Raw genomic sequence first — 56,613 nt, 5'->3', positions numbered from 1 at the left:
TCAAGCAGCGCGAAGTACGTCTCGCGCTGCTGCTCGGTGAGCTGGCCGTCGAGCGAGAGCGCCGAACGCAGCGCGCTAAGCGTGTCCGCCGACGGCACGTTCCAGGTCGCGTGAGCCTGGCGCTGGATCTCCCCGATGGTGGCGTATGCCTCGCCGGGGAAGCACCGGATGTACCAGTCGAGCATCTTGCCCACCGAGGGCGTCAGGTTGAGGTGCCACCACTTTGTGGAGACGTGGCCGCCCTTGCCGTCCTGGTCGTCGGCGAACATCTCGACGGTCTCGGCGAAGTCGTGCAGCACGGCTGCCCGCACGGTGCGCCCAAGGTGTTCGGTGGGGACGATCTGACCAAGGCTAGCGCCCACCGACCAGGCGAGCTCACCCGCGATCTGGGTGACGGACTCCTTGTTGCGGTGGCGCAGCACCCACCGCTTGCGCACGTCTGGCCGGTCGTACAGCGCGTGCTGGAAGTCGGTGGCAAACCGGTCGCGCACCTCTGCGGCTCCGGGCGAGAGGGCGTCGCGGTCACCGGCGGACATCGCCTCCCCGATGCCCTGGTAGGAGCGCTTGCGGGCCTCGACCCAGTCGTCGACCACCGCGCGGGGCCACTGGTCGCGGCCGCCGACGACGGCCTGCGGCCTGGGGACTTCGATGTTGCCGCGAGAGATATAGGCCCGCAGCGTCGAGGCGGTGATGCCGCCCAGCTCCGCCATCTCCGGGGCACCGATCAGCTGCGCCCCCGTCAGCTCCGGGCTGGAGACGTCGATCACGCACCGCTCCAGCGGCAGTGCACCATCCTGTTCCTGGTGATGCTCCGCCCACAGCGCCAGGTGGTCGAGCCACTTGTCCGGTCGCGCGGCCTCCGGGTCGAAGGTGGCCACTTTGCCGACGTACGCCCGTGCCGGGTCGGCGCGGCCGTCCAGCATGTCGGCGGCGGTGACGGTGACGGCCATGCGGGCCTTGCGCCGCTCGTAGTCCTGCGCGACGGGGTCCCATACCTGGCCAGGCCGGAACCACATCTCACCGTTCCACCAGTAGCCGCCGGCGCGGAAGAGCAACGGCTCGCCATCCCATTCCGTGTGCAGTCCGGAGGTGTCGCCGTCGCGCATGAGCAGAACGCTGCGGCCGTGCTCCGGGTGGGAGCGAACCGCCCAGCCGAGGGTGTGGTCGAGCGGGTCGGTGGTGAAGGCGCTCCAGCCGCCGTCCGCGCGGTTCTTGTCGAAGCGGCCCCACATGCCCTCGCCCCTATTGCGGCCGACGGCCTCGATGGCCTCGGGGCCTTCGTCGAGGGGAAGGTGGGAGTCGTCGACGAAAGGGAGGCCTGGCACCGGGGCGTGAAACCGGTCATCGCCCGCCGCGGCACCGAGCACGGCTCCGGCCTGGGCACCCAGCGCTGGGTCGTGGAACGTGCCTTTGCCCACCTGCACTGGTTCCGCCGCCTGCGGATCCGCTGGGAGATACGCGACGACATCCACGAAGCATTCCTCACACTCGGATGCGCACTCATCTGCTGGCGGCGCCTGAAGTCATTCCGATAGGAGTTCTAAGGCACGACCCTTCGCCGCCGCCCGGGTCGCACCACTAGCTACTGTCCGGACGATCATGTGGCTGCTCTGTGCCCGGGTCGTTGATGTGCGCATGGGGCGAGGTGATCTGAGTGATGCTGAGTGGGACGACTGCGGCCGTTCCTGCCGGTCAGCAACAGGCGTTGTGGTCGGTGGCGGGATCACCGGCAGGTGATCGACGGGATTCTTCACCGGGTGCGGACCGGTGTGCAGTGGCGTTACCTGCCGGAGCGGTTCGTGGCCGTGGAAGACGGTGTATGAACGTCATCGACTGTGGTCTACCGACGGGACGTGGGAGCGTCTTCTGCAGCAGGTGCAGGCCGCCGCCGACGCGGCGAGTGAGATCGACTGGGACATTTCGGTGGATCCTACCGTCGTGCGTGTGCATCAGCATGCGGCGGGTGCCCGTACCGATCCGCCGCCGGCCCCCGCGCCAAAGGGGGCCGAAGTCCCAAAAAACATCAGAGCGAAACACCGTGGCAGAGCCTGGTCGCCCGCCTGGTGGAGGTGGTGCTGGAGGTGAGAGCCTGGGCCGCTCGCGCGGCGGCTTCACCACCAAGCGCCACCTGAGCGCGGACGGCCGCTGCCGCTCGCTGTCCCTGATCGTCACACCGGGCCAGCGGGCGGACTGCACTCAGTTCAAGCCGGTCCTGGAGAAGATCAGCGTCCCCGGATGGGGCCGGGCAGTCCCCGCGCGAACCCGACACCCTCGCGGCCGACAAGGCATACAGCAACCGGCCCTGCCGCGTTACCTGCGGCGTCGGGGCATCCGGCACGCCATCCCGGAGAAGGCCGACAGCCAGGCCGCCCGCCTCCGCAAAGGCTCACGCGGGGGGACGGCCACCCGCCTTCGATGAAGTGCAGCAGTACAAGAAGCGCAAAACCGTTGAACGGGCCATCAACAGACTCGAGCAGCACCGGGCGGTGGCCACGCGCTACGACAAGCGCCTCTACGTCTGCTTGGGCACCGCAACCGCCGCAGCCTCACCATCTGGCTCCGCACGTGATCGGCCGGACAAGTCCTAGCCGTCAGTGCGGCTCGTCGACCCGGGCGCGGTCATTCTTCCCTGCTCGGTTTGCGGTCCTGGCGTGACGCACCAGCACCCGCACCGCCCTGAACATCAGGTGGCGCGAGTTGTGTTTCCCGCCCGGTGAGTCTGTCATCCACCGTCGTTCCAACGACCTGGTACGTGCTCCGAATCGAAACCGGGGTACCGGCCAGGTCATGACACTTGAGCATCCCGCTGAGCGCGGTGGAAACGAGCGCGACCGCTTCGCGCACCTTGCGGAGAAGTCTTCGAACTTTACGAGCAGTCCCACGTTCTTCGGGCTGTGCCTGCTCCTGGTCGGCATAGTCATCGGTGCGCATGCGGCCAAGGTTCCGATGGCCTGGATGATGCTTGCCGGTGAGTCGATGACCGCGGTGACCCTGCTGCTCCTGGCTCTCCTCAAGAACAGCGAACGGCGTGCCGAGCACGCCATTCAGCGGAAGCTCGACGCGATCGCCGCTGCTCTGATTGAGCTGCAGGAAGGCGAGCCAGGTCCAGCCCAGCGGGATTTGCAGGAGGCGATACGCGTAGAGGACCAGACGTGACCGAGCCCTGGCAAGCCACGCTTCTCCTTCCGCGCGAGCCGAGTCAGCCGTCTCTGCGACATCGACCCAAACCTGAGGGTGATGCCGACAGAGCCCCGACCGTCCGAGGACAGTTGGGGCTCTCCGCTCCTCGCTGACCGGGGGAGGTACCTGGGATCAGGTGATCTCCGCTCAACGCTCAACTGACCAACTCATCAAAGAGGCACGCGCTAGCGGTGGTTTGTTAGACGGGGATGTAGAGGTCAAGTGGGTGGCCTGCGCCGACGGCGTTGACATGACCGCCGCTCCGCGACTGGGCACCGTCATGCCGGCCGGGAGCGGCGGCTGCTGGTATGGCGGGACACCTGACCTGGCGGGCACACAGACGTCGCTACGCAGTCCAACCCGGGGCCAGCAGAGATCGCGATGGCCTCCCTTGTGTCTCCCGAAGCCTGGGCGGCACTCGCCCTGTCGACCTGCTCAGCGATGGACTGATCGAAGCCCTCGGCTCCAACCGTGGCCATGAGGTTATTGATCTTCTGGAGGTTCGACGTCGCAAGATCGTCAGTCATGTGCGCTTCCCTTAAGGCCGACTACATACAGAAGCGATCGTTGCACTCTCTGTAGTCACCCACAACTGTCCGCTACCCCAGATCGGTGCGAACCTCCGCCCAGGGAAGATCACCACCCCCGGCCCCGCCGCAGGTGGCGAGGCCGGCGCCGAGCGGTGCGCATGGTCTACGAGGTCGTCGCCTTCCAGGCCCTGCGCGACCCCACGCTGAGGCAAAGACATACGCTGCGCTCCGCATCCGGCCTGTGCACCAAGGGCGCGCCCCGGACCGCTTCGGTTCGGGGCGCTTGGCGTTCGCGCCCCCAGGCCATTCGACGTGGGAGCGCCGCCGCGGCCGGGAAAGGGGCCGTATCGTCCTCCGAGCCCCGGCCGCGAAGCTCGTCAACGAGCTCGAAGCCGCGACAAAGGACATACACAAGGCCAACACCCACAGTTCGGGGCAGCAGTCAGTGACCACAGGACCCGATGCCCCGCCATTATCCGCTGCGTTCCTGTTCCAAAGCGGGTTGGTCGGGGAGGTGCGAGACGAGGGTGCGGGGTGGAGCCGAGGAGGTCTCCTCGGACTTCGTTTTGGGTGGGCACGGCTGGCCGAGCACAACCGCCAGGAAGATGACGACCATGCCGACAATTTGGAGGGCGGACAGCGTCTGGTCCTTGAAGAGGTAACCCAGCAGGGTCGCCACGACCGGGCTGCCCAGCGCCAGGAAGGAGACCGCCACGGCTGGCAGGCGTTCGATGCCTCGGAACCAGACGATGTAGCTCAGGACCGCGCCCAGGATGATGAGATAGGCGAACCCGATGACGTTGGAGCCGGTGAGACCGTTTGGCAGGTCTTCCAGCCACAGCCAGAACGGCAGCAGGACCAGACCGCCCGCCGTGAGTTGCCACCCGGTGAACGTGAGCAGACCCACGCCCTCCGGCCGGCCCCACCGCTTGGTCAGTGTGATGCCCGAGGCCATGCACAGCGCTCCGCCGACTGCGGCGAGGACTCCGATGGTGTCGAGCGACGCCGTGCCCCTGAAGACAAGCAACACCACGCCCCCGGTGCCCATTGCGCAGGCCAGGGCATGGATGGCTCTGATCCTCTCAGCGAGGAAGAGGGCGGCGAGGATCACGACGAACACGGGCTGCGCCGACATGATCATGGCGGCGATGCCGCCCGGCAGCCGGTAGGCGGCGAAGAAGAGCAGGAAGTTGAAGGCGCCGATGTTCAGAATGCCCAGCACCAGCGCGCGCCACCACCAGATGCCGACGGGAAGCTTCCCGCCGAGGGCCAGCAGGACCAGGCCGCCGGGCAAGGCCCGCATGATTGTCGCCAGAAACGGCCGGTCCAGGGGCAGCAGCTCGGTGGTCACCAGGTAGGTGCTGCCCCAGACCGCCGGAGCCAGGCCGGTCAGGGCAGCCGTCAGTACATTCTGTCTGTTCTTCATCTTGCCTCAAATCCCGCGGGAATCACTGTGGTTCGCGACATCCGTCCAGCCGGCTCAGTCGAAGATCGGGTCGCGGTCGCGGCCGCGCTTCAGCTCGAAGAAACCGTCGATGCTCGCCACGGCCAGCACGCCGTCCCAGAGCGTTCCGGCGGCCTCGCTACGGGGGGCGGGGATGAGAACGGGGCCAAAGAACGCCAGCGGCTTCCGCTCCGGTCCGGGCACGTGGATCACGGGGGTGCCGACCTCAGAACCGACAGGGTCCATCCCCTCGTGGTGCTCGGCCCGCAGCGGCTCGTCCCAGGAGGTGTCCTCCGCGGCCTCGATCAGGTCGGCGGGCAGAACCGCCTCCTCCAGGGCGGCGCGAATCATGTCGTGGCCGATCCCGACCTTCTCGTGGTGGATCAGACGTCCCATGGCGTTGTAGAGGGGGCGCAGCATCTCGTTGCCGTGCTGCTGCTGTGCCGCGACACCCACGCGCACGCATGCCCAGCCGTCGATCATGCCCTGGCGGTACTTCTCCGGGACCTCGCGGCCCTCGTTGAGGACCGACAGGCTCATGATGTGGAAACGAGTTTCCAGCGGTCTGACCTGCTCCACCTCCAGCATCCAGCGTGAGGTGATCCACGCCCAGGGGCAGCGGGGGTCCACCCAGATGTCGGCGACGGTTGTCTCGGAACGCGGTGGCGTGGTGCTCATGGCGGTCGCTCGTCCTTTCGGTGTCACGGGCGCGAGGGCGCGCGCAGGCATGCCTCGGCGGTGTGCGCCCAGGTGCGGAGGTAGGGAAGAGGGCAGCGCAGGAGCGGCTTCGGGCATGCCGGAGGGGCCCGATCGCGGGCCCGCCCGGCAGAGTTGCTCCGACAACGTTCCTGCTGTGTGCGGTCCTCACAAGTCTCGCGCCGGGGGTATCAATGAGTCCAACACATGCTTGTCACGTGATCGATCTCGAATCACGATGGATCCATGGAGCTCCAGCAGATGCGGTACGTGATCGCCGTGGCCGAGACGAACAGCTTTACGAGGGCTGCCCAACGCTGCCTCGTGGTCCAGTCCGCGCTCAGCCACCAGATCGCGCGCCTGGAGAAAGAACTGGGTGCGCGGCTCTTCGAACGCACCAGCCGCCGAGTCCGGTTGACCCCCGCGGGCGCGGCCTTCCTGCCCTCCGCCCGCCAGTGCCTAGACGCGGCGGAGCGGGCCGCCGCCGAAGTCGCGGCGTCCGTCGGGGAGGTGAGCGGACGCCTCGCGGTGGGGCTGATCCCCACTGTCGCCGCCGTGGACATTCCCGCCGTCCTGAAGGACTTCCACCAGCGTCATCCGAAGGCCCGGATCAGTCTCAGTGTGGGAGCGAGCGACGAGCTCGTCGAGCGGGTCAGGCAGGGCGAGATCGAGGTGGCCTTTCTCGGCATCCCGGTCACGGCCCGCCCTCGGGGCGTCATGGCCCGGGAACTGGCCCGGGAGCGGCTGGTCGCCGTGGTCGCCCCGGACCACCCGCTCGCCGGCGAGACCTCGGTCGACCTCCGTCGGTTGTCCTCCGAGGTGTTCGTGGACCTCCCGGCGAAGACCGCCGGCAGGGCCCAGTCCGATCTGGCCTTCACCGCCGCCGGCCTCACTCGCGAGGTCGCCTTCGAGGTGACCAACGCGGACTACCTGGCCCGTCTGGTCGGCGCCGGCCTGGGCGTGGCCCTACTGCCGCCCGCGTATGTCGCGGGCATGACCGGGATGGTCACGATCGAGGTCACGGAGGCACCAGCACGCGCCGAGTTCGTGGTCTGGGGTCGGGAGAGCCGCACTCCGGCGGCCGCGGCCTTCTTGGAGCTGTTGGGCGTCGAGGAGGAATGAACGCAGGTGCGCGCGGACGAGCCGGGGGCGCCCCCATCCGATGCGGGTGGGGGTGCCCACGGCTCGTCCGTGACCGTTGTCGCCAGTACGGCTGGTAGCCCTGAGGCCGTATCCAGGGGCGTCTTACTCCGTGCGGCTTCCTCATCCAGCTTGCTGAAATGGTCCACGACTCCGGCGCCAAGCCGGTGGTCCAACCGTTCGCGTGAAGGCCGCCACCATAGAGGTGGGTTGGAGACCGCTCGCGTGGAACCAGCAGGTGAACGCGCCGACGGCCACATGCCCACATGTGCCTCCCTGTTGCGAGCTTCAGTCCCTGTTCTGATATGTGTCCCGGCTCTGAGCTGCAGGTCTACAGCGACGCTCCGGTCAGCGACTGAAGGCTTCAGTCCCTGACCGCCTGTCCTCTCGACTCAGAACCGGGCTTATTGGCCACAGACGCGTCCGTCCGGGCCGGAGCACGATTTCCCCTGGCGGGCGGCTGACACCCCCGTTCGGCCGGGCGCAGCGTGCTGTGCCCTGCTTGTCGTCGTACGGTCTGGCGGAAGGCCGCCTTTCAGACAGGACGGGCGGCTGCGGCCCACGCTCCGCAGATCGTTCTCAGTGCAGCTGTCGTCCCCCGGGTACTCATTTCCGCAGGCGAGGCTGGGACGAGCGGCATCAGCGACTTACGGGCGTGTCCTTGCGGTACGGGCTGTCCACCACGTGCCGCCTTGCCAACGCGCTGAAGCCGCAGCAATGACGGGTAGCAGGGCACTGAGGCGTTGCGCTGCCTGACTGACTTCAATCGGCATCCGAACTGGGTAGCTCAGCTGGGCACTCACAGGACGCTGGTGCCCTCATCGGTGATCTTGACGGTCAGGCGGCGGTGCTCGTTGAGCAGGGCGTCCTGGGCCGTGTCAGAGCGCAGCTCCGCGGCCGCGTCCACGTCGAGCAGCAGCCAGGAGAACACGCGAACGCGGCGTTGCAACGCGTTCCATCGCTTGAAGGAGTGGAAGCGGGCCCGAGCGCTGTACACGGCGGCCGCCCCCACCGGCAAGACGGACAGCAACAACAGCGGCAGCAGGGCCGGGTTAGTCGTTGCAGACACCGTGTCCCCCGCAGGTTGTGTCGCATTCCGGAGGGCGGCGCCCCGGCCTGTGACGCGCCGCGGTGCATCGGTGTGTGCCTTTCGCGGGTGTTACGAGTAAGCAGCATCCCAGTCGGAGGGGCCGCCGAGCGGCTGCTTGAGAGAAGGCGGCATGCGCAAGGCGCGCTTGACGTTGCCGAGAACGCAGTGTGAGGCGATGACGCCGACTCGCGGTCCTCGGAGACTGCGTGCTCACCCTGACGCCATCGCGGCAGCGCGACGCAACCGCCCTTCTGGCGTTGGCGGTTATAGTTTCAGGCAGCGTCGCGTGCCGGTGGCGGATGAATCGTCAGGCATGGAGGCGTCGTATCGAAAGGTGGCTCCGGCCATTCCCACCCCAATTTCACAGAAGATCACGCTTTACCCCGCCGAGGACCGGTTCTTCGGCTCCCGACCCGCCGTCCTCGTCCTGCCCGGCGGCGGCTTCCGGGAACTTCCACCGCACGAGGGCGAAGGCTACGCGCGCTGGCTGTCCGGCCTCGGCATCCACGCCTTCGTCCTGTCCTACCGGCTGCTGCCGGACCGGTTCCCGGCCCCGCTCGAAGACGCCCGGGCCGGGTTGGACCACATCCGCAACGGCGACCACGGCCTCGACGTCGGCCGGGTCGGCGTCATCGGATCAAGCGCGGGCGGCCAACTCGCCGGCCTGCTCATGACCGGCCGGGTCCTGTCCATCGAGGAGGGCGTCGCCGACCCGCCCCGACCGGACTTCGCGATCCTGGCCTATGCGCTGGCCGACCTCGACCTGCTGCCGCCGTCGGTGGTCGAGAACCTGCTCGGCGACCTGCTGCCCATCAAGGACGAGCTATCCCCGGCCAAGCATGTGGACGCGTCGGTGTGTCCGACCTTCGTATGGGCCACCGCTCAGGACCCGCCGGGCCTGCCCAACGCCCTGGAGTGGACCCGGGCGCTGGCGGCGGCCGCGGTACCGGTGGAGTTGCACGTCTACCCGGGCGGCAGCCACGGCATCGGCCTGGCCGACGGCGTGGAATACGGCGGCGAGCCGCATAAGTTCATTGCGCGCGAGCCGCACACGGCGTCCTGGACGACCGCGTGCGCGGCCTGGCTGCGACGGGAGGGCGTTCTTGCCGACTGACCGCGTCACCGCCTGGGGCGGGGAACTGCAGCGGGTGCACGGCAAGCTGCGAAATGCGTTGGCGCTGGCGCGGGCGGGACTGGACGGCGGCGACCCCACTGACGCCGCCACCGACCTGCTGTTGTTCTGCCACGGGTTCTGCGCTGCCCTGTCCGGCCACCATCGCGCCGAGGACGGTTCGCTGTTCCCGGAACTGGTACGGGCGCGACCCGACCTGGCGCCGGTGGTCGCGAAGCTGACTCAGGACCACAACATGATCGAGCACCTCATCGGTGGATTGCAGAAGGCGGTGGCCGACTCGACCGACCCGGAGGTGGCGCACCGCCACCTGGACGGGATCGAGGCGGTCATGGAGACGCACTTCAAGTACGAGGAGAAGCAACTGGGAGCGGTGCTGGACGGCATGGACGCCGACTTCGACCGCACCGAGATCTTCGGCCCGATTAGCTGAGCCGCGTCCCGGTCGCGCCGCCCGCCGACGGCGCGACCGGGAATCCACCTGGCTTCGAGCTGAACCGCCACCGCCTCGCCCGGGTCCTGAACCGCAACCGGCGAGGTTTCGGTGAAGCGGTGAACCGGTCTTGTGTCACGAACCGCGACCGGCCCTAACTACACGAGCCGAAGGGCGCGATGTGGTTCGTGGCTTCTGGCAGCCGTCGTACGACGCCGTTGTCGGTGACTTGCCTGCGCAGACGCTCGATCTCGTCGTGCTGAGCGGCAAGGCGAGAGATCGCCAGGTTTCTGAACTCGGTGAGCTGCGCGATCTGCTCGTCGCGGGTGATGATGCGCGATTTGAGCTCGGCATTTTGTGCCTTGAGTCGTTCAATCTGCGCGATCCGGGGATCGACGATCTCTCCGGCGTCGCGGAGTTCGTTCAACCAGCGTTCGAACTCCTCGGCGAGGTGCTGGTAGGCCCCGGGCCGCGTGGTTCCGTCGCGGTTCTTCTTGGGATAGAAGCCGGTGCGGGTCACGCCGGCCAGGGCGGCGAGGGTCTTCAGGTCGGCCTTGCCGCCGGGTGGGAGATCTCCCTTCAGGATCTGTTCCATGGCGGCTCGGATTGCGGCCTCGTTGTGGGTCTTGGATTCCTCGGTGAGCCAAGCCATCTCAGTCCGCTCCAATGGAAACGGTCTGGGCGGCGTCAATCTCGGCGACGACTCGCAGGGCGCGGTCGCGTTCGGGGGTCAGCCGCGACTTCTCGCCCTTGGCGACCGGGGGGCTTTGAATGAACACGTCGATGGCGGTAGCCTGCCCGGCCCACACGGGGCGGTGACACGGATGGTGGGTGGCCTGCGGGCAGCGCGCCGAGTCACACATCCCCACCAGCGGCTTCGTGGCTTGATGCCGAACATCTCGGCGTGGGCGCAGACGAAGTCCCAAGCGGCGGTCTTCACTTCATCTCCCGGGCGAAATACGCCGCTGCCCGACGCAGGATTTCCCGCTCCAGATGCCATTCCTTCTCCGCCTTGGCCAGACGCGCGTTCTCCGCCCGCAGCCGGGCCAAGTCGGTGTCCTGCGACGCGCCAGCGGCGACTGGACGGCCGTCGGCGTCACGCACCCAGGTCCGCAGCGTCTCGGGGTTGACGTTCAGATCGGCCGCGATGTTCTTGAACGTCCGCCTGTCGGCCGAGGCCCGCCACAACGCGACCGCGTTGGACCGGAACTCCGCACTGTACTTCGAGGGCCGTGCCACGTGGATCTACACCTTCCAGGACCAAGAAGATCCATTGTCAGGTGTGTCGACACCACGGGGATCACCTCAGCCTCGAAGGACGCCATCGTCGAGGTCACGGATGAGGAGCTCGACAAGATGCCATTGCCGACGGCGAAGGCGATCGACGTGATGGCGTTCGTGCCGGCCGTCAACATCGACCCCCTGCACATCGGCGACAGCTACTACCTGGCGGTGAACTGGACGAGCCACTGGCCGTGGCCGTCGGTGACCAAGTAGGGCTTCCATCTTACGATCGAGGAACTTACCGCCGAGACGGGACAGCTGCACAGCACCAGGGTGAGATCCTGCATACCGAAGACAACGCCCTGCCTCAAGTAGCGGCGGGTTCTGGAACCTGTGAGGGATCTGTGTGAGACGGTATACGGTCTTCTGCGCGGTCACTGATCGCGCCGATCGGTCGGGGAGGATGTTCGCGCTCACCGCATTGACGGTGGAAGCGGAGCGCCTGAAGGAAGCCGGCATGCATGCCGCGCTGGCGCTGACTGGCGTGGCGCGCGATGCGGTGTGGGACGAATTGGGGCCCGATGTACAGCGCGAGGTCGTCACACGGGCACGCGCGGTGCCCCACTACGCTGTCGATCACGTCATGCATGATCGAGACCGCTCCCTTTCTCCCTCTTTGTTGCGCGACTGCTTCGACAGCCTTGCTGACAACGGTTCGCTGGCAGATATCGCTCACTTCCCTCACGTGATCCACCTGTCCGGCCGGAACGTCAACGATGCGGCCTGTGCGCCCTTCTTGAAGAACGCACAGGCCGTCCACCACCTTTCCGGGGAGCATCGCGCGCTGGAGCGCCTGACCACTCTGCTGGCCACAGCAGCGCCATCTTCTCTGGCAGCGTCCGTTGCTGACGACGTGGACCTGTACTCCGCCTTCGACCGGTACACCCTTGGTGGTCTGTGAACCGCGCTCTTGCCGGCACATGTCCGCGATGGCGATGTCGGCGCGGCACCCTGACACGTCGCTCGTGTGGCGGACCGGTCCTCCCGGGTGGATCTACGGTGGCGGATGCGGGATTACGTGCGCGGTCTACTTGGTCAGGTTGGTTCGCGTGCGGGTATGTCGCGGTGACAGGTGGGGCAGCGCCGGCCCAGGTTGCCAGGAGGGTCCGGAGTTCTCGGATGACTTGGTAGAGGGTCAGGCCGGCGCCGTGTCTTTTTGGGGCTCTGGCCAGCCGCTGGAGGGTGCAGAAGGCGTGGGCGGCGGAGACGAGGGTGACGTGGTGGTGCCAGGCTCGGCGGCGGCAGCTGCCCAGCGGTGTCCCGGTCCTGCCTGCGCCGCGGGCAAGGGCCTCAGGCGGCGAACGGGTCGGTGTGGCCGGGCAACTGCTGCCCCGGGCGCAGGAACCGCTGGCCGCCCTGTTCGTCGCGCACCGCGAGGAACCCGGCGTCTGTCAGCCGCTGTGCGATCTGCCCGCGGCGGATCTCGCCCACCTTGAACGCCACGGTGAAGAGCAGCGCGGCCGCCCCGCCGGAGGCGACCGCTTCGACCGGCGAACTGTCGATGAGCAGCAGGGCGGTCAGGACCGCGCAGGCGAGGTAGACCAGCACCTTCTGCCTCCGGTCGGCGACGTACTGGGCCATGACGTCGAAGGTGACGAGGTCCTTCAGCACGGCCACGGCACCGACCGCTTCGGGGAGCGGCTTCAGCGAGCCCTGCTCCAGCCCCGGCACCGTCCCGCCGTTACCCGCCTGCGGATGGGCGGCGATGGTGGCCGCCTCGCGGACGCGCGCGTCGGGCTGCGGGTCACGGTACATCCGGACCTGGACGAGCGAGTTCTTGAACCCGGTCCTGTACGCCATGCCGTACGTGTAGCCGTACTGCTCCGCCACATGCGCCAGGGCGGCCGCCTTCAGCGTGGAGCCCTGGGGAGCGATCTCGACGATGTCCTGCTGACGGGCAATCTGCTGGAGCATCCCCGCTATGTGACGTTCAACGGACATCCTGTTCCCCACCCCCTGGAGCCCCGCGCCTGGGGCCGACCGGCACAGCCTAGAGGGAGCGCCGCCAATCGGAACACACACGGGCGTGCGGGACCGGCTCCATGCCGTCCTGTTGACGAAGCTGTCGGCTGCGAAGCTGCTGGACTGGTCCCGGCCGGTGATCGACTCCAGCCACGTCAGGGACGCTCGACGGGGCCAAAAGCGGACCCAGCCCGGTCGACCGCGCACGTCCGGGCAGCAAGCACCACGTCCTCGTCGACGGGCAGGGCATCCCGCTCGCGGTGTCGCTGACCGGAGGCAACCGCAACGACGCGACTCAGCTGATGCCCTTGCTCGCGAAGGTCCCGTCCATCCCCGGCCTGGTCGGGCGAACTCGACGGCGGCCCGACACCCTGCTCGGCGACCGGGGCTACGACCACGACAAGTACCGTCGGCTTGTCTGGGCACAGGGCATCAAACCGGTGATCGCACGCCGCGGCATCCCACACGGATCCGGACTCGGCGTTCACCGCTGGGTCGTCGAGCGCACCATCGCCTGGCTCCACGGCTTCAGACGCCTCCGCATCCGGTGGGAGCGACGCGACGACATCCACGAAGCCCTCCTCGGCCTCGCAACCTGCCTCATCACCCACCGAAACGTCCAACGCCTTTGTTGGGACCTCTAAGAGGGCGTTTGAAGTAGGCAGATTGCCCTTGATGCCCTGGTAAGTCAGGTAGGGGTGGTCTCGTGCGTTATGCGCCTGGCGAGGTTGTCGATCGAGGCGATGTGGATCATGGTTTCGGAGCTGGCGGTGAGGGTCTCGTAGTCGCGGGCGAGACGGCGGTGCATCATGATCCAACCGATACTCCGCTCGACTACCCAGCGCCTTTTACGACGTGAACCCGCGGGTATCCGGGTTTCTGTTGACGACTTCGACATCGATTCCCAGGCGGGCGCCGTGCTCGACGACGGCGTTCTTGAAGCCGGTATCGACCCAGCTCTTGAGATGGTCGGGTACTTCTCCTTCACCTGGTCAAAAGGCGTATTCCCAGGGCGTTCTCCGAGAGGCCGGCGGCGGTCACGGTCACGGCGAGGATGAGGCCGATCGTGTCGGTGAGGATGCCGCGCTTCCTCCCGACGATCTTCTTGGCCGCATCCGTTCCCTGGCTGGTCAGGGGCACGTTGCTGGAGGTTTTCACACTCTGGGTGTCGATCACGGAGGCGGTCGGCTCGGACGTGCGCCCCCCAGTCCCGTCAGGTCGTAATTGAGCTGGGCGAAGATCCCTTCGTCGCGCCACGCGGCGTAATAGGCATAGACGGTGCCGTGGTTCGGGAAATCGTGCGGGAGGTATTTCCAGGGGATTCCCGTGCGGTTTACGTAGAGGATCGCGTTGAAGACGTCACGTAAATCGACCTTGGCCGGCTGCCCGGTTGGCCTGCGGTCGAGCCGGGCTTTCTCCAGGCCGTCAGCGTCGGCTCGATCAGGGCCCATCGGGCGTCGGACAGGTCGCTGGGGTACGGCCTTCGCTCGCTCACGACGTAGCGTGATCACAGGCGAGCCGGAGGGCTCGGTTCCGCCGTCCATCAGGCGATTCCACAGCATCTTCAAACCAGACGGACTTCCAAGTACAGAAACGTACGAGACGGACGGCCGAGCCTCCGCTCCGGACAAAGGCATTCTCCGCATACAGGATGAAAGCCTCAGAGCAGGGCGGGGACGAGGGTATTATATAGGGCTAGACCTGCATAAACGACCCCTAAGAGGGCATCTGATCAACGTTCACGCCGGTGTGGGTGGCATGTCCGTTTCGATTCGCCAGGTTGGTGTGGATTCTCCGGTGAGTTCGCGGCTCATTTTGTTAGCCATCGCCCAGTGGATCATCGTTCGGTATCTCTGCGGCAGCGCTTCGTAGTCACGTGCCAGGCGGTGGTGCTGCATCAGCCAGCCGAAGGTCCGCTCGAAGCTGCCCCACCGCTGACGGCCGGTCATGGATTCCAACAGCGCCGAATAGTCGGTTCCAGCTCTGCCCGTCCGGCCCGCTGGGGCCGTAGGCGGGCGGGGAGAGAAGGGTGGGCAGAGCGATCTCGCCTCCGAGGGCATGACGATGATGGTCGTCACCCATGAGATGAGCTTCGCCCGGGAGGCGCCGACCGCGTCGTGTTCATGGACGGCGGGGTGATCGTCGAGGAAGGTCCGGCCGCGCAGGTCGTGGGCGCTCCCCGGCACGAGCGGACGAAGAACTTCCTCAACCGCATCCTGGACCCGTCCGCCGCCGAGCCGCCGGGTCCGGAGGCGGGCAGGCCCGCCGCCGCTTGACCGCCGATGCGGTTCAGGGAGCCGTCGGGTAGCAGTGCCCGGGGCCTGCGGGAGGTCCAGTTCCGGGCGCCAGGCGCGCAGTACGGACGCCGACGGTACGAAGAGGTCCTTGGGTACGTCGTCCGTGCCGAACCCACTGCCACCGCACGATCTTGTGCGGTTCGGTGACGCGCGGCGTACCCGTGGCGCTCTCCAGCACCGCCGCGGCCGTGACTCGGGTGACGCCTCCGGCGCCGTCCATCAGCACGGCGACGATACGGACGCCGGCCGCGGCGGCGCGCAGGGACGTCTCCTCCGCCAGCTCGCGCACGGCGGCGTCTTCGAAAGTCTCGCCGGGGTCGACCTTGCCGCCCGGCAGCTCCCAGCGGCCGTCGTGCGCGAGCCCGAGCAGGATGCGGTCGCCGGGTCCGACGACGACAACGCCTACGCCGGTCATGCTGTTCGGCGTGTGGAAGGCCCGCTCCGGGCGCTCGGCCGTGGCCGTCATGTGGGTTGCCTCCTTGTCTCGAACCGCTGCGTGCCGCGAACAGAGTGGACCACGAGTTCGGCTGATCACGGAGAATGGAGGACATGGGTGAGATCAGACCTCCGGCCGTGTCCATGGCACTCGACGACCAGCTGTGCTTCGCGCTGCACTCCGCCTCGCGGGCGGTTACGGCGGCGTACCGGCCGGTGCTGGCCGAGCTGGGGCTGACCTATCCGCAGTATCTGGTGATGCTGGCGGTCTGGGAGCGCGGCGACGTTCCGATGAAGGAGCTGGGCGCCGTCCTCGGGCTGGACTACGGAACGCTCTCGCCGCTGCTGAAGCGGCTGGAGACGGCGGGGCTGGTGCGGCGGGCGCGGCAGCCGGACGACGAGCGGCTGATCACCGTATCGGCGACGGAGAAGGGCCGGGTACTGAGGGCCAGGGCCGAGCAAGTGCCGGGCGCGATGGGGCAGAGCTACGGCATGTCGGCCGAAGAAGCGGAGCGGCTGCGCGCGCAGCTGCGGGATCTCATCGAGCGGCTGAGCTGAAAGAGACGCGTGGCGGAGTGGGATTAATCACAGACTGTTACATCGTGCACAATTAAATCGTGCACTATCTTTCTTCTCAGGGATACCGCGAAGGTCAGAAGAAGGAGATTCCGCCATGGACACCATGGATTTCGTCAGGTACGAGGCGTACACCCCCGTCGAACGTCCCACCTACCAGGCCGAGCTCGACGAGGTCGTGCGCAACGTCGGGCGGAGCACCCGCGAGTCCGTCGAACGGCAGGGTGTGGGCCGTTCGGTCCGTACGGCCCACGGCAAGACGTACGGCCTGGTGAAGGCCACTGTCACCGTGGGTGAACTGCCCGGGCCGTACGCCCAGGGCATGTTCGCCGCCCCGGCCTCCTACGACGCCGTCGTGCGCTACTCGAACGGGCTCGGCCATCTGCGCGCCGACTCGCTGCTCGGCGCGGCCTGCGGCATGGGCATCAAGATGTTCGGCGTCCCGGGCACGTCGCTTCTGACGGACGAGGCCGAGGCGACCACCTTTGACCTCAACCTGATCAACAACAACGTGTTCTTCGCCAACACGGCGTACGACTACATGGTCATCGAGCGACTGTTCGCCGAACTCCCCGACGCACTGGTGAACCCGGCACGGCGGAAGTCGTGGATGGGCGAATTCCTCACCCGCCAGGGAACTTTGGAGACGCCTGACGAGTGGCTGTGGGACGAGCTCTTCGCGATGCTGTCGTTCGTCAAGGTCCCGCGGAAGAACCTCTTCTCGTACACGTACAACAGCATGGGCGCATTCCGGTACGGCGATCACATCGCCAAGGTGCGGACCGTCCCGACGCCGGACTCACCGGCGGGCATCGGGCACGGCGGCGTCGATGTGCTGTCCGACGGCGAGGCCTTCCGCAACACACTGGTGGCGGAGGCGGGTGAGCGTGACCACTCCTTCGAGCTGCAGGTGCAGCTCAACGCCGACCTCACGCGGATGCCGGTCGACAACACTTCCGTGGAGTGGCCGGAACAGCTCTCGCCGTGGGTCACCGTGGCCCGGATCGCCATCCCCCGCCAGGACATCTCGGGCGATGAGAACCTCGCCGCCGCGGACGGCACGTCGATCACCCCGTGGCGCTCGCGCGAGGACCACCGGCCGATCGGTGAGATACAGCGGGTGCGCGAGGAGGTGTACCGCCGTTCCTCCATCGAGCGGCACCGCCTCAACGGCCAGCCCCGTCAGGAGCCGGCGAGCAGCGCGGAACTCCTGGGCTGAATCCGGCCGGCGGACCGGGTGCGCGACTGTCCGCACCCGGTCCGCGAACCGTCAGGCTGCGGGCCGCGATCCACGCGTACACCAGCACTCCGGCGAACAGGAACAGCACGCCCTGGTACACCGCCGCGTAGCCGGAGCTCGAAGCCGAAGGCCAGGGCCGCGAGGACCACGTTCGCGTAAGCCGGTGTGATGTCGTCCGCTCCGCATTTCAGGCACTCACACTGCCACGGCTTCCAAGCGCTCTCGTACTGCGCCAGCGGTTTCACCCCGCGCTCGGTCATCTGCTGGGCGGCGCGCTCCGGGCGGACGGCAACACGCGCGCAGTACTTGCAGGCAGAGATGCTGACGTCGGCGTCAACGGCTCCGGCAAGTCCACCTGCGCGCGGCTGCTCGCCGGGCTGTACGAACCCCAGGACGGCGGCACGGTCAGCTGGGACGGCGTGAACGTGCTGGACATGGACGCCGAGTCGTTGCAGGCCCGGGTGGGCTGCGTGCTCCAGGACCCGGTCCGTTTCCGGTTCAGCGCGCTGGCCAACCTGACGGTCTCCCGGGGCACGCTCACCGAGGCCGATCCGCAGCGGGCGCTGCACGCCGCGCGGGCCTCCGGCGCCGAGCAGGTCATCGCCGGGCTGCCGGGCCGGTGGGAGGCGCTGCTGTCCAAGCGTTTCCGCGGCGGGCAGGAACTGTCCGTCGGCCAGTGGGCGAAGGTCGCCGTCGCCCGCGGCCTGTACAAGAACGCGCCTGTCCTGCTGCTGGACGAGCCGACCGCCAGCATGGATCCCCGCGCTGAGCACGCTGTGTACCAGGCGGTACTGCGGGACACACCACGCCCCGATCAGATCACGGTGCTGATCTCCCACCGCTTGGCGAGCGTCGTCGCCTGCGACCGCATCTTCGTCTTCGACGGCGGCCGCATCGTCGAGACCGGCACCCGCCAGGAACTAATGGACCTCGGCGGCAAGTACGCCGGCATGTTCACCCTGCAGGCCGCCGGCTACCGCGCCGACGCCGGAGAGGCAGCATGATGCCCAGCACGCGCAGCCCCACCCCACGACGGCGTCGGCCGGCGCCTGCCGGCGCGCCTCACCGAGGACCGCCGCGGCGCCGACTGCCCGATGTCCGCGAACGCCTTCGTCGCCGACGACATCGGCTGGGGCCTCCTGGTGCGGCGCGGAGAGGTCAGCAACGCCTACCTGTGGCGCAGCCGGTCAGGTGCTCTTCGGGAGAGGGCTCGTAAGCACGGGCCTGAACACGGCCGATGGCCCGAAGCCGACATCCCCGGCAGGCCCTCCGGCCCACTGAACGCGCCCTTGCCGCCCAGCGCCCGATCGCCGCACGACCCCCAGTTGGGGCGACCCCGCATACGGCATGTGCCGCTCCCCCCAGCCCACGCCCTGCCCCCCAACTCCCGAGGTGATCACGTGCCGCCCTCCCGTTCCCACATCCGCGCGACCATCGAGGCCTACCTCGGCCGGCATGCCGAGGAACGAGAGGATCTGGACGGGCTGCTGGCTGTCCTCGACGGCAACGGTGAGCCGTCCAGCCGCGCCACGCTTCCCCATCACGTCACCTGCAGCGCGGTGGTCATCGACCGCGACCGTCGGGTGCTGCATATCGACCACCGGGCGACTGGGCTGCTACTCAACCCCGGCGGCCACGTTGAGGCGGGTGACCGCACGCTCCTCTCCGCCGCCGTGCGGGAAGTGTGCGAAGAAGCCGGGATCCGCCCCGGCGACCTCTGTCTGACCCCAAAGTTCCTGGACTCGCCGATCGACGTCGATGTCCACGACATCGACGCCAATCCGGCCAAGGGCGAGCCCGCCCACCAGCACTTCGACTTCCGCTTCGCGTTCTACCTCACAGCCGAGCAGCCGCCGCTCGCCCTGCAGTACGAGGAGGTCACCGGCGCTCAGTGGCTTCCGTTCGCCGACGTACGGTCCCCTACCCTGCGGGCGAAACTCCTGGACGCCGGGGCGGAGGGGCTCGACGGGCAGCCGGAGCCCGTCAACGCCGGCGCCTTGATCCACGACGGGCATGGCCGCTACCTTCTCCGTCTTCGCGATGACCGGGAACGCATCTGGGCACCCTGGGTGTTCGCCCTCCTCGGTGGCGGCCGCACGATAGACGATTCGTGCCTCGCAGCGACGCTGCGGCGGGAGCTCGCCGAGGAGGTGCCGGGTCTGGAGCCCACCGATTTGATGCCGTTCGCCGTGGAGGAAGCGACGAGCGTCGACGGCCTCGCGGTGCCGATTCAGGTCTACGCCGGCCGATGGAAGGGGAAAGCCGAGACGGTGGAGCTCCGCGAAGGTGTCCTGCTGAAGTGGTGCACCGTGGACATGCTCGAACGGCTCCGCCTGAGCCCCGGGCTCGGGGAGCTGATCCGGCGCCACGCGGCGGAGCATCCCGCAGCGGAGGGACCGCCGGACCGTCCCCGTCCGTTGCCCGGCGAGGCCCCGGCGGGGACCGAGCTGCACATCGTCGGTGTCCACCTCCACCTCCAGGACGAACACGGTCGGATCCTCCTCGGCTTGCGCCACCCCAGCTCCGCCTTCGCGCCGGACACCTGGCACTTCCTGGCCGGCCACTGCGAGCGGGAAACGGCGATCGACTGCCTGGTTCGAGAAGCAAAGGAGGAAGCGGGCCTCACCATCGCGCCAGAGGACGTCGATCTCGTCCACACGGTGCACCACGTCGACTCCCCCGACGCCCGGCCGAGGATCGCGCTCGTCTTCCAGGCCCGTTCCTGGACCGGCGACCCGGAGGTCCTGGAGCCCGACCGGTGCGGGGAGTGGCGGTGGTGGAAGCCGCAGGACCTTCCGGCCGAGGTCGTGCCGTACACCCGCCGGGCCATCGACGGAATCCTTCGGGGGCGCCCTTACTCCGAGCAGGGCTGGGGCGAGCGATGAGCACTCTGGACACCCGTCCCACCGCCGGCCCCGTCGGCGGGGCCGCGCCGACAGATGCGGAAGCGGATCCGGCAGCCGCGCGGGCGGCGATGGTCGCCCGGCTTGAGAAGGAAGGGTCTCTGCGGCCGGGCCCGGTCCGCGACGCCCTCCTCGCGCTGCCCCGCGAAGTGCTGATGCCGCAGGCGTACGTGCGGCGCAGCGGCCCGGGCGAGGAGCCGCCGCGGTGGGATCTGCTGGACTGGTCGGCGCCGCAGGACCGTCCCGAGTTGCTCGGGCTGCTGTACGGCGGGGCCAGTGTGCTCGTCCAGCACGATGGGGAGCCGCTGCTGGGCCGGGCGCGCGGGACGCGAGCGGGGGCGTCGATCACGTCGATGTCGACGGTGATGAGCCTGACCGCCGACCTGCTGGAGGAACTGGATCTGCGCCCGGGCCTGCGGGTACTGGACGTCGGGACGGGCGCGGGGGTGACCGCCGCGGTGGCCTGCCAGGTCTGCGGCGACCAGGGGGTGGTCGCCCTCGATCGGGACCGGAACCTCACCGACGCGGTCGCCGCCCGCCTGTCCGATCTCGGCTTCCGGCCGCAGGTGGTGTGCGGTTCGGGCGAACAGGGCGTCCCGGGCCGGGAGTTCGACCGGATCTTCGTGTCGTACGCGGTGGAGCGCGTGCCGATGGCCCTGGTCGAGCAGCTCGCGCCCGACGGCAAGCTGCTGGCGCACGTGACCAGCGCGTCCCCGTCGTGGCCCGGCCTCGCCGTCGTCCGGCGCACCGCAGACGGGCATGTCACGGCGGAGCTGCGGGCCGTGGAGTTCGCCCACCGTGCCGGGCACGGCATGGCGCGGATCTGGCTCAACGAGGGGTTCCGGCAGCGCATTGCCACCGAGCCCGGCGCGTGGACCCAGCGGAGCATGCTGGTGCCGCCCGCGGACCGCGACCGCGGCTTCTGGCTGGCGGCCGACCATCTCCTCGGCGGCGGTCTGGTGCGGGACTTCGGCTCTGAGCACCTGGCGCTCGGCGCACCCAGCTGCGGATCCTGGATGCGCGCGGAGCCGGTGGGCCACCGGCGCTGGAGCGTCACCGTCAACGGCCCGCGGGACATCTGGAAAGAGATCCAGGACCTCGCCGACCGGTGGCGGGTCGCATGCTCCCCCGACCGCTACCGCCTCTACTTCGACGCGGACGGCGGGCAGCGGGCCGCGTCCGCGTGCGGACACCTGTCCTGGCAACTACCCGCCCCCCCACCATGAGGGAGCCACCTCGTGACCTACCCCTACGGGCCCTTTCCGGGCCTCCCACCGGAGCAGGAGGCCATGTTCGAGGGCGCGGCGTTGACCTACGCCCGCCACCGCCCCGGCCTGCCGGAGGCGGCGGTGCGCCTGCTCGTGGGCACGCTGCGGGGCCGGCCGTCCCCGGGGCTGCTCGACCTGGGCACCGGAACCGGGCAGGTGCCCTTCGCGCTCCTGTCCGCCGGCGCTGGCCTGACGCACATCGAAGCGGTCGATGTCAGCCCGCAGATGCTGCATCAGGCCAGGCAAGCCCTCCAGCCTGTGCTCGGCCACTGCACCCTCACCCTGGTCCACGCGGCGGCCGACGCCTACGAGCCGCTCGCGACGCTGCCCGGCGAACCGGACTCCGGCCCGGACCTGATCACCTTCTGCCGGTCCTACCACTGGATGAGCGGTCCTGCGGTCCTAGAGATGGCCGACCGGGTCGCCACACCGGGTGCCGCAGTGGCGATCATGGGCGACGGGAGCCTGTGGACCCACGACACCGACTGGACCCGTGCGCTGCGCGAGTTGATCCAGCGCTACCTGGGCGCCGAGCGCCGGGCGGGCGCCCGCCGTGCCTACGCCGAGCCCCGCCGCTCGTACGAGGAGGACCTCGCCGACTCGGCGTTCAAAGACGTCACCGAGCACCTGTTCCCGGTGGCCCGCGCCTGGGCGCCGCAGGCCGTGCTCGGCTACCTGCGCACCACGTCGTTCGCCGCTCCCGAGCTCTTCGCAGAGCGGCACCAGGCGTTCGAGGACGAGGCCCTCGCCCTTCTCCACGCGTACGCGGTGGACGGGTCTGTGGTCGAGGGAGCTACGTTCAGGGTTCTGCTCGCCCGGCGTCCGGAGGGAGCGCGATGGGCAGCAGGCAGCGGCACACCGAGCCGGTGGACGTCCACCTGATCCTGCGCCGGGAGACCGCCGACGGGCCGCAGGTTCTGCTGTCCCGGCGGGCCGGGCAGGTGTACGCCGCCGGCCTGTGGCATCTGCCGTCGGGGCATCTGGACGGTCCGCATGAGGACGTGGTCACCGCCCTGATCCGCGAGGCGCGGGAGGAGACCGGTGTCGTCATCGACCCGGCCGACGTGCGGGCTGCCGTGACCGTGCACCACCGCAGCCCAGGAGGCGCCTCGCCCCGCCCCATGCTGGGCTAGCGAGCCAGCAACCCGGCAGGATTGGGCAGTGCGTTGAGAGGGGGCTCTCCCTCTTCTGGTCTGATCGCCGACTGCGGTGATCGTCGCCTTTGCGCGCCGTCGTTGCCGTCACTGACAGATCACCGACAGCGGTGCCGCCGTCCAGGCGGGAGTGCTCACAGAACCTTTGGCCACGGGTATTCTCTGGCGATGTCGAATCAGTCAGTGGCGGCGGGAGTCAGTCTCGCTGGTGTGATGGCGCACTGCGGCGGAAGCCCGGTGAGCGCGGTGGAGCTTCTGGTGGGGGCAATAGCCTCGGCACCGGCGGCTCCGGAGCCCTATGCGGCCCTCGCCGAGTTGTGGCAGGACCGACGCTCGGAACTGAAGGAGAGCCTCGAAGAGGACGGCTCGTTGAGTGCTGTGCTGGCGCAGGCGTACTTCTTGTTCCTTGAAGAGGACATGGACAACGCGGTGATGGCCCTTGGTTCGGTCACCGGTGTGCGGCCCAACGTTGCATGGGGCGCTGCACCCTGGTTCGGCGATGCGCGCTTTCTCGGTGCGGTGGGTGCCGAGGCGCTGGCCGAGGCGTGTCTGCGGACGTTGGACTACGGCCACGACCTGGACACCGACGAGATGCGGGAGCGGTTCGCGCCCTGGTTCCATGCCCTCGACGTGGTGTCCGAACGGAATCCCGTACCGGAGTCGCTGGCCGCTATGGCCCGGCTGCCACGGGCCTGCGGCCGGTACGAACTGTCCTTCGTTCTGTGCGACCGCGCCGATGCCGTCAATCGGGTCATGTGGACCGCAGTCGCACGAGCGACCACCTGGCGCGTGATGGGCGACCTGGATCAGGCTGCTGCGGCCTTCGAATGCGCCTTGCTCCTGGACTCCGCCAACTGGTCCCTCTACCTGGACCTAGCGGACGTGCGTGCCGAGCAGGGCGACTTCGCCGCAGCCGCGAGTCTCGTCGAACAGGGCCTGGAATACGAACCTCACGAAGTCTCCCTGCGCGCGGCGGGCGCCGCCTACCGCACACGCGTTTCCGGCTCGTCCGACGACCTGAGGGCCCTGATCGCCCTGGCGCCGGAGCTCGCGAACACCACCTACCGGAACCTACTGATCGACTACGCATGCGCAGGGCCGAAGCTGCCTCGGAGACTCGTCGCCAAGGCCCACCGCATCCGTAAGAACTGAAAGGGCTGTCGTGCCAACCGGTGCCAGTCAGGAGGGCCTTCCGGTTCCTGGTTACGGGATCCGCCGGAACAGTGCCTAGCCGGTACCCCCTGGCCATGGGTGGGCATGCCGGGTGTCTGGCGGGTTGTCGCGGGGGGGGGTGGCCCTATGGGCTTGGTCAAGCTGTTGGGGCGGGTTGGGGTTCGTAGAAGGTGCCGTCGCGGAGCATCTGCCGGCCTGGTGGCGGATGAAGCCGACGATGGTCCGCCTGGCGCCACCAGCGTGCGCCCGGCGCGGCCCGGGCAGCTTTGGGCATGGAAGTCCGGCACGGCCAGGGGTTTGGCCGGGGCCCGCACGCTCTGCGGGCCCCGGCAGGGGCAGCCGCCCGCAGGGTCCGGTCCTGTCAGCGGACCACGAGCCGCCCTCCAGATCTAGGGCCTCGGCCGCACCGACGCGACCGGAAGCAGGCAGCCCGCCTACGGCGATCACTCGTCCGAACAGTCGCCGGGCCACCGGAGCGCATCGACGAACAGCACGTCACCGAACCGGGCCTGGTGGTCCTGGACGTCACCGGCGATCACGATGCCCTTGTCCAGCACGCGCTCCAGGATGTCGGCCAGATTGGCCGACGTGCCCTGGCCGTACGGCGCGGGGGGCGTCCTCGACGGGAAGGAGCCGAGGTTGCTGGGGGCTGGTTCGGTCACGGCCGTTCGACCTCGATCCGGCGTTGCTCAGCGCCGGCCGGCGGTGCGGCGGCGCGGACGTTCGCCCTCGGACGGTTCTTCCTCGTCGTACGGCTCCTCCTCGTCGTCGTAGGGCTCTTCGCCGGAGTCCTCGCCACGTGCCTTCGCGGGCTCGTCCTCGTGCTCCCACTCCTCCTCGCCGCCATGCTCGTCCTCGCCTTCTTCCCACTGACCGTCCTGGCCCTCTTCGTCCCCCTCGTGGGCCTCGTCCTCGCCTTCTTCCCACTGACCGTCCTGGCCCTCTTCGTCCCCCTCGTGGGCCTCGTCCTCGGCGTCCTCGTCGTCCGCCTCGTCGGGCTGGTCCTCCCCTTCCTCGCCCTCGTCCTCCTCCTCGCGGCGCTTCTGTTCCTCCTCCACGTTCTCGTCGTGCCCGCGCACCACCTCGCTGTCGCGGATCTCGCCGCGCCAGCCCTCGGCCGGCTCGTCCTGCATGGTGACGAACTTGCGGAACAGCTTGAGGTCGAGGCGCAGACGGCGGCCCTGGGCGCGCCAGATGTTGCCGGTCTTCTCGAACAGCCCCTTCGGGAAGTACTCGACCACGACGAGCACCTTGGTGAGGTTGTCGTCGAGCGAGTGGAAGGTGACGGCGCCCTTGGTCGTGCCCTTGGCTCCTTCGGAGGCCCAGGCGATGCGCTCGTCCGGCACCTGTTCGGTGATCTTCGCCTTCCAGCTGCGGTTGGACTTGGCGACCTTCACCTGCCAGTTGGAAGTGGTGTCGTCGGCTCGTTCCACATTGACCGCGCCCTTGGCCAAGCGGCTGAAGTGCTGGAACTGGGTCCACTGGTCGTAGGCCTGCCGCACGGGGACGCCGACGTTGATGTCTTCGATGATCACGACGCTCTTCGTCCGGGTCTCGCCCTTGCCGCCCTTGCGGCCTCCGAATAGACCGCTCACCTTGTCCTTCAGACCGCCGACCATGTGAGAGGTCCCCATACCGCCCGCCACCCGGGCGGGGGACTTTCCCTCACTGAGCTGTTTGCCGCCCTTGGCCAGCATGGAGAGGGTGTCGCCGACGGAGCTTCCGGGTTCGGCCAGCTGCTTGGTGGCCTCACCCAGGCGCTCGCCCATGGAGGCCACGGTCCGCTCGGCCCGGGCCTGAAGGTACTGCTGGAGCTCTTCCATCAGCCGATTGCCCGCTTCGCCGGCAAAACCCGTTGGTGTCGGCCATCACTCCGACCTCCTCTTCGTGCCGCCGCCGGTGCGTTCACCACTCTGCGCGGAGGGGGCCGCCGGCTTCCTCCTGCCCGCCGACTTGGCGGCCTTGCGGGCCGATACCTTGGCGGGCTTCTTCGCCTCCGGCTCGTCCTCGGACGCGGTGTCCCGCTCCCTTCCGGCCTCGGCGTCCCGCTCCGGTCCCTCTTCCGGCTCTTCCGCCTCTTCCGGCTCTTCCGGCTCTTCCGGCTCTTCCGCCTCTTCCGGCTCTTCCGCCTCTTCCGCCTCTTCCGCCTCTTCCGCCTCTTCCGCCTCTTCCGGCTCTTCCGGCTCTTCCTCCCCCGTAACCGTCCCCAGAGTCTTGGAGGTCTCCTCCCGCAGGCTTATCGTGCGCTCGTGGAGGGTGTCGGCCAGCCTGGCCGTCACCGCGTCCACGGCGGCGGAGGACGCCTCCTTGCCCGCGTTGAGCAGGTCCTTGCGCACCTGCTCGCCGACGGCGTCCATCACCGGTGAGCCGACGAGCGCGGAGGTGAGCTTCTTCGTGTCCACGTTTCTCTTGATCGCCCAGGCCGCGACGGCCAGGGCGAGCTTCCCGTTCTTCGTCCGACCCAGCAGATAGCCGCCGAGCAACGCCGCGCCTGTAGTCGCCTTGTTCATTGTGGGTTCTCCCTATAGCGGCGGATTTCCTCAAGCCGCTCCAGCAGCTCGTCCTCACGCCGGTCGAACGTCTCTCCGTCGATCCGGCCGGATGTCAGCGCCTCTTCCAGTTCGGCGAGTTCCCGCATCACGGGCCCGGGGTCGTAGAACTCTTCCGGCAGCCCGTGCCACCTGCTCCACCACCCACCCGACCCCCCGAACGGGGGCCAGCGGAAAGGTCAGTATTTGAGTCAGCAAGCCCATGGCCGCATCTCCCGACGACAAGTCGACTAGACGAAGCTGTACGGCGGCAGCGGCCCGTGGAGGCGGAAGGCGAAGTCCTCACCACACCGGTCGGCGAGGTCCTTCTGCGCCGTCAGGAACTCGTTCTGCCGTGCCTGCTCCACCAGGAACGACACGCTGACGAAGTCGTCGCCCGTCGGCTCCGACGTCCTGACGTCCCGGGCCACCGGCCGCAGCGCGTCCACGGTCTCCGCGGCGAGCACCTCGTGACGCCGCTGGACCTCCCCGGCGAACAGTCCGCCGAGCGCCATCCGCAGGTCCTGACCACCCCGACCGGCCCGGACGTCTTCGTTCAGCCGGCGCGCCTCCTCCGACCCGAGCAGGATGTTCCGCGCCTCCTCGACGACGGACGCTTTCAGGTGAAACTCCACACAGCCGTCCAGCTCCGACAGCCGTTCCAGGTACGCGTCGGCCCGCTCGTCCAGCACCTGCTGCACCGCGTCGTCGTCGGGCGCGAGGGCCCCGAAGCGCAGCGGCAGCACGCTTCCGTCGGCCATAAGCCGCTCCAGCACGGACTGGTGCGCCAGTACGTCACGCCGCTTGGCCTTCAGCCCCTCCGGTGCTTCGCTGACGACCGCGACCAACGACCGGCCGTCGACCGTACGCAGCTTCTCCGGCGGGTCTCCGACGCCGGTCAGGCCCGTCCAGGCGCAGGGGAGGGGCCTCAGCCGTGATCGCATAGACATAGACCGGCGCCGAGAGGCGTTTGGGACGCCTTTCGGCGGCGCGCTCGCGGGGCCGCTCTTCATCGTCGCAATCCCGGTCCATGTCTTACCTAAGCAAGTTGAAGTAGTACATACGACGCTAATCTGCATCCTATCGGACACAGTGGGTCGGTCGCTCGGCGGGAGGTCCGCGGCTCTGTGGCGTTTACGGCCGGACAGCAGGCCCAGAAGGAGACCGACGGAACGTGGACGAGCTCCACACCCGCATCCTGCGCCTGCTCATCGAGCAGCCGCGCACGAGTGTGCGCGAGTATGCCCGCCTCCTCGGCATCGCATGTGGAACACTCCAGGCCCGCCTCAACCGGCTGGAGCGCGACGGCGTGATCACCGGTACGGGCCCTCGCCTTCGTCCACGTCGAGGTCACACAGGGGCATCCCCGCTGGGGGATACCCGCACCCTGCACCAGACAGAACTGAGAGGTCAGCCACGGCTCCGAACTGTCAGCCCAACCACCCGGACGGACAGCCATGTTCGGGCGACCTCGCCAACACCTGCCACTGTCCCCGCCCTTACTCACCGTGGCCAGATCACACAACCTGAGCCAGAACCGCTTGAAGTGAACGAAGCCACGCCACCGTGGGGATCCGGCCGGAGACGCCGTATCGACGGCCGGGGCGCCGTCGAGGACGGGAAGGAACGTGGCGAGAGCGTCGGCCCGGCGCAGGGGCCAGCCGTCCTCGACCACGCAACGGGCAAGACGCAGCCGTCCGGTCTCGGTCAGGGGTGCATTACGGTGGGGCACGAGGGCCTTTCTGTAGGTGTAGACGTCGCAATCCACACCGAACCGGAAGGCCCTCACCCATTTCAAGATCCCTCAGCCGAGACCTGGCTCACCCGTCCACAACCTCCCGGGGCAGAACACCTAGCCGTCGGGGCCGCGCGACCGTGACCGTCGTCGCCATGTTTCTTCTCATCATCGGGACGATTTTGATCCTGCTTGGGACGGTCCTGGGCGCCCTCGGGGCAATCGTGATCCTCGTAGGGATTTCTCTGACTGCCCTTGCGGGCCCCCTACTGATCCGCAGAGCGCTGAGGCGCCGACAGTAGAAAAGGCAAGGCCGAGGCGGGGTGTCTGTGCGTGCGGGCAGGGGAATGCAGTGGGCGCGGCCGGAGAAATTGGACCAGATCAGGCCCGAAGCGTCGAGGTGCCGTTGGCGCCTGGATTGGCCGCGGTTTCGGTGATGAGGACGGTAACGGTGGTCGGGCCTGGGGTGTCACGGGTGGCTGCTTTGCTTACCGCTGCGCGGACGGCGCGGGCGACGTCCAAGGGGTGATGTCCGGGGGCCACCGCGAGCTGGACTTGGATGTGCCTGCCGGGTGGATGGTCGCGGTGTTCCACCGTGACTGGTCGGTTTCCCAGCACCGCGGCGAGTCGGGCCACGCCCGCAACGGCCGCCGCGACGTCGGCCAACTCCTCGTTACGTCCCCACAGTGATTTCACTCCGCCCCCCGAGGGGGAGCTTCGCGCGGGTGTCATTTCCGGCGGTGGGCTCACGGCCTGGTCCGGGGTTCGTGCTCTGGCATTATCCTCCGGGCCTTCGAGGAGGTCTGTGACGCGCAGATCGACTGCGACGGTGGGCAGGCCGAGTTGCTCTGCGGCTGTGTTGAGCAGTGTGGTCCTCAGCTGTTCGGTGGTGTGGGGCAGTGGCTGCCCGGTGGATGCGGTGAGGGTGGCCTCGATCCTGAGCGGGCCGGGCGGCAGCGCGCCGGCCGGTGGACGGACGGCCGACTGGGACACGGGCTCGAGCGGTGCTGGTCCGATACGCAGGGTCTCCACCCGGAGACCGGGAATCTCCGCGGCCGGGCGTCGGAGGGCCTGGGCGGCGGCGTGCTCGGTGATCCACGTCCCGTCGTCGGGCCTGCCGAGCGGGAGTTTCCGGCCCAGGTAGAGCTGGCGCTGTACTGCGTGCGTCCGCACCTCACTCACGACCTCTCACCCCTACGTTTGGCGCTGTGGCCCTTTCCCGGCGGGACTGCGGATCGGAGCCTCCGGAAGGACTCCTGGACAGCGGGCGCTCGTGGCATTCGTACTCCCCGTCCGCCGACCGAACAAAGGCCCTAAAACGACTGTAATCTGTTTGTAAGGTGTTAATGACTACATCAAGGAAGGAATCGCCTGATGGCTGAGAACGCCGGCGTCAGGCAGGGCGGTGCGCCCGGCTCGCGCGGTCGGACGACGGTCGCCGATGTCGTGGTGGAGAAGATCGCCGGAATCGCAGCGCGGGACGTGCGCGGCGTCTATGCCCTGGGCAGTGGGTTCGCGCGCTCCATGGGGTCCATGCGCGAGCGGATGCCGGGCCCCGGTGGCGGCAAATCCGTCACGCGCGGAGTCAGTGTCGAAGTAGGGGAACTGCAGGCGGCCATCGATCTGGAGATCGTCGTCGACTACGGCGTTTCGATCACGGACGTGGCCGGTGCGGTGCGGGAGAGCGTGATCTCCGCGGTGGAACGGATGGCAGGTCGGGACGTCGTGGAAGTCAACATCATGGTCAGTGATGTGAAGCTGCCCGACGAGGAGGGCGAAGGGGAAGAGCGGCAGCGGGTCGAGTAGCCGTGGTTGAGCCGCTGCTTGAGTGAGGGAGCGTGTGATGAGCAGGGCCATGGTGGGCTTGATGGCCGGGATGGCGCTAGGTTTCGCCGCGTATTTCGGCGGCTTCTGGGCTTTTGTGCTGGTGCTGGGGCTGGGCGCCGCCGGTCTCGTAGTCGGGCGGCTTGTGGAAGGCGATCTCGAACCGGGCGACTTTGTCCGTCGCCGGGACCGGCAGGAGCGGATCCGCGATGATCGGAGACGGGCTCGAGGAGACTGGCAGCGGTGACCGTGAAGCCGGTCGGAGGCCGGTCATACCCCGCGGTGAGCGCGGCGCGATCATCGTCGCCGACCGGGTCGTCGCGAAAATCGCTTCCCGGTAGCGCGTGAGGCTCTGGGCCATTACGCCGGACCGGCCAGCCACGTGCCGCCTGATCACCGGACGCCTCGCGTGACGGCGTCCGTGCACCGGCCCTCCGAGGGGAATACCCCTGCGCGAGACGCCGGGTCTGCGCCCGACGGCAGGCGGTGATCGGGAGGTACGGATGCACATCACTGTCGAGCTCGACTATCCGTCCGACATCGGAGCGCAGTGCGCCGCGGTGCGCCGAAAGGTTACCGAACGGCTCAGGACATGGGCCGCCATGGATGTGTCCGACCTCGTGGTGTCGGTCGAGACACTGCACTCGATGCATTCGCGCCGCACGGGCCAAAAGAGGGTGCGATGAGCGCGAACACCTCGCGGCAGCCCCCCCGTGCCGGCCGCCTTCCCTCCGATACCGGACAGGCGACTCCGTCCGCCGACAGCGCCCACGTGGCGGGTACGCGGGCGGCGATCGACACATCAGGCAGGCCGCCGCGACGTTTCTGGTCGGCGCGGCGGATTCCCGCGGCCTTGGCGGCACTACTGTCCGCCGCGGCCATTGGACTGCTCCTGTACGACGTGGTCTCGGTGCGGGCAGGCCAGTCCGCGATGCGCTGGCGACGGCGGCTCGCCGAGGAACTGTCCACACGCCCCCTGGACGACATCTGGATGATCGTCGGTGCCGCACTGGCGATGACCCTCGGCCTGTGGCTCTTCATACTGGCGGTGACACCGGGACGGCGCAGGCTGCTGCCCATGCGGCAGCCCACCGGCACCCCGGGAACACAGGAGGTCCGCGCCGGGCTCGACCGCCGCGCGGCCGCCCTGATTCTGCGCGACCGGGCCATGCAGGTGCCCGGTGTCCAGTCCGCACAGGTCGCAGTCGGCCACCGGAAGATCAAAGCCCGGGCACAGGCACACTTCCGCGACCTCGAAGAGGTCCGCACAGACCTGAACCACACCCTGGGCGAAGCCGTGACTGGCCTGGGCCTCACCCGGCCCCCCACGCTGAGCGTGCACGTCCGGCGCCCGAAGAAGGGCTGAGGTGATTGTGGATGCCCAAGACAGTGAACCGAGTGCTGCTCGGGCTTCTCGGCCTTGGGCTGTTCGCCCTGGGCGGCGGCGTGCTGCTGGGAGGACTGGACCTACAACGCCGCTGGGACTTCGAGGCCCCCAGCTGGTGGCCCTTCCGCGGGCCGCACGATGTGGTGCTGAGCACCGAGGGACGCACCCGGTGGCAGGAAGAAGACTGGTGGTGGCCAACCGTCATCGCGGTACTCGCCGTACTGCTGGCGCTGCTGCTGTGGTGGCTCATCGCACAACTACGCAGACATCGACTGGGCCACGTGCTCGTGAACACCAAAGACGGCGCCGCAGCCCGACTCAACGGCAGCACCCTGGAGGACATGATCCAGGAAGAAGCCCAGTCCCTGGACGGAGTCTCGCGGGCTCATGTACGGCTGACAGGCCGACCTACCGCACCCATCGCGCACGTACACCTGTTGCTGGAACCTCACGCGGACCCCGCCCGGACCCTGGGGCAACTCAGCCAGGAAACGCTCGCCCACGCACGAGACTCGGCCGGCCTGGACCACCTCCCGTCGAAAGTCCACCTCCAAGAAATCCGCCACCGCGCCCAACGCGCCGCCTGAGGCTTCCTGCACCACCCCCAGGCCGCGCAAAGGATCGCCCCCAGCCGATCGGCACCCGTCGCGTTCCCGCTGATTGGTGGCGGGCGGTACCTCCGGAGCGCTCGCCGTGCTCCAGGTTGGCGCGGTGGCTTCTAGCGGCCTTCGGAGCCTCAGTAGAAGCGGTGACCCCAGAGAACGCTTTGGATTCGCAGTCGGCCCTTGGCCATCGGTCGGGCAGGATAGGTAACCAAAGAGGCTCCCCTGCAGAAGAGTTGAGACGTCAGACATCTCGCTCAACCGTTGAGGAGCCTTGTCCGTTCTGCATGGGTCTCCGACCAGCGGCCGTCACCCGGTCGGTAGCCCCGCTGAAAAGGATCAGGCCCCCGGAGCGAGCGAATCCGTGAATGTCACTCGTCGGCCCGGATCTGCGCCGATGAACTTCTCGGTCACGCCCCGGTGAAATGAAGGGTGATGGTGCCAAGCGCGGGGCGCCGAATCGGACCTGGCGCGGCAGCTTCGTTGAACACGTGGCCCGATCCCCTCCCCCACGAGTTCGGGGCTATGCACTGCCGGACCTGGTTGGTTTGAGTCTGACCCCGCAGCTCCCCGACCGTCGGCCTGAAGGTCGGCGCCGAGAACATCATCGGCGCCGAGGGCGAGGAGGCTGAGACGGACGAAGAACCCAACACGAGTACGGATGCCGAGAAGGCCGCGGAGGCGGATTCGGACAAGCCGAGCCCGCTCCCGCCAGCAAGGTCGAAAAGCCTGCGCGGGGTCGGTCGACGGTGCGCGCACCGGTGCGGGGCGGAACATCGGGTGCGGTGCACCGAGTGCGCACGAGAGTACCGGCCATCGCCGGGTGGTGCGCACCGAGTGCAGTGAGCCTCCGTCAATTTGAAGTCGCAGGTCAAAGGGCTGGTGTGACCGGTTCTCGGGATGTTCACGCTGGCCGTGGGCGATAGTCTGCGGAGTGGATCGTCTGGAGCCGTTCGAGCTGATCGAGGAAACACGACCTGGTGCTCCAGCAGGATTTCGCTGTCTGACCTGCAGGTTTCCCCGGGTGCTGGAGTGGAGCGGTCGGGGGAGGGCGTAGTACCCAGGTGGCGGGGCGTGGGACGGGCGGTACCGGCGACTAGGCTGATCATCCGTTCGAACGGTGGGGGGAACATGATCGACGTCGACGAGTATCTGGCCGTGCTGGGTGTGCCCCGGCCGACGGCCCCGACCGCCGAGGCGCTGTGGGCACTGCATCGGGCACAGGTGGAGCGGGTCGCCTACGAGACCCTCGACAACCAACTGGGACGGCCGGCGGGCATCGGTGCCGCGGAATCCGTGGCCCGGATCCTGCGCGGGCGTGGCGGCTACTGCTTCCACCTCAACGGGGCCTTCGGCGCGTTGCTGACGGCCCTCGGCTACGACGTGACTCTGCACCGGGCCGGGGTGCAGGGCGAGGTCGAGGACCCCGAGGGCCCGGGCGGCGACCATCTCGCGCTCACCGTGGGGCTCGACGGCGAGCGGTGGCTGGTCGACACCGGGCTCGCCGGCGGAATGTACGAGCCACTGCCGCTGTGCGAAGGCACCTACACCCAGGGGCCGTTTACCTACGCGATGGCCCCGTCGGTGGTGGTGCCCGGCGGCTGGCGGTTCACCCATGACCCCCGGGGCGCCTTTACGGCCATGGTCTTCGCGCCGGAGCCCGTGGAGCTGTCCTCCTTCGCCGCGGAGCACCACCGGCTGTCAGCTTCCCCCGAGTCCGGATTCGTCCGGGTCCTCCAAGCCCAGCTCCGCGACGCCAAGGGCGTGGACATGCTGCGCGGCTGTGTGCTGCGCCGGATCGACGCCGAAGGCACGTATGAGCGGACCATCGACTCGGCCGACGACTGGTACGACGTACTGGCCGACGTGTTCCATCTGAACCTGAGTGACGTCGACGCCCCTGCGCGGGCGGCGCTGTGGCACCGTGTCCACACCGCACACCAGGAGTGGGAGGCCGCGGGGCAGCGTGCAACAACGCTCTGACGGGGCGGTCGGCTCGCCGGTTCCTGCCCGCGATGGTTGGGCGGTCTTCTACGATCCGGTGCATGTTGGATCCCGAGCTGCTGGAACGGATCACCGCGCGGCGCGCGGAGCTGGACGAACGGCTGGCCAAGCAGCTGGCGGAGGTGCGGACCGAGCGGGACGAACTCGCCGTCGCCGAGCGAGTCCTTGAAAGGGTGAGCGAACAGCTCGCCGGTGAACGCGCCTCGGCTACGCCGATGCCCGGGCAGGTGGGTGGGCAGGCGGTGATGCTGATCCCGCACCGCACGTCGGGCGTGGAGGAGGCGACGCTCCCGCCGGACTATCAGCGCATCCTGGCCGCCGTGCGACAGGCCGCCGGACCGGTCATGGCCCGCGAGGTCGGCGAGGTAGGGGGTGGACGTCACCGTGAAGGCCAAGCTGGAACCGCTACGCAGCAAGCTGGTCAGACTCGTCGATCGCGGCTGGCTGCAGAAACTGCCCGACGGCCGGTTCACCACCCGCCTGGGACCAGCAACACGGCCACTCGGAGCGGCTCGGCACGGGCGTAACCGGGATGCCCCCGACGGCCGTTGGAATTGTGTGACGAATACCAAAGAGCTTGCCGAGGACACCTGCCCGATTGTCTACCAGTGCCGTCTGTCGCTCCACGCGCACCGTCAACCACCTCGCCGATCTGCTGCGGCGGCATCTGAAGGCGATTCGGTCCAGGTGGCGGATCCTGCCGCCGGGGAAGATCGCGGTGATCGTCCTGGCCGTGCTGCGCCACGACCAGCGCCTGGCCGACATGGCCGGCGGCAACGACGTGTCCGAGTCCACCGTCCCGCCGCTGGCGCGACGAGCTGATCGGACTGCTCGCCGCCCAGGCGCCGCGCCCGGACCGTGCCTTGAGAAAGGTCGCCAAGCAGGGCGGGGAGGTGGTCCTGATCGACGGCACCCCCATTCGCACCAGGCGCCGCACCGGGAGGGCCGACCGGCGGAACTATTCCGGCAAGCACCGCAGCCATGGCATGCGCTTTCTCGCCCTGACCGACGAGAAGGGCCGCCTGATCTGGATATCCGCCGCCCGGCCCGGCCGCACCCACGACAACACCGCCGCCCGCCATGACCGCATGCTGGCCCACCTGCGCGCGGCCGGCCTCGGGGCGTGGCCGACCTCGGTTTCCGCAGCCTGGACAACGACATCCTCGACCCTGTGATCGTCACCGGCTACACCGCCAGCCGCACCCACAAACTCACCCCAGGCCAGAAGGAAACCAACCGAGTCCTTGCCGTCGGACGCGCACCGGTCGAGCACGGCTTCGCCCACCTCAAGAACTGGCGGATCTCACCCCGCCCGCGCCACCCAGCTCTTGCGCGCTCTGCTCGTCCTGACGAACCTCGAAGTCAACCGCTGACGGACGATCTTCTCCGCAGACTTCCGCCCACGACCAGCACGAGTACGCCGAGGACCGATCACACCAGCCCTTTGACCTGGGACTTCAAGTTGGCGGCAACTCACTGACACTGGATGCCGAACATCGTGGGTTCCACTCGGTGGACGATGCCCGGCATCTTCACCACAGCCAGGCGTTGGAGTGCCGCACCCGGGACAGGGCACGCGCGTCGCGGCGTGCGGCCGCGTTGCCGATCCGGTTCTGCCGGGACCGGGGCCGGCGCGACTGCCCGGCGGCAAGGCGGCGCCGTCCGGCGTCCTGGAGCCGCCACCGTTGCTTGTGCAGCTCCTCCTTCTTCTTCGCCTTCGACTTCGGCTTCCGGGGCCGCTTCCAGACCGGCTGGCACCCCAGGGGCTCGTCGGGCTCGGGCTCGTGGTCCTCGTCGAGCGCGGCATCCATCTTCTTGGCGGCGGCGCGGGCGCGGGCGAGGGCTTCGTCAGGGCTGGGGTGTTCTTCCGAGGTGCTCACTCGACTCCTCCTGTGGTCCGGCCCGGTGTGTGCTGGGTGCCGGGCTGCTGGGTGTGTGGCGGCGGGGCCGTCGCCGGGGCGGGCTGCGGTCGGGGGCCGTGGGCGAGGGCGCGCTCCCGGGCGCCTTCCTGGACCCTGGCGAGGGCGGCCTCGGCGAGCGTCCGGCGGGTCTGCTCCACCGTGTCGACGTCGGTCGTCTGCTCTGGAACGCGGCCGGCCTTCCGGCCGGGGTGGAACGGCCACGGGCGCGACCTCGAGGCGGCGGGCACGGCGACGGCGCGCGGCCGGGTGCGGCAGCCCAGCCGGTCCGCGCGACGCACGGCCTGGGCCTGGACCCTCAGCGCACCGGCGGCGAGGCGGGCCCGCTCGTACGGCGGGGCGGTCCGTTTGCGGGTCAGCGGCGCAGCACGGCCTGGTCTTCGGTGGCGCGTGGGTACAGGGCGCGCAGGTCGGCGGTCATCATCCGGCGGCTGGCCGGGCGGGTGTAGTCGTCGACGGCCGTCTGCACGATCTGTTCGTCCAGGCCGGGTTCGTGGGGTCGGCCGCGCAGGACGTAGGAGAGGTGGCGGCGGGCTTCGGCGAGCAGGGGGTGGCCTTTGAACGCGCCGCGCATCACGTACACGACGTCGACGGCGGCCAGCGCTATGTCGACCAGCGGCCGCACCCGCGCCCACACCGCCGCAGCCGCCGCCCGCGCCCGCTGCGCCAGCCGGTCGACGACGTCGGCGCCGTAGGCCCGGATCGCCGAGGCGCGCCATCGCTTGCGCAGCTCGGTCAGCGACAGCAGTTCCGTGCGCTTGGGCGGGAGCTCTGGTCGGCGGCCTGGCAGGCCAGCGCGTAGGCGGCCCACTCCCCCGGCGCGTGCCCGTGCTTCTCCTCGTACCTGGCGGTGAGGACGGGCAGCGTGTCCTCGATCTGCTGGCGGCGGGTCGACTGCCAGCTGATGAGCCGCTGGTCGATGCCCGCGATCTCCATGACGGGCCGGCGGCCGGGCGTCACCTCGCGCGGCTCCCAGGCCCACCCGAGCCGGGCGGACACCTCCTCCATGAAGTACAGGGTGTAGAGGGTGTCGGCCACGACGATGTGGGCCAGCATCGAGTCCGCCGACAGGTTGCCCCACGTCCCCTTTTCGTCCGGCCGCCGGGTGCGGATCGAGATCAGCGCATGATCGTGAAGAAGAGGCTTCGACTCGGCAGCTTTGGACTCGTAGTGCCGGAAGACCGCGACGATCAGCCCGTCCTTGACCTGGGCGCTCGGCGTGCCTGGCATCGTCCTGCCGAACGGGGAGCACCTCTGCCGCAGCGTATGAAGCTGCCCCTCTCGCCCTCTCGCACCATGACGACTTCCGCCCAGGGGACTCCGCTGGCCTCAGTCCGCCAACCGGTTGACCTCGGGGGCGGGTCGCGGAGCGCCCTCCGGGGGCGGCTGGGACGATGCGCGGATGGCACCCAGAGCAGGCACCGCCGAGAGTTCGGGAACGGCGCGCATCGTCCTGCTGGCACTCGCGGCCGGTCAGTTCCTGATGGCGCTCGACAGTTCGGTCATGAACGTCTCCATCGCGACGGTGGCCGAAGACGTGGGCACGACGGTCACGGGGGTGCAAGGCGCCATCACGGCCTACACCCTCGTGATGGCGATGTTCATGATCCCCGGCGGCAAAGTAGGGGCGCTGATCGGCCGCAAACGCGCGTTCATGATCGGCTGTGTCATCTACGGCTGCGGCTCCCTCACCACGGCGCTCGCGCCGAACCTGCCCGTGCTGCTGCTCGGCTGGTCGTTCCTCGAGGGGATCGGTGCGGCACTCATCCTGCCCGCGATCGTGGCGCTGGTGGCGAGCAACTTCGCCGCCGAACGCCGGCCCGCCGCCTACGGTCTCGTCGCGGCCGCAGGGGCCGTGGCGATCGCGGTCGGGCCGCTCATCGGGGGCGTCGCGACGACGTACTTCTCATGGCGGTGGGTCTTCGCCGGCGAGGTCGTCATGGTGCTCGGCATCCTGATGCTCGCCGGCCGCATCGCCGACGCGCCGATCGGCGAACGCCCCCGCATCGATCTCGTCGGCGCCGTGCTCTCCGCGCTCGGGCTCGGGATCTTCGTCTACGGCGTACTCCGCTCCGACGAATGGGGCTGGTTCCAGCCGAAGCCCGACGCGCCTTCGTGGCTCGGCGTGTCGCTGGTCGTGTGGCTGATGCTGGCCGGTCTGCTCCTGGTCTGGCTCTTCCTGCGCTGGGAGGCCCGCATGGTGGAGCGGCGCAGAGAGCCCCTCATCGACCCGGGCATGCTGCACAACAAGCAGCTCACCGGCGGACTGACGATGTTCTTCTTCCAGTACCTCGTTCAGATGGGCGTCTTCTTCGTCGTGCCGCTCTATCTGTCCGTGGCGCTCGGCCTGTCCGCGCTCAAGACCGGCGCCCGCATCCTGCCGCTCTCCGTGACATTGCTGGCGGCCGCCATCCTGATCCCCCGCTTCCTCCCGGACGTCTCACCGCGGCGGGTGGTGCGGCTCGGGACCCTCGCGTTGCTCGCGGGCGCGGTGGTCCTGATGGCCGCGCTCGACGCGGACGCTGGCGCGGAAATCGTCACTATCCCCCTCCTGCTGATCGGGCTCGGCATGGGCGCGCTGGCGTCCCAGCTCGGGTCGGTCACCGTGTCCGCGGTGCCTGAAGCACAGAGCGCGGAAGTCGGCGGCGTCCAGAACGCCGTCACCAACCTCGGCGCCTCGATCGGTACGGCACTCGCCGGGTCGATCATGATCGCCTCGCTGACGACTTCCTTCCTCACCAGCGTGGACCAGAATCCGGCGGTTCCGGCCGAGGTCAGGAGCCAGGCAACTGTCGAACTTCAAAGCGGCGCACCGTTCTTGTCGGACGTCCAGCTCAAGTCGGCTCTCAACGAAGCGGGCGCTAACACGGAGGTGACGCAAGCGGCACTCGACGCGAACGCCGACGCCAGGATCGATGGTCTGCGCGCCGCACTCGCCATCCTCGCCTTCACCGCTCTCCTCGCAATGTTCTTCACCTCACGGATCCCGAAGACCCAGCCCCGTTCGACAAACCCATAACCATGGGATGGGAGGAGCTGCTAGCGGACTGACCGGGGAGGGCCCGGGCGTCTCGCCGACAGAGGGGGCCGAGATGGATGGAGGCCGCCGAGACACTGCGTTCCGAGCCGGAAGAGGTCACCGCGCGGTGGGCCGATAGCGTCAGAAACGAACGCCCCGTGGTGAGCGGGACCGACCTTCGGCCCTTCGGATTCTTGTCCACGATTCCCCTCCGGTCGCACGGAATGTCGTGAACGTTGCTGTCCCTGCCAGAGGGCGGTCACTATGCCGGGCACCGTGCGGCAGGCGCACCACGAGGTCACCGGGCCCCTCCGCCACCGTATCCTCCTCCGGTGATCGCCACGGAGTGCAAGCACCGATTACGTGACAGAGCCTCACTCCCCCGCCACCAACCCCCGGGGCGCAGCCCGTCGACTGCGCCCCGGGGGTTGGTCAGTCCTGGACGAGTCGCAGGGCGCGGGCCTGGGCGGTCGTGTCGAGGGCCGGGGTGCACCACTGGTTGCTGTCGAGGACAATCAGGTCGGTGATGTCGTCGAAGCCCTTGGGGGCGCTGGCGAGCATGCGGATGTAGTAAGAGAACGCGAGCGCGTCGAGTTCCTTGGCCGGGCCGGGCTTGGAGAACGGCGGGTTGGTGCACAGGGCCGCGACATACCTGAGGGCGAGCAGGCCGAAGATGTCGCATTCGATGATCTCTTCGATCTTCCAGCCGGTGCGCTGCGTCAGCGGCACCATGCGGGCTAGTGTCCTGCGCCAGAGATCCGTTGGCAGAAGCGGGCGAGTGAGTCGAGGATTTCTTCGGCTGTCTTGGTCCAGGTGAACGGGGTCGGGTTCTCGTTCCACTGCTTGACCCAGGCCCGGATGTCGGCTTCCAGGGAGCGCACACTCTTGTGGGCGCCGCGGCGGATCTTCTGGTCGGCGAGGAAGCCGAACCACCGCTCCACCTGGTTGATCCAGGAGGAGCCGGTAGGTGTGAAGTGCAGGTGGAAACGTGGGTGTTTGGCCAGCCATGCTTTGATGGCTGGGGTCTTGTGGGTGCCATAGTTGTCACAGATCAAGTGGACCTGCAGGTGCCCAGGAACCTCTTTATCGATCTTGGCGAGGAACTTCTTGAACTCCGCTGCCCGGTGCCTGCGGTGCAGGGAGGTGATGACTTCTCCGGTCGCGACGTCGAAGGCTGCGAACAAGGTGGTCAGACCGTTGCGGACGTAGTCATGGGTGCGGCGCTCGGGCATGCCCGGCATCATCGGTAGTACCGGCTGGGAGCGGTCCAGCGCCTGGATCTGCGACTTCTCGTCCACCGACAGCACCACCGCGCCTTCGGGCGGGTTGAAATACAGCCCCACCACGTCGTAGACCTTCTCCACGAACAGCGGATCCGTCGACAGTTTGAAGGTGTCGGTCAGATGCGGCTTGAGCTGGAACTTCCGCCAGATCCGGCCCACGGTCGACTTCGACAGACCGCTGCGGTCGGCCATCGATGACCGCGACCAGTGAGTGGCGTTCTTCGGGATCTCCTCCAACGTGCTGACCACGACCGCCTCCACCTGGTCGACGCTGATGGTGGGCGGCCGGCCCGGCCGGGGCTCGTCCACCAACCCGTCCAGCCGGGCGGTCAGAAACCGGCGGCGCCACTTGCGGACCGTGTCCGCCGCGATACGTAACTCCCGCGCCACCACGACAATCGGTGGAACATCAGCGCCGGCACACGCCAGCACAATGCGGGCCCGCAACGCCACTGCCTGCGCGGACGACGCCCGCCGGGCCCAACGCTCCAACACCACACGCTCATCGGGCGACAATAACAACGGTTCCAACTTCGGGCCACGACGTGGCACCGGCACATCTGCAGAAGCAGTCATAGACAAACTAACGATCAACTACTGGCGCAGGACACTAGTAGAACTCCGTTAGGTTTTTCTCGATCTTGACGCTGTCCGTGGCCTGCTGGGCAGAGGCTGTTGGCAGGTGCTGTAGATGCCGGTCCAGCACCTCAAGGTGTCCTGGAGAGCATCGAGGATCTGGTAAAGAGTGAGTCCGGCTCGGGCGCTTTTGGGGCCAGACGCTGCTCGGTAAGGAACGCGTGGGCGGCGGTCACGAGGGTGACGTGGTGGTGCCAGCCGGGCCATGAACGGCCTTCGAAATGGTCCAGGCCCAGGCCGTGCTTGAATCCGCGATAGTCGTGCTCGGTGCGCCAGCGGACCTTGGCCAGCCGGACCAGATCGGCGATCGGGGTGTCAGCCGGCAGGCTGGACAGCCAGTAATCGGTGGGGACCGGAACCTCTTCTGGCCACTCGGCCAACAGCCAGCAGTCGGGCAGGACCCCGTCCCACCAGCCCTGCTCGGCCGAGGCGGCGGCCTTGATCGGACGCTCGACGGCTTTGCCCGCAGGACGGACACGCACGGCGGCGAAGCGGGACCGTAGCTTCCCTCGAGAGCCGTGCCGCCACGCAACGGCGGTGAAAGCGTGCGGCTCAAGACCGGCGGCCAGGGCCGCCACCGACGGTGCGGGCTGTCGATAGCGAGGCTGGGGCCAGCGCCGACCGGTCCGTTGCGGTCCGGCGCCTCGGGCTCCGCGTCGAACGGGTGGGCAGTCACGTCCGCGCGGACGGCCAGCACGTAGTTGATGCCGCGGTCAGCCAAAGCGGTCCGCAGGTGGGCGTTGGTGTCGTAGGCGGCGTCGGCCACGACGACCGGCGGCCTCATGCCCCAGTCGGCCAGCGTGTCGAGCATGTCGAACGCCAGTCGCCACTTCTCGCGATGCGTGACCTCGGGCGGGAGACGAGTGGCGGTCCTGCGGTCGCTGTCCGCTTCCCATTCCCGTGGCAGGAACAGCCTCCACTGCAGCGAGCAGGAGGCGGTGTCGGTGGCAGCGTGGACGCTGACCGCGACCTGGCAGTTGGCGCGTTTACCCAAGGCCCCGCAGTACTGCGGGGCCTTGGCAACCGACGGGCCGCAGCATCCGCCACAGATACTCTGCGGTGGCGCGCTGGAAGATCCCGAGAGCCCTGAGCAGTTCCTTCTTCCGGGTGTGGGTGGGCTTCCAAGTCTGATCTGAAGACTTGGGAGGGTAGTCGAACGTACCGGAAGACCTGTTCTGTTGGGGCTGACCTGCGGATACGCGCCTGGCGGGCGAAGAGGCCGTGGAGGGGGTGATGGAGGGGGCCGGCGGGACGTGGTCGACGTCGTCCCGGAGGCCGGTCCAGGGATTTCGTGCGGCTCGTGGGCGGGGTCGGGCGTGAAGTCGGCGGGCACGGTGTCCTCGGCTTCCTCCCGCCATCTGGCCAGGGTCGGCGGCTGTCCGGCCTGCATGCGGATCTGCGCGCGGGCCGAAGCCACCGTGCGAAGCCACCCCTTGTCCGCTGTCCGACGCTCAGCACCAAGCGCGCCCCTTGCCGCCCGGTTGAGCCCCTTGACCAGCGGCTTTGCCCGTGATCGACATCACCGGCGATGTCCATCCCCGGCTCCGTCCTCTGTCCGCAGCTCCCGGACTGCACCGTGGGGCGATCGGCCGGGCGCGGCAGGCACCCGGTCGGCGAACAGGCAGGGCGTCATGGGGACGACGTCGAGTTCGACACAGGGTGCCAACAGTGGGCAGTGGAGCTGCTGGTGCGGCCGGCGAGAACCGTTGAACATCGCTGAGTTGCATCTCTCGGTGCAACGGCTGGGCGGGCGAAAGCCCCCGGCCGGATCGTGACGGCCACGCCGGGGACTCCTTCGCTGTGCCGATCCCGACTGCGCCATTGACCCGGCGGCTCACCGAGGCCGCCACGCGCCGGCTCACCTGAACGGCATCCCCGCACAGCCGCTGCTGAGCCTCGCGCACGTGTCCGTTTTAGGCTAGATTCCTCATCCTGCTGGAGGCCGTCATGCCACGCCCCGTCTGGAGCGGCGCCATCTCGTTTGGGCTGGTCACGATCCCGATCAAGGTGTTGCCGGCCACCGAGAACCACAACATCGGCTTCCACCAGTACCACCAGGCCGACATGGGTCGGATCCGGTACCAGAAGGTGTGCGAGCTGGACGGCAAGGTGCTCGACCAAAGCGAGATCGGGCGCGGCTACGAGGTCACGAAGGACACCATCGAGGTCACCGATGAGGACCTCGACCAGATGCCGCTGCCGACGGCGACGCGATCGACGTGGTCGCGTTCGTGCCGGCCGACAGCATCGACCCGCTGCGCATCGCCGACAGCTACTACCTCGCCGCCGAGGGACAGGTCGCCGCCAAGCCCTACACCCTCCTGCGCCAGGCCTTGGAGCGCTCCGGGAAGGTGGCGGTGGCCAAGTTCGCCCGGCACAACCGCGAGCGCCTGGGCCTGCTGCGCATCAAAGGCGACGCGATCGTCCTGCACTCCATGCGCTGGCCCGACGAGATCCGCTCCCCCACCTCCCTCACCCCCAAGGAGGTGGACGTCGACGACTCGGAGATCGACGCCGCCATCGACCTCATGGAAGCCATGGCCACCGACGACATCACCGGCTTCCGGGACCATTACCGCGAAGCGCTGGAGAACCTGCTCGCCGAGAAGACCAAAAGCACCCAGCCCACCGGAGCCGAGCAGCCGGCGGCCGCGGCGCCGGTCGTCGACCTCATGGCGGCGCTGCGCCAGTCCGTGGAGTCCGCCCGCGAATCCCGTGGCGAGAGCGGGGGCGAGGACGCGACCGTCCACGACATGCCCCAGCACACGGCGAAGAAGCCCGCCGCCAAGAAGACGGCCAAGAGCCCCAAGAGCCCGGAGAAGAAGACCGGGGGCCGCAGCCCGCAATCGGCGTGACTCAGCCTTATGCGCAAGGTTCGGGTGCAGGGAAGATCGGCAACTAGCTGCGCTTCGGAAGTGCGGCGGTCCGTGGATACTGCTGCCCGATACGAGGGCCAAGGGCCGGCTGCCGGCCGTCCGATCGGAGTCTCGGCAGCGTTCGAGGGCAGTGCCGAGATCGCCGAGCCCGGGCCATGGCCCGCGACTTTCTCACGTCGCTGCAAGCGGTGCATGGCCTGCCCGTCTCGGCACGGGCGACAGCCATGGTGCAGCTGTCCGAGCGAGCTGGTGACCAACGCCCGCAAGTACGCGTCCGGCCCGTGCCTGCTGGATCTGGAAGTCTGAGGGCGCGGTCCAGGTCACGGTGTGGGACAGCAGCAGCACGCTGCCGTCGGTGCTGGCGACCGACCCGACCCGGATCGGTCAGCACGGCCTGCTGAAGCGGCCGGTATGACCGTCTGACCGTTCCGGCTAGAGCTAAGGATCAGAAGTTCCCCGTGCCACAACCGCGCCAGCCGGACGGGGACTCGGGGAGCGTCGGGAATGAGAGGGGGCGGATCTCGGAAGGCACGCCTTTCAACGCATGGTGAGACCAACACAAACCAAGCCACCTGACCTGCACCGAAGCTAAAGGATGCAGGTCAACGGTCTTCCATACCTAGTGCGGGATGAAGGAGTCGTCGACTCGCCAGGCCAACGAGGGGTTCGCGAAGGTTGTCGCGGCGCGCGGCTCCTTCCAGGACCCGGCGCTCGACCTCGCCGACGAGCTCGCCGGGCTGCTCGGCGAGTGGCTCGCCGGGGACCGGGTCGGCGTGGAGCTGGAGTACGAGCTGTACCTCGCCGCGCTGCGCAATCCCGCGCTGCACCCCGTCGCCGCCGAGTGGTGCCAGGCGCTGTCCGACGCCCTCGCCGAGCGCATCGATTCCGTCACGGCACGGGCCCTGGTCGCGCTCATGGACGGGATCTCGCTGCAGGTGCTGCTCACGGGCGGGGTGTACGACGCCGGGTACGCACGGGAGATGCTGGCGCGGCTGATCCCGTAGGGTCGCGCCCGCTCCCTGAGAAAATCCTGTGCGGCCGTGAACTCTTCGCGGGCCAGCGGGGAACAACGGGTGACACGTTCGACCCCACCCCCTGACGGAGGACCCGTGACCGGACCACCGGCGCTCGACCCCGGCGACGAGCGCGACGGCCATGTCATCGCGCGGTCCCTGGAACATCCGGAGCTGTTCGCCCGGCTCTACGACCGGTACGCACCCGACATCCACCGGTACGCGGCCCGGCGCCTCGGCGACCACGCGGCGGACGACGTCACGGCCGACACGTTCCTGACCGCGTTCCTGACCGCGTTCCGGGTGCGTGCCCGCTACGACGCCTCGCGGGCCAGTGCCCGGCCCTGGCTGTACGGGATCGCCGCACACCTCATCGGCAAGCAGCGCCGGAAGGAAGTACGCGGTCTGCGGGCGCTGGCCAGGACCGGCCAGGACCCCGTCGCGGCCGGCTGGGTCGAGGACACCGCGGACCTGGTCGCCGACCGCGCCCCGCTCGCGGACGCGCTCGCCGCGCTGTCCGCCGCCGACCGGCATGTGCTGCTGCTCGTGGCCTGGGCCGACCTGACCTACCAGGAGGTCGCCGAGGCGCTTGGCATACCCGTCGGGACCGTGCGGTCCCGGCTCAACCGGGCCCGCCGCAAAGTACGGGCCGCGCTGGGTGCCGACCCGGCGTTTCTGGGCGAAGTGGCGGAGGTGGTCCAGCCGTGAACGTGGACGAGATGAAGGACGTACGCGAGTTCCGGGCCGGGGCGCCGAAGCCCGACCGGGCACGGCTCGCCGAGGGGCGGGACCGGCTGAGCAGCGCCGCGGGGCAGGGCCGGGGACGCAGGCTGCGGGCCGACTGGCGGCTCGCAGCGGTCGGGGCCGCCGCCGCGCTCACCGCGGTGGCCGTGCTGGCCTCCGGCCTCGGAAAGCGCGGCCACAGTGGTGCGGAGCGCACGGTGCCGACTACGACGCGGACGGTGCCGGGTTCGGTGAAGGAGGTGCTGGAGCGGGCCGCGTCCACGGTGGAGCGGGCCGATCCGCCGCCCACGCCGCACGCGGGCCAGTGGGTCTACGAGAAGAAGCTCTCGGCCAGTCCCGGACTCTGGCCCCCGAGCGCCGCCGCCCAGCCCGAGCCGAAGCCGGAGCCCCAGGAGCACTGGACGCGGTACGCGGACCCGCGCTTCGAGAACGGCAAGGAGGGCGACGACCGCTCCATGCGCGAACGGCTCCGCTTCCTCGACGAGCTGCCGGACGACCCGGCCGCCATGCTGAAGAAGGTCCGCGCCTACTACCCGTCCGGGAAGGGCAACCCCAAGTCCGAGGGGGAGCAGGACATGGGTGCACTGAGTGTGCTCTTCAAGTCCCAGCCCATCCCGCCGCAGGCGCTCGCCAAGCTGTACCGCGCGCTGGCCGCGGTCCCCGGCGCCGAGGTCACCGACCATCTCGTACGGGACCTCGCGGGCCGGGACGCCCTCGCGGTCGGGCACGAAGAGAAGGGGCAGAAGGTCCGCCGCGAGATCCTGATCGACCCGCACACATACCAGTACCTCGGCGACCGACAGATCGTCGTCAAGGACTACAAGGACACGTTCCCGGGCGCCGACGACACCCCTGACCGGCCCTGGAAGGCGGGCGACCTCATGTTCCAGAACGCGCTCCTGGCCACGGGAATCGTCGACGACAAGGGCGACCGCCCCTGACATCCGGTGGGGGCCGAAGCTGTTCGCATGTACGACGAGATTGCGCCTGTGCTCGACGGCATCAAGGCTCCACCGCCGGCGGACGCTCCTCCCCTACTAGCTTGACTCTGTCGGGGATCTTGGAGTTTTGCGGTGCGGCAGCATGGTCAACGGGCACGCTCGGGTAGTCCGATGGCCGATGCAGTTGTCGAGGTGCCCGTTGTCCCTCCGTCCACGTTCCGGTGAGCAGGTCCCGTCTCTGACTGCGCAGGTCGCGCGGGCGAGCAACCCGGGCCGCACGACGGCGATATGGGTGAGAGACCGGCTGGACGGGCTGTGGCATGACGAGGACTTCGCCGACTGGTACCCGCGCGACGGACGCCCGGGGCTCTCGCCTGCTCAACTGGCCACCGTCTGTGTGCTGCAGTTCCTGCTCGGCCTGTCGGGCCGGCAGGCCGCCGAGGCGGTCCGCTGCCGCATCGACTTCAAGTACGCGATGGCCATGGAGCTGGATGACCCCGGGTGCCATCACAGCGTGCTGGCCGATTTCCGCGATCGTCTCGCCGAAGGCAACCGTGCTGACCGCCTCCTCGACCTTGCGCTCGCGCGCCTCAAGGAGGCCGGACTGGTGCGCGAGCGCACCACCCAGCGCACCGATTCCACCCATGTCCTGGCCGCGGTGCGTGACCTGACTCGCCTGGAGCTGATCACCGAGGCGGTCCGCGCCGCACTGGAAGAGGTCGCCGGCACCTCCCCTCACCTGCTGGACGAGCTGGTCGATGAGGACTGGGGGCGCCGCTACGGCCGACCGGTCCGCCTGGGCAAGAACCCCACCAAGCCCAAGACCAGGATCCTTGCCACTGGAAACGACGCCGTCCGGCTCCTGGAGCACCTCTACCAGCACGGAGCAGACCGCGCGTCCGGTCCTCGTATCCAGGCCCTGCGCCAGATCATGGTGCAGAACTACCACCGTGACGCCGCAGGCCACCGGCGCTGGCGCACTGCCGAGAAGGAAGGCGGGCTCGGGCTGCCGCCCTCGTCCCGGGCGGTCGTTTCTCCCTACGACACCTCGGCCCGCTACGCACGGCACGGACACATCATCAGCTGGAAGGGGTTTTCCGCTCACCTGACCGAGACTTGTGCTCCCGACGGCCCCAACGTGATCACGGACGTGGCCACCACCGCGGCCACCACCCACGACAGCCAGGTCCTGCCCGGCATCCACACCCGCCTGGCCCGCCGCGGACTCCTGCCCGCCGAGCACCTGGTCGATGCCGGCTATACCTCCCTGCCCCGCCTGGAACAAGCCACCCGAGAACACCAGGTCACCGTCTCTGGACCACTGCGGAGCAACCCCACCCGTCAGCACCGCCGGGACGAGGGCTTCGCCCGGGACGACTTCCACATCGACTACGACCGCCAGCAGGTCACCTGCCCCCAGGGCCAGGTCAGCCAAGGCTGGCACGGCCCCTACCCGACCTCCTCACCCACAGCGGCCCCGCTGATCGTGGCCAGGTTCACCAAAAGCCAGGGCCAGCCCTGCCCGGCGCGTACCCAATGCACTACCTCCCGCGAAAGCACCCGCACCGTGGGCTTCCCCCCACGAGAACTCCGCGACCTGCAACTTCGCGTCCGCACCGAGCAACAGACACCCGAGTGGAAGACCCGCTACGCGGTCCGCTCCGGAGTGGAGGGCACGGTTAACGAGTTCGCCCACGGATATTGCATGAGACGCTGCCGCTACCGAGGACAGGGAAAGGCCCACATCCAGCACGTCCTGACGGCCATCGCCGTCAACATCGAGCGCCTCAGCGGACTGCCACCAACCGAAGAAGCCCCCACGCCCCGCCGACCGACTGCCTTCCAGAACTACCTCGACCAGCGCGAGATACCCCGCCCGAAGTCCTGGCGAACCCTGGGCAGCTGACCTCGGCGGCACCAAGATCCCCGACAGAGTCAAGCTAAGTGGGCGTTAAGTCCGGTCTTCCTCGGTTCGTGATCGCTCGATCGTGGTACTGATCGCCGTCCCGGCCGCCTGGTGAGCATGTCCATGTTGAGATGCGAGCGTGAAGAGAGAGCCGTACCTCAGCGACTTATCAGACGAGCAGTGGGCGTTGATCGAGCCGATGATCACGGCCTGGAAGCAGGACAGGGTGGCGCGGTCGGCGACCGGAGATCCCGGGTCCTGCGACCTCCGGGAGGTCGTGAACGCGATCTTCTATCAGAACCGGACGGGCTGTCAGTGGCGCCTTTTGCCGCATGACTTCCCGGCCTGGTCGGCGGTGTTTTACTACTTCGGCCTGTGGCGTGAGGACGGGCTGGACCAGCGGATCCAGGAACTCCTGCGCTGCCAGGTGCGGGAGAAGGCCCGCCGATTAGAGGACCCGTCCCTCGTGATCATCGACACCCAGTCCGTCCGCGCCGCGGCGGGTGTCCCGAAGCCACGACGGGGCTGGACGCGAACAAGAAGGTGTCGGGGCGCAAGCGGGGACTGGCCGTCGACGTTCTGGGGCTGATCATCGGCGTCGTCGTCCTGGCCGCCTCCGCGCACGACAACGCCGCCGGCACCGCCCTGCTCGACCAGGCCGCCGAGCGGTGCGGGATGCCAACGCGCCGGGTCCCCACCATGCCCACCGCCCGATACCACCTCGATCGACCCCACAGCGCCACCTCGTCACCCCAAGCGAAACAGCGAGGCTAAAGCTTGTCCCGCAATTCTTTGCGGGCCTTCGCGAGTGCTGACGCTGGGCGGTCAGCGCCTCTCCACCAGTGTCGAGTAGGCCCTCTCAAGGCCCTGGGCGTAGCCAGCGCCCAACTCGACGTAGACGTGCCCGCTGGCCGCACAGGCTTCACGTAGGGCAGTGCTCTGTTGCCTGACCCACGCGGCGATCTCCCGATAGGTAGTGTCATCGGCTCCGTCGAGCCAGTCCGGGGCGGCCCTCAAGTGTTCGGTGGTCAGCTCCGCGTTCCCAAGGAAGACGCAGCTCAGTGGCATCCCGAGACCAGCGGCGGCGGTGGCTGCCGCCGGCGTGACGATGTCGCCCTCGACCACATAGCCGTCCAGGGGATCGGAGTCGTCGAGGCTCTCCGCGGTGGCACGGATGAATTCAACAAGGAAGGGCTGCGCCGGTACGGCCTTGTCCGGGTGCGTGCCGTGGCGCACGCCGTGCTGGGGCGCGGCGCGCTGCAGCATCGAAACCAGAGCGTCGGTCGGACATCCCGGGATGCCGTCCCGTTCCAGCAGCATCCACGCGAGGGTGCTCTTGCCCACCCGTGGCGGGCCGCCTATCAGGTAGATCACGTACAGACCGTACCCCGGGCGGCAGTTCGGGTGAGCTCGCGGTGGCAAAGTCGTGACCACACCTCCGGATCGGGCAGGTCAACGTGCCATGGGACGATCTTGGCCGTGGCTGGTGTGATCACGGCGTCGCAGCCGTCCTGGATAGCCCCGTTCACCGGGCTGAACCCTCGCTTTCTCGGCAAGTTGGCGACGATGCTGCGGCGTGAAGGCGCGGACGCGGTCCGCCGGGGCCGACCGTGGAGCCTTCCGCTGGAAGACAGGGTGCTGCTGGTCGCGGCGTGTGGGTTTGGCCGGGGCCCGCGCGCTCGGGGTAGCGCGGGCCCCGGCAGGGGCAGCAGCCCGCAGGGTCCGGTCCTGTCAACAGACCACGGGCCGCCCTCCAGATCTAGGGCCTCGGCCGCACCGACGCGACCGGAAGCAGGCAGCCCGCCTACGTCGATCACTCGTCCGAGCAGTCGCCGGGCCACCAGCGAACCACACCCCGCGCCACATCGTCGCAAGCATCATGCGCATCGACGAACAGCACGTCACCGAACCGGGCCTGGTGGTCCTGGACGTCACCGCCGCTGACGAGGACACCATCCATGAGGTGATGGAAGGCCTGCAGCAGTTGTCGGCCACCTCCGGCATCACCCCGGTCTGGTGCACCCCGGGCGAGGCCGGGGTCAGGGCGCGGGTGTACGCGGTCACCCGACGCCCCAGCAGTCCCAACTGACGCGGGTGGACACCGCCCCCACAGCCGCCGAGGCTGCCCATCTGCGCACAGCGCGAGCGCCTGGCGCGGTTCAGGGTCCGCCCCCGCGGAACGGCCGGCGGTTCCGGCGCAGAGGGGGCACGGCGGACCGGCGATGGGACGTTCGGAGCAGGGTGTCGCCGCGCACCCGCTTCAAGCGGGCCGGCGATGGCTCGCCGACCCGTGCCAGTTGGGTGTCAAGGCGAGCCGAGATGCGGGGCTCGGCCGTCTCAGGCCGCGGCCGTCGGGGTCGCCGATCCGACGGTGTGGCGGTGTTCGGCGTTTGTGCGCTGGGCTTCTTCGAGCTGGTCTTCGAGGACGATGATGCGGCACGCGGCCTCGATGGGGATGCCCTGATCGACGAGCTCCCGGGCCCGGGCGGCGATACGGAGTTGGTAGCGGGAGTAGCGGCGGTGACCACCCACTGAGCGCAGCGGGGTGATGCGGCGGGCGTCTCCGAGGGCGCGGAGGAAGCCTGGGGTGGTGCCGATCATGTCGGCGGCCCGGCCCGTGGTGTAGGCGGGGTAGTCATCGTCGTCGAGACGGCCGGACGAGTTCTCTGCGGTCATCGCACCTCTCTGTGGAACATGCTGGAGGGGCCCTGGTGCCAATGGCACCAGGGCCCCGAAGGAACTGCTACACCATCTGCCGGCCCTGGTACTGCGCCGGCCTCTTGTGTCCGCGTGCCCAACCTGGTTGCTGTCGGGGGTGCGGGGATCGCGGTTGCTTGACCGGAGACCACCTCACTATCGGATGTCCTGCGGTACCCGGGCTCAAAAGCTTCCGCCCGGGCGATCCTGATGGCGCCTCGTTCCTCCGTTCTTCCCTCTGGGATCAACTACTTACCAAACGGGTACTGCGTACTGCTGGTGATGCGACCTGCTCAGTGGCCTGTCACAGCGCCACCCATTCGGCAGCCAGCCCCGTCGCCCTTCTTGCGTCTGCTCTGGCTTAGAACCCCACTGCCGAACCTCCCGGTGCGCGCGCCCGCAGCCGACGCCTTCACCGAGGTACCGCTCACTGACTTCACTGCTGGGTACTGCGAATCGGTACTGCGAACTGCACTTGCGGGTACTGCCACTGCGTCAACTGCGGTACTGCTCACGGCGGCCCCTGATCACCGCGGGCCACCCGGTCCGGTCGTCAGTCCCGTCGCCGTCCTGCAACAACCCTGGCTTCGAAACTCCACCACCGCACCGCACTACGAACTACAACTGCGGTACTACTGCCCGGCAGTTCGTCTCTGCCAGACCCTGCGGTCTCTCTGCGTTACGAGAGAAACCATAACCACACCACCACCCAATGTCTACTCCAGCCGACATAGATTTACGCGTGTCTGACGGTGAGGTAACCGACCCCGACAGCGACGGAGAGGGACCAGGTGCCTTCTGATGGGCCCGGCCGTCGCGCCACTGGACCCAGCAGACTCGTCCAGGAGTGCGTCTGGACGAGTCTGCTGGCGTTAGAAAATCGAACGGGCGTAGCATTCTGGGGTGGCGACGTACGACTTTCCCGAAGACCTTCGCGCAGCTCAGCTGCGTCTGCACCAGACCTGGGCGGAGTACGAAGCCCTCGGCCGCACTCTCCCCTGGTCGGTAGAGCCCTCCAAAGGGTGGACGGCTCCGAAGGTCTCTACAGCGACGGGGAACCCCGCAGCCTGCCGCCCAGCCCCGGGTACACCGACGTGCAGAAGGCGGAGGTCGCCCGCCTGCGCCGGCAGCTCCTCGAGCTGTCGGCCGTGGTGTCGACGCATCCGTACCGGGAGACAGTTGAGGTGGGCAAGAGGGTGGAGCAGCGGATGGCGCTGAAGCATGTGCACGAGCGGGAAGCTGACGCCGGGCGGGCGGAAGCGGCGTAGTCATGCCTGGTCTGCCTCAGATGTCGCTCCATCCCAGAGCCAAGTAGCCCGGGCGCCCACAGGACGCGTCTTCTGCAGCCCGAGACTCACGACGCTTACGAGACAGCGCACTGGGGGAGACAGTGACCCTGGTGCCTGGTGGTCGTTGTTCCGCCGACGCGGGTGTGCATATCCGTCCCCCACGGACCCGCGTTGTGGGGGCCCTGCCACCCATTGGGCGGGCCCTCACCCCCATACCGGCCGGGCAGCCCGCGTGCTTCTCACGCCCTTCGTCACCTGGCGCGCTCCGTGCGGGCCTCGGCAAGAGCGGTGCCCACCTGGCGTGCGCCGGGGAGGAGGCCGAACTCCTGTCGGGCGACTAGGCGGCGAGGGCCCGCTGCCACAGACCGTTCACCGGTCGCCCCCTCTGGAACCTGGCTCCACGGGGCCTGTACACACCTGTTCGGCGGTACCAGCGTTCGCGTCCTGGCTGCCGGTGGGCCTGATCCCGTACGGCCCCCGCTCACCAGGGCGCCTGGCCCCACTGCTGCCGGCCCCTTGCGGCGGGACTCCTGCCAGATCACGTCGCCCTACCCTTCAGTCCACGGTGGAAGACGAACAGCCCCGCTTGGATGTTGTACAGCCCACTGTCCACGCCGCCCCACGCGGAAGAGACGGCCCATATACCTGGCCGCCTGCACAACCGATACATCACCAGGCCCATCGAGGTGAACCCGGTGCCCCCACGTCACCCCACCGGGTCCGTGACCGGAGGTGCACCACCGCCGTTGAGCCGGGCGACGCGTGCACGGTCTGTGGGATCCATCGCACGCGGTCCCGGGGGTCCCGAACCGCGCCTCGGCTCGGGGCCCCCAACCAGCAAGGTCAGGGTGCGGCTTGTGTACCGGCCCCGGCGCTCAGGTGGCCCTGGGCGTCCCGGACGCCCATCACCGACCGGCCTGACACCTCGACTCGCAACCTCGGTTCGACCGCACCGAGGTTGCGACGACCTGCCGTGCGGGGAGAGGGTGCAGGAGCGCAGAGCGAGGGGCCTGAGGGCCAACGGGCGGCGTGGGCGAGAGAGGGACCCTTTGGCACAAGGTGTACGCAAAATGTACGTAATATGAGCGCATAATGGCGGCCAGGAGGTCGTCATGCCTGAGCAGTCCAAGATGTTCGCGGCGGTCGACGCCCTGATCGCCAGCCACGCCAAGCTCCCACCTCAGGCCGAGCGGGAGCGGCTGCGCAAAGCCCACGGTTTGCCCAAGGAGCAAGTCGCCCAGGCGCTGGGGGTACGCCGCCCGACGATCGTGTCGTGGGAGAACGGAAAGACCGAGCCCAGGGGCGAGGGGCGCGAGGCCTACGCCCGGCTGCTCGACAAGCTCGCCGAGCTCTACCCCGCCGCCCCCTCACAGCCCGCTGGCCCATCGGCGCCGCCAACTGACCGCACACCGGCCGGCGAATCGGCCCCGGCAGCCGAGACCCGGCGCGCGGCCGGGACACCCACTGCCGCGGCGCCGGCGTCCTCGGCCCCTCGCGCCGACGGCATGGCTCCCGCCTCCACGGCCCCAAAGGCGGCCAAGGTGGTGCCCGAGTACGCGAACGGTCCGCTCGCCGTCCTTGAGGCCGTCGACGGGAAGGTGTTGGCGTACTGCGTGGGCGGTCTGGTGCTCGACTGCCTCGCCAAGACGATTCCCGCCCTGGTCGAGTGGACCCTGACCGAGGCGAAGCTCGGCGCATCGCGCCTGAACGCCAGCGGTAGGGACGCCGACCCGCTCGTCGTCCTTACCGCCTGCTCTGCCGAGCACTTCGGGCTCCCCCGGTCCTGGAAGACCGGCGCGCCCTGCGGCTGGCCGAGGACCACAAGGTCGTGCGCCAGGTCCTCAAGGCCCGGTGGAGGCTCACCCGCAGGGGCTTTGGGCCGTGGGCGCGGATCTACCGCCCGGCCAAGGGCGCGGAGCGCCGGTGCGTGCAGCTGTGTGTCCTGCCCTGGGATGCCCTCGACGCCCGGGCGTGGGGTGACACCGGAAACCTCCCGGCGCCGGACGTGGCTCATGTCCTGGGAACGTACGCCTCCCGTGTCATCACCCCGCGTGGCTCGAGTGCGGTGACCGGTCTGGCGCTGATGACCGCTCTGTGCCCGCCCACCTGCGCCGTGAAGGACGAGAGCACCGGAACGTGGGTCTCCGGCCACAACCCCGGGTCCCTGGGCCCTGATCCGGTCGAGCCGGCCCCGCCGGAGGCACCGGACGAGCACCTAGTCGTCGCCGCCCTCTGCCCGCGCGGCCATGTGCGTACCCCCGACCAGGTTCTGAGCGAGGAGGCCTTCGACTGGATCCGCAGCCCCGAGCTGCTCACCGACCCCGAGTGCTCCCGCGTGCACGCGGTCGGCATTGACGTCAACGTCGCCTTCCTCGCCCCCGTGAACCGGCTCGTCGTCGGCCTTGGGCCCTTCGTGCATGTGAAGAAGCCCGCCTTCGACAAGAGGCTGCCCGGCACCTGGCTCATCGATGTCAGCGGCATCGAACTCGATGCGCGCCTGCCCAACCCCTTCACCCCTCTTGGGGAACGGCCCGACGGCCCGGCCTGCTACGCGACCCCCACCGTCGCCTATGCGCATGAACTCGTGGCCACCTACCGCCTGCCCCTTGCCCTCACCCCGATCGAGGCCTGGGTCCGCCCGGACAACGGCCCCTACCTCGACCCCTGGTACCAGCACCTGGCTGCGCGTACGAAGCGACGATGGCCGACCTCGGTGTCACCCCTGGCCTGAGCGAAGCCGACTACCTCGCCGCGATGGCGGTCCACCAGGACGCCGATCCCCACATGGCCGCAGTGCTCTCGGCCGTCAAGGCCACCGTCAAGGGTGGTATCGGCAAACTCCGCGAACGCCCCCGCGGGGGGAGCTACCGGCCCGGCGAGCCGTGGCCCGCCCTCGAGCGGCCCACCTGGCGCCCCGACATCCGCGCGGGCCGTCGTCGCCAGCGCCCGGGTCAACCTGCACCGCAAGATCATCAAGACCGCCCTCGCCGGCCAGCACTCCCCCACCCCCACCGGACACCTGCATTTCGACGAGGACGCGCTGTTGCCCGTCGGCGTGCTCTCCGATTGCGCCGTCTACCTCAGCGACCACGACAACCCCGCAGACCTCCTCCCCCACACGCCCGACGGCAAGCCCGCCCCCGGCACCTTCCGCCTCGGGGTGAGCCCCGGCATGGTCAAGCACGAAGGCACCCGCGACCTGATGTGGGCCCTCGGCCTCCTCGACCAGGGCCACAACCCCGCCAGCCATATCAAGCCCACCCCCATGTAGCGTCTCAGATTTCGCGGCACAATCTCAGCTCCGATGGCACATCGGTGGCACTTATGCCGTCTTCGTGAGACTTGCTGGTCGGGACTCTCACCCTTTCGGGTGGCGGAGATTCAGGTCCGCTCCGTTTAGAGATGTGGCGCTGGCACCTGTGACTACACGGGCAATCGCTTGTGGGCTGGTACGCGATGGGCAGCGCCGCTGCGACCGTGATGAGCATCCGCCTCGAACTGCGAGCCGATGTTGTTCCACATGAAGTCGACCTTCCAGTCGGCCATGCCGGCCGCCCAGCCGAGCATCGCGGTCAAGACCTTCTCCTGGGACACGGTCCGCGTCTGATAGTGCTCGGCTGCCACGCCGTCCCGGAATTCGAGTTGGTACGTGTCGTCGTCACGCAACAACACCTGGACGTACCAGCTGCCTTCCGTGCCCTCCTCCACGCGCTCCAGAATCAGATGAGCGTTACCGCGCTGGAGGTTGGCCAGCATCCTGCCTATCGCTGGCTTCGAGGGCTTCTTCACGACGCGGCCTGCCTCATCAGTCGCAATCAGCATGGCGTGATCCTCCAACACGGCTCTGACATTGCCCCGGCGAGCAGACAGAGCATGTTGTCATCATGGGCTGGTGACGACCGCCGCTACTCGTCCTGGACCCGCTGGGTCACTCCGGCCATGCTCGCCCACGCCTTCCTCACCGTCGTTCGGGCCGACGAACACGCCCAGCACGGCGCCCCTGACGGGCTGATCCCGCTGTCCTGCAACGAGATCCAGCGACTCTTCATCACCCTGGCCGTCCGGCCCGACCACACGGCGGCACACCTGCTCGACTGGTCCCGCTGGCGACGACGCCACCAAGCCCGAGCACGCGCCTGCCACTACCGACGACAGGCAGCCACCACATGAAGATCACGATCTTGCTCGACGGAGTCTCCGGAGACGAGGGAAGCCGCGTGCGAAATAGACGAGACGGCGAGGGCGTTGCGACGACGGTTGCCCTGCAGGAGCC

48 protein-coding genes and 16 pseudogenes (1 of these 64 running past the window's edge) are annotated in these 56,613 nt (G+C 68.7%); 39 read left to right on the top strand and 25 right to left on the bottom strand.

Annotation, left to right across the window (positions count from 1 at the left end; translation table 11 throughout):
* On the bottom strand, positions 1-1,325 hold the 5' portion of the coding sequence (locus tag AS594_RS34255) for a helix-turn-helix transcriptional regulator (protein WP_240509161.1). It extends 22 nt beyond the left edge of the window; only the first 1,325 of its 1,347 coding nucleotides appear in the window; its start codon is at positions 1,323-1,325; the stop codon falls past the left edge of the window.
* On the opposite strand from AS594_RS34255, the pseudogene AS594_RS34250 reads away from it, so the two are divergent.
* The 3 genes and pseudogenes from AS594_RS34250 to AS594_RS34240 all read left to right on the top strand — a co-directional run.
* A pseudogene (locus tag AS594_RS34250) lies at positions 1,326-1,535 on the top strand (transposase); the annotation flags it as partial.
* A gap of 100 nt (positions 1,536-1,635) precedes the next feature.
* Positions 1,636-2,569 (top strand): annotated as a pseudogene (locus AS594_RS43305) (IS5 family transposase).
* Positions 2,570-2,787: 218 nt separating this feature from the next.
* Positions 2,788-3,156, top strand: a complete 369-nt coding sequence (locus tag AS594_RS34240; protein WP_069774715.1) for a low affinity iron permease family protein — start codon at positions 2,788-2,790, stop codon at positions 3,154-3,156.
* A 1,026-nt stretch (positions 3,157-4,182) separates the two neighbouring features.
* Here the strand turns inward: AS594_RS34240 and AS594_RS34230 are convergent.
* Together AS594_RS34230 and AS594_RS34225 are read right to left on the bottom strand one after the other, a co-directional pair.
* Complete coding sequence (locus AS594_RS34230) at positions 4,183-5,136, bottom strand: EamA family transporter (RefSeq protein WP_069931912.1); 954 nt, start codon at positions 5,134-5,136, stop codon at positions 4,183-4,185.
* A 54-nt stretch (positions 5,137-5,190) separates the two neighbouring features.
* Positions 5,191-5,832 (bottom strand): mycothiol-dependent nitroreductase Rv2466c family protein, encoded by a 642-nt coding sequence (locus AS594_RS34225; RefSeq protein WP_069935726.1) that lies wholly within the window; start codon positions 5,830-5,832, stop codon positions 5,191-5,193.
* 264 nt (positions 5,833-6,096) lie between these two features.
* Between AS594_RS34225 and AS594_RS34220 the strand changes: the two genes are divergently transcribed.
* A complete protein-coding gene (locus tag AS594_RS34220; protein ID WP_069774721.1) occupies positions 6,097-6,972 on the top strand; it encodes a LysR family transcriptional regulator in 876 nt (291 codons plus the stop codon).
* An 817-nt stretch (positions 6,973-7,789) separates the two neighbouring features.
* Here the strand turns inward: AS594_RS34220 and AS594_RS41595 are convergent.
* Positions 7,790-8,059 carry a hypothetical protein gene (locus AS594_RS41595; RefSeq protein ID WP_240509160.1) on the bottom strand — a complete coding sequence of 90 codons (270 nt, stop codon included), beginning with the start codon at positions 8,057-8,059 and terminating at the stop codon, positions 7,790-7,792.
* Between the two features lie 355 nt (positions 8,060-8,414).
* On the opposite strand from AS594_RS41595, the gene AS594_RS34215 reads away from it, so the two are divergent.
* Together AS594_RS34215 and AS594_RS34210 are read left to right on the top strand one after the other, a co-directional pair.
* Positions 8,415-9,194 (top strand): alpha/beta hydrolase, encoded by a 780-nt coding sequence (locus AS594_RS34215; RefSeq protein ID WP_206281732.1) that lies wholly within the window; start codon positions 8,415-8,417, stop codon positions 9,192-9,194.
* The gene (locus AS594_RS34210) at positions 9,184-9,645 is read left to right on the top strand and encodes a hemerythrin domain-containing protein (protein ID WP_069774725.1); all 462 of its coding nucleotides are present in this window, start codon (positions 9,184-9,186) and stop codon (positions 9,643-9,645) included. The genes AS594_RS34215 and AS594_RS34210 overlap by 11 nt, the downstream gene beginning before the upstream one ends.
* Before the next feature lie 154 nt (positions 9,646-9,799).
* On the opposite strand, the gene AS594_RS34205 is transcribed toward AS594_RS34210, so the two are convergent.
* From AS594_RS34205 to AS594_RS34195, 3 genes are all read right to left on the bottom strand, one after another.
* Entirely contained in the window at positions 9,800-10,297 is a 498-nt protein-coding gene (locus AS594_RS34205) for a hypothetical protein (protein ID WP_069774727.1), read from the bottom strand.
* 1 nt (position 10,298) lies between these two features.
* On the bottom strand, positions 10,299-10,424 hold the full coding sequence (locus AS594_RS47345) for a hypothetical protein (RefSeq protein WP_256096727.1): 126 nt from the start codon (positions 10,422-10,424) through the stop codon (positions 10,299-10,301).
* A 157-nt stretch (positions 10,425-10,581) separates the two neighbouring features.
* Complete coding sequence (locus AS594_RS34195; RefSeq protein ID WP_069774730.1) at positions 10,582-10,884, bottom strand: transposase; 303 nt, start codon at positions 10,882-10,884, stop codon at positions 10,582-10,584.
* On the opposite strand from AS594_RS34195, the gene AS594_RS48415 reads away from it, so the two are divergent.
* Both AS594_RS48415 and AS594_RS34190 read left to right on the top strand, forming a co-directional pair.
* Complete coding sequence (locus AS594_RS48415; protein ID WP_478078922.1) at positions 10,885-11,142, top strand: Ku protein; 258 nt, start codon at positions 10,885-10,887, stop codon at positions 11,140-11,142. It begins immediately after the preceding gene.
* Positions 11,143-11,332: 190 nt separating this feature from the next.
* Complete coding sequence (locus AS594_RS34190) at positions 11,333-11,830, top strand: hypothetical protein (protein WP_069774731.1); 498 nt, start codon at positions 11,333-11,335, stop codon at positions 11,828-11,830.
* 389 nt (positions 11,831-12,219) lie between these two features.
* On the opposite strand, the gene AS594_RS34185 is transcribed toward AS594_RS34190, so the two are convergent.
* A complete protein-coding gene (locus tag AS594_RS34185) occupies positions 12,220-12,870 on the bottom strand; it encodes a hypothetical protein (protein WP_141743723.1) in 651 nt (216 codons plus the stop codon).
* 73 nt (positions 12,871-12,943) lie between these two features.
* Between AS594_RS34185 and AS594_RS34180 the strand changes: the two are divergent.
* Positions 12,944-13,535 (top strand): annotated as a pseudogene (locus tag AS594_RS34180) (IS5 family transposase); the annotation flags it as partial.
* 44 nt (positions 13,536-13,579) lie between these two features.
* On the opposite strand, the pseudogene AS594_RS48055 reads toward AS594_RS34180, so the two are convergent.
* Positions 13,580-14,386 (bottom strand): annotated as a pseudogene (locus AS594_RS48055) (IS5 family transposase).
* A 244-nt stretch (positions 14,387-14,630) separates the two neighbouring features.
* Positions 14,631-14,849 carry a transposase gene (locus AS594_RS41590; protein ID WP_240509326.1) on the bottom strand — a complete coding sequence of 73 codons (219 nt, stop codon included), beginning with the start codon at positions 14,847-14,849 and terminating at the stop codon, positions 14,631-14,633.
* Between the two features lie 85 nt (positions 14,850-14,934).
* On the opposite strand from AS594_RS41590, the pseudogene AS594_RS41585 reads away from it, so the two are divergent.
* Positions 14,935-15,167: pseudogene (locus tag AS594_RS41585) on the top strand (amino acid ABC transporter ATP-binding protein); the annotation flags it as partial.
* Between the two features lie 60 nt (positions 15,168-15,227).
* On the opposite strand, the pseudogene AS594_RS34165 reads toward AS594_RS41585, so the two are convergent.
* Positions 15,228-15,654: pseudogene (locus AS594_RS34165) on the bottom strand (nucleotide triphosphate diphosphatase NUDT15); the annotation flags it as partial.
* A gap of 83 nt (positions 15,655-15,737) precedes the next feature.
* Between AS594_RS34165 and AS594_RS34160 the strand changes: the two are divergent.
* The 8 genes from AS594_RS34160 (at position 15,738) to AS594_RS34125 (ending at position 23,916) form a co-directional block, all read left to right on the top strand.
* Complete coding sequence (locus AS594_RS34160) at positions 15,738-16,181, top strand: MarR family winged helix-turn-helix transcriptional regulator (protein WP_069936036.1); 444 nt, start codon at positions 15,738-15,740, stop codon at positions 16,179-16,181.
* A gap of 115 nt (positions 16,182-16,296) precedes the next feature.
* Positions 16,297-17,418, top strand: a complete 1,122-nt coding sequence (locus AS594_RS34155; protein ID WP_240509159.1) for a catalase family protein — start codon at positions 16,297-16,299, stop codon at positions 17,416-17,418.
* Between the two features lie 221 nt (positions 17,419-17,639).
* Positions 17,640-18,443, top strand: a complete 804-nt coding sequence (locus tag AS594_RS34150; protein WP_338120218.1) for an ATP-binding cassette domain-containing protein — start codon at positions 17,640-17,642, stop codon at positions 18,441-18,443.
* 396 nt (positions 18,444-18,839) lie between these two features.
* On the top strand, positions 18,840-20,324 hold the full coding sequence (locus AS594_RS34145) for an NUDIX domain-containing protein (RefSeq protein WP_069774738.1): 1,485 nt from the start codon (positions 18,840-18,842) through the stop codon (positions 20,322-20,324).
* On the top strand, positions 20,321-21,568 hold the full coding sequence (locus AS594_RS34140; protein WP_079144249.1) for a protein-L-isoaspartate O-methyltransferase family protein: 1,248 nt from the start codon (positions 20,321-20,323) through the stop codon (positions 21,566-21,568). Before AS594_RS34145 ends, AS594_RS34140 begins: the two co-directional genes overlap by 4 nt.
* A 12-nt stretch (positions 21,569-21,580) precedes the next feature.
* Positions 21,581-22,492: a class I SAM-dependent methyltransferase gene (locus AS594_RS34135; RefSeq protein WP_240509158.1), complete on the top strand. Its 912-nt coding sequence runs from the start codon at positions 21,581-21,583 to the stop codon at positions 22,490-22,492.
* The gene (locus AS594_RS34130; protein WP_420877869.1) at positions 22,447-22,743 is read left to right on the top strand and encodes an NUDIX domain-containing protein; all 297 of its coding nucleotides are present in this window, start codon (positions 22,447-22,449) and stop codon (positions 22,741-22,743) included. The genes AS594_RS34135 and AS594_RS34130 overlap by 46 nt, the downstream gene beginning before the upstream one ends.
* 189 nt (positions 22,744-22,932) lie before the next feature.
* Complete coding sequence (locus AS594_RS34125; protein ID WP_167368080.1) at positions 22,933-23,916, top strand: tetratricopeptide repeat protein; 984 nt, start codon at positions 22,933-22,935, stop codon at positions 23,914-23,916.
* A gap of 539 nt (positions 23,917-24,455) precedes the next feature.
* Here AS594_RS34125 and AS594_RS46580 read toward each other — a convergent pair.
* From AS594_RS46580 to AS594_RS34100, 5 genes and pseudogenes are all read right to left on the bottom strand, one after another.
* Positions 24,456-24,599, bottom strand: a pseudogene (locus AS594_RS46580) (gas vesicle protein); the annotation flags it as partial.
* 27 nt (positions 24,600-24,626) lie between these two features.
* Positions 24,627-25,760, bottom strand: a complete 1,134-nt coding sequence (locus tag AS594_RS34115) for an SRPBCC family protein (protein WP_069774749.1) — start codon at positions 25,758-25,760, stop codon at positions 24,627-24,629.
* A 45-nt stretch (positions 25,761-25,805) separates the two neighbouring features.
* The gene (locus AS594_RS44925; protein WP_167368079.1) at positions 25,806-26,447 is read right to left on the bottom strand and encodes a hypothetical protein; all 642 of its coding nucleotides are present in this window, start codon (positions 26,445-26,447) and stop codon (positions 25,806-25,808) included.
* Positions 26,444-26,575 carry a gas vesicle protein GvpG gene (locus AS594_RS48410; protein ID WP_478078927.1) on the bottom strand — a complete coding sequence of 44 codons (132 nt, stop codon included), beginning with the start codon at positions 26,573-26,575 and terminating at the stop codon, positions 26,444-26,446. Before AS594_RS48410 ends, AS594_RS44925 begins: the two co-directional genes overlap by 4 nt.
* A gap of 141 nt (positions 26,576-26,716) precedes the next feature.
* Positions 26,717-27,409, bottom strand: a complete 693-nt coding sequence (locus tag AS594_RS34100) for a GvpL/GvpF family gas vesicle protein (RefSeq protein ID WP_338120195.1) — start codon at positions 27,407-27,409, stop codon at positions 26,717-26,719.
* A gap of 230 nt (positions 27,410-27,639) precedes the next feature.
* Here AS594_RS34100 and AS594_RS41575 point away from each other — a divergent pair.
* Positions 27,640-27,829 (top strand): annotated as a pseudogene (locus AS594_RS41575) (Lrp/AsnC family transcriptional regulator); the annotation flags it as partial.
* A 752-nt stretch (positions 27,830-28,581) separates the two neighbouring features.
* On the opposite strand, the gene AS594_RS34095 reads toward AS594_RS41575, so the two are convergent.
* A complete protein-coding gene (locus AS594_RS34095; RefSeq protein WP_069935722.1) occupies positions 28,582-29,382 on the bottom strand; it encodes a hypothetical protein in 801 nt (266 codons plus the stop codon).
* Positions 29,383-29,574: 192 nt separating this feature from the next.
* On the opposite strand from AS594_RS34095, the gene AS594_RS34090 reads away from it, so the two are divergent.
* The 8 genes from AS594_RS34090 to AS594_RS46570 all read left to right on the top strand — a co-directional run bounded on the left by AS594_RS34090 (position 29,575) and on the right by AS594_RS46570 (position 35,192).
* Positions 29,575-30,006, top strand: a complete 432-nt coding sequence (locus tag AS594_RS34090) for an Asp23/Gls24 family envelope stress response protein (protein WP_069774753.1) — start codon at positions 29,575-29,577, stop codon at positions 30,004-30,006.
* Between the two features lie 37 nt (positions 30,007-30,043).
* Positions 30,044-30,271, top strand: coding sequence for a hypothetical protein (locus AS594_RS34085; protein WP_069774754.1), 228 nt, complete (start codon positions 30,044-30,046; stop codon positions 30,269-30,271).
* A 256-nt stretch (positions 30,272-30,527) separates the two neighbouring features.
* On the top strand, positions 30,528-30,710 hold the full coding sequence (locus tag AS594_RS46575) for a hypothetical protein (RefSeq protein WP_240509157.1): 183 nt from the start codon (positions 30,528-30,530) through the stop codon (positions 30,708-30,710).
* Positions 30,707-31,390: a DUF6286 domain-containing protein gene (locus tag AS594_RS34075; protein WP_069935721.1), complete on the top strand. Its 684-nt coding sequence runs from the start codon at positions 30,707-30,709 to the stop codon at positions 31,388-31,390. Before AS594_RS46575 ends, AS594_RS34075 begins: the two co-directional genes overlap by 4 nt.
* Positions 31,391-31,401: 11 nt before the next feature.
* Positions 31,402-31,998 carry an alkaline shock response membrane anchor protein AmaP gene (gene amaP, locus AS594_RS34070; RefSeq protein ID WP_069774759.1) on the top strand — a complete coding sequence of 199 codons (597 nt, stop codon included), beginning with the start codon at positions 31,402-31,404 and terminating at the stop codon, positions 31,996-31,998.
* Between the two features lie 1,146 nt (positions 31,999-33,144).
* The gene (locus tag AS594_RS34065) at positions 33,145-33,996 is read left to right on the top strand and encodes an arylamine N-acetyltransferase family protein (protein ID WP_069774760.1); all 852 of its coding nucleotides are present in this window, start codon (positions 33,145-33,147) and stop codon (positions 33,994-33,996) included.
* Positions 33,997-34,058: 62 nt separating this feature from the next.
* On the top strand, positions 34,059-34,544 hold the full coding sequence (locus AS594_RS34060) for a hypothetical protein (protein WP_240509156.1): 486 nt from the start codon (positions 34,059-34,061) through the stop codon (positions 34,542-34,544).
* Between the two features lie 366 nt (positions 34,545-34,910).
* Entirely contained in the window at positions 34,911-35,192 is a 282-nt protein-coding gene (locus tag AS594_RS46570) for a transposase family protein (protein WP_240509155.1), read from the top strand.
* Positions 35,193-35,549: 357 nt separating this feature from the next.
* Here the strand turns inward: AS594_RS46570 and AS594_RS34050 are convergent, their stop codons facing one another.
* Together AS594_RS34050 and mobF are read right to left on the bottom strand one after the other, a co-directional pair.
* Positions 35,550-35,897 carry a hypothetical protein gene (locus AS594_RS34050; RefSeq protein WP_069931925.1) on the bottom strand — a complete coding sequence of 116 codons (348 nt, stop codon included), beginning with the start codon at positions 35,895-35,897 and terminating at the stop codon, positions 35,550-35,552.
* A pseudogene (gene mobF, locus AS594_RS34045) lies at positions 35,894-37,148 on the bottom strand (MobF family relaxase); the annotation flags it as partial. The pseudogene mobF and the gene AS594_RS34050, both read right to left, overlap by 4 nt.
* 190 nt (positions 37,149-37,338) lie before the next feature.
* On the opposite strand from mobF, the gene AS594_RS34040 reads away from it, so the two are divergent.
* Positions 37,339-38,955: an MFS transporter gene (locus AS594_RS34040; RefSeq protein ID WP_069774763.1), complete on the top strand. Its 1,617-nt coding sequence runs from the start codon at positions 37,339-37,341 to the stop codon at positions 38,953-38,955.
* A gap of 432 nt (positions 38,956-39,387) precedes the next feature.
* Here the strand turns inward: AS594_RS34040 and AS594_RS34035 are convergent, their stop codons facing one another.
* The 3 genes and pseudogenes from AS594_RS34035 to AS594_RS34025 form a co-directional block, all read right to left on the bottom strand.
* The gene (locus AS594_RS34035) at positions 39,388-39,687 is read right to left on the bottom strand and encodes a hypothetical protein (RefSeq protein ID WP_069935720.1); all 300 of its coding nucleotides are present in this window, start codon (positions 39,685-39,687) and stop codon (positions 39,388-39,390) included.
* Between the two features lie 5 nt (positions 39,688-39,692).
* On the bottom strand, positions 39,693-40,814 hold the full coding sequence (locus tag AS594_RS34030; RefSeq protein WP_069774651.1) for an IS630 family transposase: 1,122 nt from the start codon (positions 40,812-40,814) through the stop codon (positions 39,693-39,695).
* 131 nt (positions 40,815-40,945) lie between these two features.
* Positions 40,946-41,901: pseudogene (locus tag AS594_RS34025) on the bottom strand (IS701 family transposase); the annotation flags it as partial.
* A 920-nt stretch (positions 41,902-42,821) separates the two neighbouring features.
* On the opposite strand from AS594_RS34025, the pseudogene ku reads away from it, so the two are divergent.
* The 6 genes and pseudogenes from ku to AS594_RS33990 form a co-directional block, all read left to right on the top strand.
* A pseudogene (gene ku / locus AS594_RS34020) lies at positions 42,822-43,729 on the top strand (non-homologous end joining protein Ku).
* A gap of 659 nt (positions 43,730-44,388) precedes the next feature.
* A pseudogene (locus tag AS594_RS34010) lies at positions 44,389-44,754 on the top strand (TetR/AcrR family transcriptional regulator); the annotation flags it as partial.
* 105 nt (positions 44,755-44,859) lie between these two features.
* The gene (locus AS594_RS34005; RefSeq protein ID WP_069935719.1) at positions 44,860-45,471 is read left to right on the top strand and encodes an RNA polymerase sigma factor; all 612 of its coding nucleotides are present in this window, start codon (positions 44,860-44,862) and stop codon (positions 45,469-45,471) included.
* On the top strand, positions 45,468-46,448 hold the full coding sequence (locus tag AS594_RS34000; protein ID WP_079148057.1) for a CU044_5270 family protein: 981 nt from the start codon (positions 45,468-45,470) through the stop codon (positions 46,446-46,448). Before AS594_RS34005 ends, AS594_RS34000 begins: the two co-directional genes overlap by 4 nt.
* Before the next feature lie 292 nt (positions 46,449-46,740).
* Positions 46,741-48,354, top strand: coding sequence for an IS1182 family transposase (locus AS594_RS33995; protein WP_069935718.1), 1,614 nt, complete (start codon positions 46,741-46,743; stop codon positions 48,352-48,354).
* Between the two features lie 139 nt (positions 48,355-48,493).
* Positions 48,494-49,044 (top strand): annotated as a pseudogene (locus tag AS594_RS33990) (IS5 family transposase); the annotation flags it as partial.
* 135 nt (positions 49,045-49,179) lie between these two features.
* Here the strand turns inward: AS594_RS33990 and AS594_RS33980 are convergent.
* Positions 49,180-49,728: a hypothetical protein gene (locus AS594_RS33980; RefSeq protein WP_069774764.1), complete on the bottom strand. Its 549-nt coding sequence runs from the start codon at positions 49,726-49,728 to the stop codon at positions 49,180-49,182.
* Positions 49,729-49,833: 105 nt separating this feature from the next.
* Here AS594_RS33980 and AS594_RS41570 point away from each other — a divergent pair.
* A pseudogene (locus AS594_RS41570) lies at positions 49,834-50,007 on the top strand (IS5/IS1182 family transposase); the annotation flags it as partial.
* A gap of 226 nt (positions 50,008-50,233) precedes the next feature.
* The gene (locus AS594_RS33975; RefSeq protein WP_069931930.1) at positions 50,234-50,443 is read left to right on the top strand and encodes a DUF6207 family protein; all 210 of its coding nucleotides are present in this window, start codon (positions 50,234-50,236) and stop codon (positions 50,441-50,443) included.
* 248 nt (positions 50,444-50,691) lie between these two features.
* On the opposite strand, the gene AS594_RS33970 is transcribed toward AS594_RS33975, so the two are convergent.
* Complete coding sequence (locus tag AS594_RS33970) at positions 50,692-51,030, bottom strand: MerR family transcriptional regulator (protein ID WP_069931931.1); 339 nt, start codon at positions 51,028-51,030, stop codon at positions 50,692-50,694.
* Positions 51,031-52,073: 1,043 nt separating this feature from the next.
* Between AS594_RS33970 and AS594_RS33965 the strand changes: the two genes are divergently transcribed.
* Positions 52,074-52,319, top strand: coding sequence for a hypothetical protein (locus tag AS594_RS33965; protein WP_240509154.1), 246 nt, complete (start codon positions 52,074-52,076; stop codon positions 52,317-52,319).
* Between the two features lie 1,133 nt (positions 52,320-53,452).
* Positions 53,453-55,611 (top strand): annotated as a pseudogene (gene tap, locus AS594_RS33960) (telomere-associated protein Tap).
* A 152-nt stretch (positions 55,612-55,763) separates the two neighbouring features.
* On the opposite strand, the gene AS594_RS45505 reads toward tap, so the two are convergent.
* Entirely contained in the window at positions 55,764-56,162 is a 399-nt protein-coding gene (locus tag AS594_RS45505; RefSeq protein WP_069930153.1) for a hypothetical protein, read from the bottom strand.
* A gap of 78 nt (positions 56,163-56,240) precedes the next feature.
* Between AS594_RS45505 and AS594_RS33950 the strand changes: the two are divergent.
* A pseudogene (locus AS594_RS33950) lies at positions 56,241-56,510 on the top strand (IS701 family transposase); the annotation flags it as partial.
* Between the last annotated feature and the right edge of the window lie 103 nt (positions 56,511-56,613).

Origin of the sequence: Streptomyces agglomeratus (genome assembly GCF_001746415.1) — a bacterium.
Classification (GTDB): Bacteria; Actinomycetota; Actinomycetes; order Streptomycetales; family Streptomycetaceae; genus Streptomyces; species Streptomyces agglomeratus.
Note: the sequence above shows the minus strand (reverse complement) of the source record. Positions and strands in the feature narration are given on the sequence as shown.

Bases quoted from the DNA above. Each gene is read 5' to 3' on its own strand.
- AS594_RS34205 (WP_069774727.1), bottom strand. From the start codon at position 10,297: ATGGCTTGGCTCACCGAGGAATCCAAGACCCACAACGAGGCCGCAATC.
- AS594_RS34130 (WP_420877869.1), top strand. From the start codon at position 22,447: ATGGGCAGCAGGCAGCGGCACACCGAGCCGGTGGACGTCCACCTGATC.
- AS594_RS34140 (WP_079144249.1), top strand. From the start codon at position 20,321: ATGAGCACTCTGGACACCCGTCCCACCGCCGGCCCCGTCGGCGGGGCC.
- AS594_RS45505 (WP_069930153.1), bottom strand. From the start codon at position 56,162: ATGCTGATTGCGACTGATGAGGCAGGCCGCGTCGTGAAGAAGCCCTCG.
- AS594_RS34185 (WP_141743723.1), bottom strand. From the start codon at position 12,870: ATGTCCGTTGAACGTCACATAGCGGGGATGCTCCAGCAGATTGCCCGT.
- AS594_RS34075 (WP_069935721.1), top strand. From the start codon at position 30,707: ATGAGCGCGAACACCTCGCGGCAGCCCCCCCGTGCCGGCCGCCTTCCC.
- AS594_RS44925 (WP_167368079.1), bottom strand. From the start codon at position 26,447: ATGAACAAGGCGACTACAGGCGCGGCGTTGCTCGGCGGCTATCTGCTG.
- AS594_RS34240 (WP_069774715.1), top strand. From the start codon at position 2,788: ATGACACTTGAGCATCCCGCTGAGCGCGGTGGAAACGAGCGCGACCGC.
- AS594_RS34230 (WP_069931912.1), bottom strand. From the start codon at position 5,136: ATGAAGAACAGACAGAATGTACTGACGGCTGCCCTGACCGGCCTGGCT.
- AS594_RS34100 (WP_338120195.1), bottom strand. From the start codon at position 27,409: ATGCGATCACGGCTGAGGCCCCTCCCCTGCGCCTGGACGGGCCTGACC.
- amaP (WP_069774759.1), top strand. From the start codon at position 31,402: ATGCCCAAGACAGTGAACCGAGTGCTGCTCGGGCTTCTCGGCCTTGGG.
- AS594_RS34115 (WP_069774749.1), bottom strand. From the start codon at position 25,760: ATGGAAGAGCTCCAGCAGTACCTTCAGGCCCGGGCCGAGCGGACCGTG.
- AS594_RS48410 (WP_478078927.1), bottom strand. From the start codon at position 26,575: ATGCGGGAACTCGCCGAACTGGAAGAGGCGCTGACATCCGGCCGGATC.
- AS594_RS34125 (WP_167368080.1), top strand. From the start codon at position 22,933: ATGTCGAATCAGTCAGTGGCGGCGGGAGTCAGTCTCGCTGGTGTGATG.
- AS594_RS46575 (WP_240509157.1), top strand. From the start codon at position 30,528: ATGCACATCACTGTCGAGCTCGACTATCCGTCCGACATCGGAGCGCAG.
- AS594_RS34035 (WP_069935720.1), bottom strand. From the start codon at position 39,687: ATGGTGCCGCTGACGCAGCGCACCGGCTGGAAGATCGAAGAGATCATC.
- AS594_RS33975 (WP_069931930.1), top strand. From the start codon at position 50,234: ATGCGCATCGACGAACAGCACGTCACCGAACCGGGCCTGGTGGTCCTG.
- AS594_RS34225 (WP_069935726.1), bottom strand. From the start codon at position 5,832: ATGAGCACCACGCCACCGCGTTCCGAGACAACCGTCGCCGACATCTGG.
- AS594_RS34060 (WP_240509156.1), top strand. From the start codon at position 34,059: ATGTTGGATCCCGAGCTGCTGGAACGGATCACCGCGCGGCGCGCGGAG.
- AS594_RS34190 (WP_069774731.1), top strand. From the start codon at position 11,333: ATGTTCGCGCTCACCGCATTGACGGTGGAAGCGGAGCGCCTGAAGGAA.
- AS594_RS34155 (WP_240509159.1), top strand. From the start codon at position 16,297: ATGGACACCATGGATTTCGTCAGGTACGAGGCGTACACCCCCGTCGAA.
- AS594_RS34090 (WP_069774753.1), top strand. From the start codon at position 29,575: ATGGCTGAGAACGCCGGCGTCAGGCAGGGCGGTGCGCCCGGCTCGCGC.
- AS594_RS34220 (WP_069774721.1), top strand. From the start codon at position 6,097: ATGGAGCTCCAGCAGATGCGGTACGTGATCGCCGTGGCCGAGACGAAC.
- AS594_RS34065 (WP_069774760.1), top strand. From the start codon at position 33,145: ATGATCGACGTCGACGAGTATCTGGCCGTGCTGGGTGTGCCCCGGCCG.
- AS594_RS34160 (WP_069936036.1), top strand. From the start codon at position 15,738: ATGGGTGAGATCAGACCTCCGGCCGTGTCCATGGCACTCGACGACCAG.
- AS594_RS33970 (WP_069931931.1), bottom strand. From the start codon at position 51,030: ATGACCGCAGAGAACTCGTCCGGCCGTCTCGACGACGATGACTACCCC.
- AS594_RS34085 (WP_069774754.1), top strand. From the start codon at position 30,044: ATGAGCAGGGCCATGGTGGGCTTGATGGCCGGGATGGCGCTAGGTTTC.
- AS594_RS34030 (WP_069774651.1), bottom strand. From the start codon at position 40,814: ATGACTGCTTCTGCAGATGTGCCGGTGCCACGTCGTGGCCCGAAGTTG.
- AS594_RS34040 (WP_069774763.1), top strand. From the start codon at position 37,339: ATGGCACCCAGAGCAGGCACCGCCGAGAGTTCGGGAACGGCGCGCATC.